The following is a 55,345-nucleotide window of genomic DNA, read 5'->3' as shown; positions in this document are numbered from 1 at the left end:
GGAGGCGCCCTTGCCAACGACACTGCCAAACTGGCTGTTCTGGCCGCTGAGTTCGGCGCCTTCCGGGGTGGTGGGATGAAAGGGGCTGAAATCGGCACCATCGAAGCGGGTGTTGTTCAGCACCGCGCGGCTGAGATTGATTCCGCGCATCTTGGTCTGGCTGAAATTGCCGCCCGAAAGATCGGCGGCGGTCAGGTCGCTGCCGTTGAACTCGCCTTCCACGGCATCCACATCGCGCATATCCGTGCAGAACAGCTTGCATTGCTTGAGCACGATCCGGCGCAGATTGCGGCCGGTCAGCTTGGCCGAGCCCAGATCCACATTGGCCAGTTTTAGCTGGCGGCCGACACGCACCGATGTGCCGATGGAAAGGGTGAAGCGGGAATGGGATTCCAGCCTTTCGCCGAGATCGGCCGGGCAGGGCTGATAGCTTTGTTCACTGTTCATACGGGCATTATAAACGAAGCGGCGGGCCTGGGAAAATAACCTCCATCAACTTTCGTCAATATCTTTTTCCCAATACCAGAACCCAGAGCGACCGGCCATCCAGCTCGGCGCGGCCGATTCCGGCCTCCGTCGGCTCTGGCCGCAATAGATTGGCCCGGTGCGAGGGGCTTTGCAGCCAGGCTGCCAGGGTGCTGGCGGCGTCCTCGGTGCCAAGCGCGATATTCTCGGCCGCGAATCCATAGAAATAGCCGGCTTGGCGAAGGCGGTCGGGCAATTCGCTGCCGTTGCAGCCGCGATGGCTGAGCTGGCCGCAGCGGGTGAGGTCGGTGGCATGCGCGAGCGCCGCCGCCTCCAGCGCCGCATCGGCCAGCAGCAGGCCCAGTCCGGCCTGCCGGCGCTCGGCATTGATGGCCGCCAGCAGGGCAGGATCGGCCTGTGCACTGCCGGCGGCCAGCAGCAGGCCGATTACGAGCAGCCAGTGGTGGAGCCGCAGGAATCGCATTTCAGGCAGGTGCCGTTGCGCACCAGGGTAAAGTTGCCGCATTCAGGGCAGGCATCGCCCTCATAGCCTTTCATGCGCGCCTCGCGAATACGGCCAGATCGGACATCCGCGCCGCCATCGCCGCTGGCGAATACCGCCGCCATGGCGGTGACGGCGGGGCCATCGGTTCCGGTGGCTGCCAGCGAAGCCGTGGCGGCCTGGATTTCGCCGCCCATGCTTTGCTTCAGCACATACAGATTGGAGCGCACATAACCGGTGGACGCCACCTGGGCCACCACGGGCGCCGTGGTGTGGCTCTCCTTGCCGCCCAAGGCATCGGGCGCGAGATCGTCGGGCTGCACATGGGCCAGGTCGGTGCGGCCGAGATAGCTGACAGCCAATTCGCGGAACACGTAATCCAGGATCGAGGTGGCCATCTTGATGGCGTCGTTGCCTTCCACGATGCCCGAGGGCTCGAAGCGCGTGAAGGTGAAGGCATCGACGAATTCCTCCAGCGGCACGCCGTATTGCAGGCCGATGGAAATGGCGATGGCGAAATTGTTCATTAGGCTGCGGAAGGCGGCGCCTTCCTTATGCATGTCGATGAAGATTTCGCCGATCTTGCCATCGTCGTATTCGCCGGTGCGCAGATACACCTTGTGGCCGCCCACAACGGCTTTTTGCGTATAGCCCTTGCGGCGCAGCGGCAGGCGCTGGCGACCGCTGATCAGCTTTTCCACCACGCGCTCGGCCACGATGCGGGCGCGTTCGGTGGCTGGCGCTTCGATCACGGTTTCGGCAACCGCTTCGTCTTCTGCTGCATCCTCCTCGAACAATTGTGCCGACAGCGGCTGGCTCAGTTTGGAGCCGTCGCGATACAGCGCAATCGCCTTGCAGCCCAGCTTCCACGCCTCGATATAGGCTTCCTTGCATTCCGCCACGCTGGCGCTGTTCGGCATGTTGATGGTTTTGGAGATTGCGCCGGTGATGAAGGGCTGAGCTGCGGCCATCATGCGGATATGGCTCGGTGCCGAGAGATAGCGCGTGCCATCCTTGCCGCATGGATTGGCGCAATCGAACACCGCCAGATGTTGCGGCTTCAGATAGGGCGCGTGCTCCAACGACATCGTGCCGCAGCAATACAGATTGGCGGCGGCGATATCCTCGGCATCGAAACCCAACCAAGCCAGCAGATCGAAGTTGGCGGCGTTCAGCCGGGCTTCCGGCACGCCCAGCACATCGGTGCAGAAGGCATCGCCGAGCGTGAAGCGGTTGAACACGAATTTGATATCGAAGGCGCCGCGCAGACCGGCTTCCGCGCGCGCGATGGCATCCGGGGTGAAGCCCTTGGCAGTGAGCGTTTCGTGGTTCACGCCGGGAGCATCCCGCAGCGTGCCATGGCCCACCGCATGGTCGATGATGGCGCGGATTTCGCCTTCGCTGTAACCCAGCGTGCGCAAGGCCAGTGGCACGGTGCGGTTGATGATCTTAAAATAGCCGCCGCCGGCCAGTTTCTTGAATTTCACCAGCGCGAAATCCGGTTCGATGCCGGTGGTGTCGCAATCCATCACCAGGCCGATGGTGCCGGTGGGCGCGATCACGCTGACCTGGGCATTGCGATAACCATGCTGCTCGCCCAGGGCCAGCGCGCGGTTCCAGGCCTGTTCGGCGGCCAGCACCAGCGGTGTGTCGGTGCAATTGGCGCGGTCCAGCGCCACCGGCAGGATGTTCAACGCCTCATAGCCGGTGCGTTCGCCAAGGGCGGCGCGGCGATGGTTACGGATCACCCGCAGCATGGCGTCGCGGTTGCGCTCATAGCCCGGGAAGGCGCCGAGTTCGGAGGCGATTTCCGCCGAGGTGGCGTAAGACACGCCGGTCATCAGCGCGGTGATGGCGCCGCACAGCGCGCGGCCCGTATCGGAATCATACGAGAAGCCGCAGCTCATCAGCAGCGCGCCGAGATTGGCATAGCCCAGGCCCAGGGTGCGGAATTCGTAAGACAGGCGGGCGATTTCGCGGCTGGGGAATTGCGCCATCAGCACGCTGATTTCCAGCGTCAGTGTCCAGAGCCGGCAGGCATGCTCAAAGCCCTCGATATCGAAGCTGCCATCGTCGCGCCGGAAACACATCAGATTCAGCGAGGCGAGATTGCAGGCCGTGTCGTCGAGGAACATGTATTCCGAGCACGGATTGGAGGCGTTGATGCGGCCATCCTCGGGGCAGGTATGCCAATCGTTGATGGTGGTATCGAATTGCAGGCCCGGATCGGCCGAACCCCAGGCGGCTTCGCCGATGCGCTCCCACAATGCGCGGGCCTTCAGCACCTTGGTGGTCTTGCCATCGGTGCGGCGCGTCAGCGACCAATCGGCATCCTTCTCCACGGCGCGCAGGAAGGCATCCGACACGCGCACCGAGTTGTTGGAATTCTGGCCCGAGACCGAGAGGTAGGCTTCCGAATCCCAGTCGGTGTCGTAGGCGGGGAATTCGATTGCGGTATAGCCCTGGCGCGCGAACTGGATGGTGCGCTGGATCAGGTTTTCCGGCAGCATCGCTTCGCGCGCGCTGCGGATGGCGGCGCGCAAAGTGCTGTTGCGCTTGGCATCGAAGCGATCATCGGTCGAGCCATGCTGACACGCTTGCATGATGCGGCCGAGATGCTTCTGTGCCAGCTTGGAGCCGGCCACCAAAGCCGCAACCTTGCGCTCCTCGGCCACCTTCCAGTCGATGAAGGCCTCGATATCGGGATGGTCGATATCGCAGATCACCATCTTGGCGGCGCGGCGCGTGGTGCCGCCCGATTTGATGGCGCCGGCGGCACGGTCGCCGATCTTGAGGAAGCTCATCAGGCCCGACGATTTACCGCCGCCCGAAAGCGGCTCATTCTCGCCGCGCAGGCGGGAGAAGTTGGAGCCGGTGCCGGAGCCGTATTTGAACAGGCGCGCCTCACGCACCCATAAATCCATGATGCCGCCTTCATTCACCAGATCGTCGCTTACCGACTGGATGAAGCAGGCATGCGGCTGTGGATGCTCGTAGGCGGATTGCGACTGCACCAGCTTGCCGGTGCGGTAATCCACATAATGATGGCCCTGCGCGGGGCCGTCGATGCCATAGGCCCAATGCAGGCCGGTGTTGAACCATTGCGGCGAATTGGGGGCGGCCACCTGGGCGGCCAGCATGAAGCGCATCTCGTCGAAATAGGCGCGCGCATCGGCTTCCGAATCGAAATAGCCACCCTTCCAGCCCCAATAGGTCCAGGTGCCGGCCAGGCGGTCGAAAACCTGGCGTGCGCTGGTTTCGCCGGTCAGGCGCTGTTCGGGCGGCAATTCGGCCAGGGCGGCTTCGTCGGCCTGCTGGCGCCAGGCCCAGGCCGGAACATCGGATTCTTCCACCGGCTTCAGCCGGGCGGGCAGGCCGGCCCGGCGGAAATACTTCTGCGCCAGCACGTCGGCGGCCACCTGGCTCCAATGGGCGGGTACTTCCAGAGCCTCGGCGCGAAACACCACCGAGCCGTCAGGGTTGCGGATTTCGCTGCTGGTGGTGCGGAATTCCAGCCCTGCATAAGCAGATTTGCCGTCCTCTGTGTAATGCCGCTCGATCCGCATCGCCCGCTCCCATAAACGCTCATGAAATCAATATGTTGAGGGCGTCGGAAAACGCCTTGGAACGCGAAAAACCACCAGATTTTGCGTGAACCGTGCTCAACGGTGGCTAAATCTAGGGGGTGGGGGTGGAACGGGTCAACTCTACATTTGGGGGAGTGAGGCAAATAAATCGCCCCACAATGACTTGACGCAATTTTGCCGGATTTTGTGAGCATGCTAGAATACGCCATGCACAAGATCCGTCACTTTCCGATCCTGATTCGAGCCGCGTTGCTGGGTTGCCTGCTGGTATTTGCCGCCGGGCCGCTGCTTGCAGGGGGCACACAAGCTCAAGACCGGGCCCAAGACCGGGCCCAAGACCGGGCCACGCGCCAGGCCGCCGAGCGCCTGATGGATACCCTGGCGCTGGAAAAGCGCGTCGACTCGATCCTGCAGCTTTATATCCAATTGGCGCCGCAAAACACGGCGGCCGATGCCGAGCGGGCGCGGCTGCTGCGCGAAAAATCCCCCGGCGCCGGCAAGCGTTTCCGGGGCGCGGTGGCCAAGGCGGCTGCGCAAAGCTACTCGGCGCCGGAACTTACTGCGCTGGATGGCTATTTCGCTTCCGATGAAGGTCAGCGCACGCTCACCACGGCGCTGGGGCGGGCGCTGTTTGCGGTGGGGCGCGGCAATGCGGTGAAGAAGGGCGATCTATTGCGGCCGGAGGATTTCGCCAATCGCCCGGGGCTGGAGCGCGTGGCGGATAAATACCCCGGCTTCGAGGCGGCGGCGGTGGCTGAACTGAGCCGCGAATTCGCCTCGGAAATCGCCCTGTTGGTGCTGAAATAGGGTATGTTTGTAAGGCTTTACCGCGCGGGATGGCGATGCCATAGTCGCGCCGATTAATAGAGGCTGGCCCCATGAGCTTGATCGGCACGAAATTGTTCACTTGGTGGAAGGGCGAAGCTGTCGGCAGCGACGGCTTCGGCAACCGGTATTTCCGTGAAAAGAACGGCCGCCGGCGCTGGGTGATTTTCAATGGCAAGCCGGAAGCATCCAAGGTGCCGCCGGAATGGCATGCCTGGCTGCATCATACGGTGGATGATGCTCCGGTTGGCGGCGTGCACAAGCATCGCTGGGAGAAGGAGCATCTGCCTAATCTCACCGGCACGCCCTATGCCTATAAGCCGGCCGGCACTGGCGGCGGCCAGCGCCCGAAGGCCACTGGCGATTACGAAGCCTGGCGGCCTGAGTAAGTTCAAGACATTTGGAGAGGGGCTGGGATGAGCAGCAATCTGGTCGAAACGCTGATTGGAGCCGTTGTGCTCGCGGTGGCCGGCTTCTTCCTGGCTTTCGCTTACAGTTCGGCTGGTATGCGCGGCACCACGGCGGGTTATGAGCTGCATGCCCGCTTCAATCGCGCCGATGGCCTGGTGGTGGGCGGCGATGTTCGTATGTCTGGTATCAAGGTGGGCACCATCACCGGGCAGGCGCTGGATCCCAAGACCTACGATGCCGTGATCACTTTCAGCGTGGATGGCCGTTACCAACTGCCGGATGACTCGGCAGCCAAGATCGCGTCCGAAGGCCTGCTGGGCGGCAATTACCTGTCCATCGAGCCAGGCGGCAGCGATGTGAACCTGAAGGCCGGCGACAGCGTGAAATTCACCCAGGGCTCGGTGAACCTGATGGACCTGATCGGCCAGGCGATTTTCAGCGCCACATCCGGCCCCGCCAATGGGTCTGGTAACGGCGAAAAGGCCAAGGCGCAGTAACATGCGGCGTCTCTTGGCGGCGGCCTTTCTGCTGCTGGCTTCGAGTCCGGCCTTCGCCCAAAGCGGTGTGCCGGCACAGGCTCTGCCCAGCAATCCGCTGCCCATTGCCGTGCTGCAGGGGCTGGACAAGATCACCGCCCGCATCACCACTTTCGACGCAGCGCTGGACCAGACCGTAAACTTCGGCCGGCTGCAGATCACTGTGCGCGCCTGCCGCAAGCGACCGCCGGAATATCCGCCGGAAAATGCCGCCTATCTGGAGATCGTGGAGCAAGTGACCGGCAGCGCCCCTGTGCAGCGCTTCCAGGGCTGGATGTTCGCCTCCAGCCCGGCGCTCAATGCGCTGGAACACCCAGTCTATGATGTCTGGGTGATCGACTGCAAGGCGGCGCGATAAAGTATCGCATTGCATGATCGTATCCTTTGGAATACAGTCACCCCATGTTCAAATTGCACGAAACGCTTGAGTTCTCATTATGGCTCGAGCGATTGAGGGATCGAGAGGCGCGGTCGCGCATTCAAGTGCGTTTGCAACGGTTGCGGCTTGGCCTGTTTGGTGATTCCAAGCCGGTCGGAGAAGGGGTTGGCGAATTGCGCATCGATTACGGGCCAGGCTATCGCGTGTATTTCATACGCCAAGGCGCGGAATTGATCGTGTTGTTGTGCGGCGGTGACAAACGCAGACAGCAGCAGGATATAGCCCGTGCCATCGATCTGGCGCGTGGATTGAAGTGAGGGGCAGAGCAATGCCGAGCAAGAAGATCGCTATTCGCCCATATGATGCCAGCCGGTATCTGAAGACCGAGCGTGACCAGCAGGCCTATCTGGATGCGGCACTGGCCGATGGTGATCCGCGAGTGATTGCTGCCGTGTTGGGCGATATCGCCAAGGCCAAGGGCATGAGCAAGGTAGCGCGCGCGGCAGGACTGGGGCGTGAAAGTCTCTACAAAGCCCTGTCGCCGGACGGCAACCCGGAATTCGGCACGATCCTCAAAGTGATGCAGGCATTGGGCTATCAGCTTCACGCCACGGCAGCGGAGTGAATTAGTCCACGCCATCCAGGCGGCGGGAAAAGATCACGCGTTCTTCCTCGCCATAGCCGAGCGTTTCGTAGAAGGCGCGCACGGCGGCATTCTCGGGTCGCACCATCAGCATCAGCTTGGGCACGCCGCGCTGGCGGCACCAATCCTCGGCGGCGGCCATCAGCTTGCGGCCCAGGCCGGCTTTCTGCTGCGTGGGTGAGACTGCGAGATAGTAGATCCAGCCGCGATGGCCATCATGGCCCACCATGGCGCTGCCGATCACGGCACCGTTTTCTTCCGCGACCAGGATGCTGGCGGCAGGCGAGGCGATGCAGAAGCTGATATCCTGGTCCGGGTCGTTCCAGGGCCGGGTGAGGCCGCAGGCCTGCCAGAGTGCGATGAGTGCTGCGCGGTCGGATTCTTTGAACAGACGCATTGTGATCATGACTGCATGCTTCTGAGGATGTTGGAACACGAGGATGCCATGCCAAATGGCCGCAATAAATACCAATCACGATCTGACCAGGCAAGAATACGCAGGCTTTTCATGGAAGAATGGGATCTGCTCATGGTTGCCGATGAGCCGGCCGCCTTTGATGAGTATGACGCCTATATTAACGAGGTCTACGTCATGCTGATGGATCACGATGCATCGGCTGACGAAATAACGGCAAGGCTGATCGATATTGCCGTCAATAGCATGGGTTTTCCGCTTTCAGGTGAATTGCGCGAGGCGAGTCAGTCTGTTGCGGAAACTCTTGTCACCTGGAAGCCGGGCTTCCTGATGCATTGATCAATGCTCGGCCGCCGCGCGGATCGATTCCACGCGGATTTCCTCCGTCAGCCGGGCCTTGAGGGCGGCGAATTCCGGCGTGGTTTTCATCGTGTAATGGCGCGGATGCGGCAGGTCGATGGCAATGTCGCATTTCACCCGGCCAGGGCGGGCGGTCATCACCAGCACGCGGTTGGCCATGAAGATGGCTTCGTCGATATCATGGGTGACGAACAGCACGGTCTTGCGGTCGGCCTCCCAGATGCCGAGCAGCAATTCCTGCATCAGCGCGCGGGTCTGGTTGTCGAGCGCGCCGAAAGGTTCGTCCAGCAGCAGGATTTTCGGATCGTTGGCCAACGCGCGGGCCAGCGCGGTGCGCTGCTGCATGCCGCCGGAAAGCTGCTTGGGATAATGATTCTCGAAGCCCTTGAGGCCAACCTGGCCGATAAAGCGATTGACGATATCGGCCTGCTCGGCGACGGGTACGCGTTTTTCACGCAGGCCGAAGGCGATGTTCTCGCGCACGGTCAGCCAGGGAAACAGCGTGTAGGATTGAAAAACCATGCCGCGATCGGGGCCGGGTTGGCTCACTTCCTGGCCATCCAGCAGCACGCGGCCGGTGGTGGGGCGATCCAAGCCAGACACGATACGCAGCAGGGTGGATTTGCCGCAACCAGAAGGGCCGAGGATGGTGATGAAGTCGTTATCCTCAACCGTGAGATCGGTGGGTTCCAGCGCGCGCGTGGGCTGGCCGCCGCGCACACCCGGAAATACCCGGCTCACATTCTCCACCCGCAGCTTGCTCATTTCAGGAAATACCAGGGATAGAGGCGCTCATTGGCCTGCTTGAACAGGAAGTCGGATACCAGGCCGATCACGCCGATGGTGACGATGCCGAAGATCATCTGCCCGGTATCGAGCAGCCGCTGGCTGTCCATGATCATATGGCCGATACCGCTGGAGGCGCCGATCAGTTCGGCCACGATCACATAGGTCCAGGCCCAGCCCAGAACCAGACGCAGGCATTCCGCGATCTGCGGCGCCGCGCCCGGCAACAGCACGCGGCGCACGATGCCGCCGCGCTTGGCGCCCAGCGTATAGGCGGCTTCCACCAGGTCCACGCGGCTGCCGCCAACGATCACGGATACCATCAGCACCACCTGGAAGAACGAGCCGATGATGATGACGGAAAGCTTCTGCGCTTCGCCCACGCCGGCCCAGAGGATCAGCAGCGGAATGAAAGCGGAAGCCGGCAGATAGCGGGCAAAAGAGATGAAGGGCTCGAAAAACGCTTCCACGCTTTTGAAGGCACCCATCATGATGCCCAGCGGCACGGCGAATACGGCGGCAATCACGAAACCGCCCACCACGCGCCAGATGGTGACGCCCACATCCTTGATGAAGCCGTATTCCACAAACAGCGCGATGCCGGCCTGGGCCGTTTTCAACGGATCGGCCAGGAAGAGCGGTGGCACGAGGCCGCTGAAGGTGGCTCCGCCCCACAGGACGAAAAACACCACGAAAAAGAGAATCCCCAGGGCGATGCGTCGCCCTGGGGAAACCGGTTTGAGCGGTTCGAACATGCTTACTTGATGAAGCTGTCGTCCACCATCGGGCCCAGCGCCGGGATCGCACGGATCACGCCGGCTTCAAGCTGGATATCGGCGGCTTCCTTCATGAAAGCCTGCAATTCGCCCTTGAAATAGGCCTGGTTGGCGGCCTTGTCCTGCCAGGAGATGAACTTGGCGGAACCGGCGAATTGTTCGCCGGTCTGCTTCACCTTGCTGCCCATGATCTCGTTGGACTTGGCCGGATCGGTCTTGATCATGGCCAGGGCATCGAAGAAGCCATTCACCACGCCCTGCACCACCTTGGGGTTTTTCTTGATGTAGTCGGGCTGGAAGGCGACCATGTCCACCACCACCGGATAATCCAGCGTAGTGAGCAGGATCTTGCCGGCATTGGGCGCATTGCGCACCGAGGAGAGATAGGGTTCGTAGGTCAGCGCCGCGTCGTACTGGCCGGCGATGAAGGCCTGGGCGGCCGGCTGCGGGCCGAGGGTGGCGAAGTTCACATCCTTCGGGCCCATGCCGTTGCGCTTCATGAAGGCGATCAGCGTGAAATAGGGCGTGGTGCCGGCGCCATCCACGGCGATGGTCTTACCCTTCAGATCGGTGATCTTGTTGATGCTGCCACGCACGGCCAAACCGTCGCCGCCATTCGATTTGTCGAGCAGCAACACCTGGGTGAGCGGGATGCCGGCCGCGGAATAGGCGATGAAGGTATCCACCGTGGTGGCCACCGCCTGGGTGGCGCCGGCGGCTACGGTGAGGTGGCGTTCCTTCTGCGGGATGAACTTGATCTCCACATCCACGCCATGCTTCTTGAACAGGCCAGCTTCGGCGGCCAGCGACAGCGGGGCAAAGCCGGTCCAGCCGCTCATGCCGAGCACGATCTTGGGCATATCCTGGGCCATGGCGGCGCCAGACGACAACGCACCGGCAAACAGCATGCCTGCGGCGAAAACCGAGGCGAGATAACGCGATGTCATGAAGCAACCCCCTTATGCTTATGGCTTGCGGCATGGCCATCATGGCCCGCCCTCTGGGTGCCATGCTAACGCGGTCTTTCTCGGCCCGGCAAGTCTAATATTCATGTATATACAAGATAGCCGGAATACCGAAAAAGCCAGGCCTGAAAATCGGGCGGAGTGGCGCGCAAATGGGCGCGGAATTGGCTGCCTTGCAGGCAAAAAAAGGGCCGACGGTTAGGTCGGCCCAAGGATTACTGCGGGGGAAAACTTGAAGGGGATCCCGGGGTGAGCGGGAGTCTTCAAGGTCGTGTAGGGAGGGCTCGCGGCGGCGCGGGGGGTGGAACCGCGCGCGCCGCTTGCCCCCAGTCTGTCGGAAACCGGCAGACCCGAAACATGTGCCCGCGCATGCGGGCGAAAGCCGCTATGGCTTACTTGCTGCCCGGACGGCTGCCGGATGTGACGCGCGCCATTACCAGGGTGACGGCAAAAATCCCGAAGGCGGCCACAGCGCCAACCAAATAGAAAATCTCGTACTGCGACATCGTTTGCTTCCTGCCTCACTAGACTTGCTGCCTGAGCGTTGAGTCTGTTGGGCAACGCTCGATGCAGAAAGCTTATGCGCGCAGGATTTTTCGACTTTGATCTAGATCAAATTTCGGGTTTGCAGCGGAAGGCGGCGTCAGCGCTGCTCAATCGAGGCTGAAATCCTCGCAGAACTCGGCGTAATTGCAGGTGATTTCCTCACCCTCTGCGATGGCGCGCCGGGCATAGGTGTCCGGGCTAGTATTATCGGTATTGGGATCGGTGGAATGGTTGATGAAGCGGGTGTTATCGAGCGGCACCACCCAGCCGCCGGGAATCTGCGGCGTGATATAGCCATAGCGCTCGATGAAAGCGCGGGCGGTTTCCGGCAATAGCGCAAAATCCGCTTCCGACACGATGCGGTCGAAAACCGGATCGAAACGCCAGATCAGTTGTCCGGCCTTGACCGGCTCGGCGGCGAACAGGCCGACGCCCTGAATGGCGCTGGCGGCGGCATAGGTGCGGATAAGCAGCATAATTTTCTCTGAACGCTAGGAGGGCAGGATGGCCAGGATGGCTTGCGCGTCGGCATCGCGTGGCAGGCGGAAGAATTCGCCATCGAACTGCATGGCATCGTCCACCCGCTGCATGTAGTGATCGCGCGGAATTTCCACGGCGCCGAAGCGGGCCAGGTGGCTGGTGAGGAATTGTGTGTCGAGCAGACAGAAACCGCCGGCGATAAGCCGCGCCACCAGATAGGCCAGCGCCACCTTGGAGGCATCAGTAACCCGGCTGAACATGCTTTCGCCAAAGAAGGCGCCGCCCAGCCGCACACCGTAAAGTCCGCCCACCAGATTGCCGGCGGCATCGCGGCATTCCACGCTATGGGCATGGCCGGCGCGATGCAAAGCGGTGTAGGCATGCAGGATCGGCCGGTTGATCCAGGTTTCGCGCCGCGCCGCGCCATAGGGCTCGGCACAGGCCCGCATCACGGCGGCGAAATCGGTATCGATCGAAACGGTGAAGGTGCCGCGCCGGATCGTCTTGGCCAGCGAACGCGGCAAGTGGAAACGATCCAGCGGCAACACGCCGCGACGCTCCGGATGCACCCAGAAATAATTCGGATCCTCAGCGCTTTCCGCCATGGGGAAATAACCATTGGCATAGGCGCGCAACAGCAATTGCGGGGTGAGGGGTTCGGGCAGGCCGTGCATGGCGCGAGTCATGCCATGAGCGGCCCATTGCCGTCACGGAAAATTTTCGAATGGCGGCAATGGGTTTGGATTGTGCACGATCCTGGTCTGCAGATCAGTTCCAGGATTTATGTAGGGATTTATCCCTGACGGGCGATGAATTCCTCAAGCCAGTGAATGTCGTAGGCGCCATTCACGAAATCCGGATCGCGGATCAGCGACAGATGCAGCGGGATGGTGGTTTCCAGGCCGCCGATCACATATTCCTCCAGCGACCGGCGCAGCCGCATCAGGCATTCGTTGCGGTTGGAGCCGTGCACGATCAGCTTGCCGATCAGCGAGTCATAATGCGGCGGAATCTGGTAGCCTGTATAAAGCGCGCTATCCACTCGCACGCCGAGGCCGCCGGGCACATGGTAATCCGTCACCCGGCCGGGCGAGGGCACGAAGGTGCGCGGGTTTTCGGCGTTGATGCGGCATTCGATGGCGTGGCCGTTGAACTTGATGTCGTCCTGGGTGTAGCCCAGCGGCGCACCGGCGGCGATACGGATCTGTTCGCGCACCAGATCCAGGCCGGTGATCATTTCAGTGACGGGATGCTCCACCTGCAGGCGGGTATTCATCTCGATGAAATAGAACTGGCCGTTCTCGTAAAGAAACTCGATGGTGCCGGCGCCGCGATAGCCCAGCTTGGCAATCGCATCCGACGCGATCTTGCCGATCTTGGCGCGCTGGTCGTCGTTCAGCGCCGGCGAGCGGGCTTCTTCCAGCACCTTCTGGTGGCGGCGCTGCAGCGAGCAGTCGCGTTCGCCCAGATGCACGGCATTGCCATGGCTATCGCCGAAAATCTGCATCTCGATATGGCGCGGACGGGTGAGGTATTTCTCCACGTAAACGCCATCATTGCCGAAAGCAGCGCGCGCCTCGGCCTTGGCCTGCGCCAGGGCAGGGCCGAATTCTTCCGGGCTGCGCACCACTTTCATGCCGCGACCGCCGCCGCCGGCCGTGGCCTTGATCAGCACCGGATAGCCCATATCGTCGGCCAGCTTGCGGCCTTCGGCCTCGCTGTTGACGGCGCCTTCCGATCCCGGCACGCAGGGAATGCCAAGGCCGCGTGCGGCTTCCTTGGCGGTGATCTTGTCGCCCATCAGGCGGATATGATCGGGCGTCGGGCCGATGAAGGTTATGTCATGCGCCTCGACGATATCGGCGAATTGCGCATTCTCCGACAGGAAGCCGTAACCGGGATGGATGGCATCGGCGCCGGTGATTTCGGCGGCCGAGATGATGGCGGGGATGTTGAGATAGCTCTGCGAGGCCGAGGGCGGCCCGATGCAGACCGACTCATCGGCGATGCGCACATGCATGGCATCGGCATCGGCGGTGGAATGCACCGCCACGGTATGGATGCCCATTTCCTTGCAGGCGCGGTGAATGCGCAACGCGATCTCGCCGCGGTTGGCGATCAGCACCTTGTCGAACATGCGGGATGCCCGACCGGCTTATTCGATAACCAGCAGAACCTGGCCGAATTCGACCGGCTGCTGGTTCTCGATCAGGATGCGTGCCACCCGGCCGCCCTTGGGGGCGGTGATCGGGTTCATGGTCTTCATGGCTTCCACGATCATCAGGGTCTGGCCGGCAGAGACATTGCTGCCCACGCTGACGAAAGGCGCAGCGGTCGGGTCCGGCGCTAGATAGGCGGTGCCCACCATCGGCGACTTCACCGCGCCGGGATGGCTGGCGGCATCATCAGCGGCGGCAGCGACAGCCGGGGCGGCAACCGCACCAGCGGCAGCCATGGCAGGCAGGGCGACCGAGGCCTGCACGGCCTGCACGGTCTTGGCCACGCGGACCTTCAGGTTGCCTTCGCTCCATTCGATTTCGGTCAGGCCGGTATCGTTGAGCAGCGATGCCAGGTCGCGGATCATGTCCTGATCGATGCGGCTTTCGGCAGGCTTCTTGTCCTTGGCGGGGGTGGACGCCATCGTGGAAATCCTCTTCTTTGCTAAATCAGGCGATGATATCGGCCAGCGCTTCCAGCGCCAGCGCGTATCCCTTTGGGCCGAGACCGAAAATGCCGCCGCGGGCTGCAGGCGACACATAGGAATGGTGACGGAAGCTCTCGCGCTTGAAGATGTTGGACAGGTGCACCTCGATCACCGGCTTGTCGGCGGCATTGAGGGCATCCAGCAGGGCAACGGATGTGTGGGTATAGGCACCGGCATTGATCACGATGCCGGCTGCCTTCAGGCGGGCTTCGTGGATCCAGGTCACCAACTCGCCTTCATGGTTGCTCTGGCGGAAATCCACATCCATGCCAAGCCGGTCGGCGGTGAAGCGGCACAGGGTTTCCACATCGTCCAGGGTATCGCGGCCATAGATTTCCGGCTGGCGCTGGCCCAGCAGGTTCAGATTCGGACCGTTCAACACAAAGATCAGCGGTTTTGCCGCTTTCCGTTTACCGCCAGTTTGTCCGGCCGCCTGAGCCATGAAATGCCTGCCCACCAATTTCCGAAGCGTCTGCCCTACACCATTCCGCCCCGCCCCGGCAACAGCCTGGGCGGCCAGCAGCATATGGGGACGGGTCGGGCAGGTTGCGAGGGATGCATTATTCACGATTAATTCTTGTGAAAAAGCCGGTGGCGGCTGAAACGCCGGCCTGCTATATCGCCCCCATGCCCCACGATCCGCGCCTGCATATAGAAATCCTGCCGGTTACGCCTTTTCAGCAGAATTGCAGCCTGATCTGGGATCCCAATACCATGCGCGGCGCTCTGGTGGATGCCGGCGGCGAGCCCGACATGCTGCTGGCGGCGGCCAAGCGCAACGGCGTGACCCTGGAGAAGCTGCTGGTCACCCATGGCCATCTGGACCATGCTGGCGCGGTGGCCGATCTGGCCGAAAAGCTGGGCCTGCCGATTGAAGGGCCACAGCGCGAGGATGCCTTCTGGATCGACAATATCCCTGATTCGGCGCAGCGTTATGGCTTTCCGCCCAGCCGCAGCTTCACGCCTGACCGCTGGCTGGAACAGGGCGACACGGTGACCCTGGGGGATTTCACCCTGGATGTGCTGCACTGCCCGGGCCATACGCCGGGGCATGTGGTTTTCTACCATGCCCCCTCCAAGGTGGCGCTGGTGGGCGATGTGCTGTTTCGCGGTTCGATCGGCCGTACGGACTTCCCGCGCGGCAATCATGCCGACCTGATCAATGCCATCCGCAACCGGCTGTTTCCGCTGGGCGGCGATATTACTTTCGTGCCCGGCCATGGCCCGCTTTCCACCTTCGGGGAAGAAAAGCGCAGCAACCCTTTCGTGTCTGACCGCGCATTGGGCACAGCTTAAACGGGCTCTGCCCAAAAAGGCCGGATCATGGTAAATATTAACCATGGTCACCGCCGTTTCGGGCAGCTTGCTGCCTGCGCTTCTTCCGGGATCACCCGCGGCGACAAAACTGGCCCAGCAGAATGCTGTCCTGCCGACACCGTTGCAGTCGCCCGAGGAGCAGGCGAAGCAGCGGTCTTCGGCATTGCTGCGCTTCGACCGGCCCCAGGTGGCGCAAAGCACCTTCTCGGATTTGCAGGATTCGGCGCTCCGCAATTACGCATCGCCGGAGCAGACTGGCAATGCCGCTTCCGCAGCCGCCGGCAATGCCACTTCTGCAGCCGATAGCGCTTCACGTGCCGCGCAGGCTTATCAGGCTGTGCAACAGAGTCTGCGTCCCTTGCAGGAACTGGCCACGCCGCCACGTCCGGTGCCTAATCCAGCGGCCCTGGCGCCCGGTGCTGCCGACGAGCGCGCCGCCGATGAGCGCGATAGGGAGCAGACTAGGCGGGTTTCCGAGCGCGACAAGGACCGCGATACGGAGCGCAATGGGCGTGGCGATCCGGCGCGCGAGACGCAATCGGATCGCGGCAGCGGCAACGAGCGCACCGCCGGCCTTCCCGCGAGCGGCAATAGCGTGAGGAATACGGTTTCGTCCGCGCCCAGCGCGCCGGCCATCAGCCTAGGCGCCCAGGTGGATCTGGGCGCCTAGGTCGCACTGGTTGCGGTGTCCCGGTTAGGGCGCGATGTATTTCACCACTTTCTGCTCGATGGCGCCGAAGATGGAGGCGCCGTTGGCATCCTTCATCTCGATGCGCACGCGGTCGCCGAATTTCAGGAAGCCGGTTTTCGGCTTGCCCTCATTGATCGTCTCGATCATGCGGATTTCCGCCAAGCAGGAAAAACCGCGCGTGGCATCGAAATTCGACACCGTGCCCGAGCCGACGATGGCGCCGGCGCGCAGATTGCGGGTCTTGGCGGCATGGGCGACCAACTGCGCCAGGCTGAACTGCATGTCGTCGCCGGCATTGGGCGAGCCGAACCATTGGCCATTGATATGGCTGTGCAGCGGCAGCTTGATCTTGCAATCCTGCCAGGCATCGCCCAATTCGTCGGGCGTAACGGCGACCGGCGAAAAGGCGCTGGAGGGCTTGGCATGGAAGAAGCCGAAGCCCTTGGCGAGTTCCGCCGGGATCAGGTTGCGCAACGATACGTCGTTCACCAACATCAGCAGCTTGATGTGGCCAGCCGCCGCCTGGGCCGAAACGCCCATCGGCACATCGTCGGTGATGGCGGCCACTTCGCCTTCCAGGTCGATGCCATAGGCTTCGTCGGCCACCGGAATATCGGCGGTCGGCGGCAGGAAATCGTCCGAGCCGCCCTGATACATCAGCGGATCGTGCAGGAATTCCGGCGGCATCACAGCCCCGCGCGCCTTGCGCACCAGTTCCACATGATTGAGATAGGCCGAACCATCGCACCATTGATAGGCGCGCGGCAGCGGCGAGGCCAGCTTGTCGGGATCATACGCCAACGCGCCGCCGGCCTTGCCGGCATTCAGCGCATCATAGGCATCGCGCAGCTTGGGCGCTGCCACGGCCCAGCTATCCAAGGCCAATTGCAAGGTGGGGACCAGGCTATCCACCGGCAGCATATGCGTGAGGTCGCGGCTGACCAGGGCGAGGCGGCCATCGCGGCCATGACGCAGGGAGGCGAGTTTCATCGCGTTACTCCAGAATTTTATGGATGATTATTCGGCGGCTTGCTGACGGAAGCCCTGCGGGTTCCAGGTTGCCACATAACCGGTGAATTCCACCTGTTCGGCGGCGGGCAGCACATCCAGCGCATCGCGGGTATCCAGCATCACCGCCACCTCGTCGATCATCTTGAGGGTGGGGGCGTCGTTGGCGTTGCCTGCGGTGCCCATGGAGAACGCCTTGGGATGCGGACCATGCGGGAAGCCGCAGGGATGCAGCGAGATCATGCCGGGATGGATGTTGTCGCGGCTGAAGAACTTGCCATGGTGATAGAAGATCACCTCGTCGTAATCGTCGTTATTGTGGAAGAACGGAATCTTCAGCGCATCGGCATCCATCTCGGCCGGGCGCGGCACGAAAGTGCAGATCACGAAGCGGCTGGCCAGAAACGTGGTATGCGCCGAGGGCGGCAGATGATAGCGATGGCTCATCAGCGGCCGGATATCGCGCCAGTTCAGCTTCACCGGGGTGAGGTCGCCCTTCCAGCCCACGGCATCCAGCGGATTGAACGGGTAGGTGACCGTGGACAGCATATCGCGGCGCTTGATCACCACGCGCCAGGTCTGGCTGTTGCTTTGCTGGGCGCGGAAGGCATCGTTCAGCGTCGGCACCTGCAGCACGCCGGGATCGAAAATCGCATGCGGTCCCAGCAAACCCTTTTCCGGCAGACGGTAGCTGTCGTTGGTGGCCTCGATCAGCAGCATACGGGTGGGGCTGTCGGGCTCCAGACGCCACATCGTACCGCGCGGCAACATGATGTAATCGCCTTCCGCATAGCGCATATGGCCGAAATCGCAAAACAGCGCACCGCTGCCCACATGCACGAACAGCAATTCATCGCCATCGCCATTGCGCACCAGATGGTCCATTGCGCTGTCGATGGCGGCAAAGCGGTATTTCACATGGGCATTGCTCATCAGCGGCTTGGCAGCCCAGGGCGAATTCGTGGTATCGGCATATTTGGTGGTATCGAAAGCGCGTGGCTTCAGCGGGCCATCCCAGTCGATCCAGCCGGTGGGGGGATTGCTGTGATAGAAATGCGCCGCCGGGCCGAAAAAGCCTTCCTTGCCCATCTCGCGTTCGAACGTGCCTTTCGGCAGCGCGGTATGGGCCTGGCGCGAGGCTTCGCCTTCGCTATGCACCATCGGAATCCAAGTCTTTGCCATGGGGCGTTTCCTCCTGACTGGTCGATAAAAACTTACGCGTTGGCCTTCAATACGCCGCGCTTGATCTGGTCCAGCTCGATGGATTCGAACAGGGCTTTGAAATTGCCCTCGCCGAATCCGTCGTTGCCCTTGCGCTGGATGATTTCGAAAAAGATCGGGCCGATTACGGTGTCGGTAAAAATCTGCAACAGCAGGCCCTGGCCCTTGGTGGGGGCGCCGTCGATCAGGATTTTCAACTCGCGCAGGCGCTCTAGCTTCTCGCCATGATTGGGCACGCGGGCATCCACGCCGTCGTAATAGGTGCTGAGCGTATCCTGGAACGGCACGTCGCGGCCGCGCATGGCGCTTACGGTGTCGTAGATGTCGTCGGTGCCGAGCGCCACATGCTGGATGCCTTCGCCATGATAGGCATGCAGGTATTCCATGATCTGCGATTTATCGTCCGAGCTTTCGTTGATCGGGATGCGGATCTTGCCGCAGGGGCTGGTCATGGCCTTGGATTTCAGGCCGGTCAGCTTGCCTTCGATATCGAAATACTTGATCTCGCGGAAGCCGAACAGGCGTTCGTAGAAATCCGCCCATTCGCCCATGCGGCCGCGATGCACATTATGGGTGAGGTGGTCGATATAGGTGAGGCCCACGCCTGGCGGATTGCGTTCCGTCCCCTCGATGGGCACGAAATCCACATCGTAGATCGTACCCTTGGGGCCGAAGCGGTCCACCAGATAGATCAGGCTGTCGCCGATGCCCTTGATGGCGGGGATGTTCAATTCCATCGGGCCGGCCTTGTTTTCCACGCCCCAGGCGCCCAGCGAAACGGCGCGCTTATAGGCGAAGGCGGCATCCTTCACGCGGAAGGCGATGGCGCAGATGCAGGGGCCATGGATGCGTGCAAAGCTCTGAGCGAAACTTTCCGGCTCGGCGTTGACGATGAAATTCACATCGCCCTGGCGGAACAGCGTCACGTTTTTCGAGCGGTGTTTGGCGACGGCGACGAAGCCCATACGCTCGAACAGGGCTGCCAGCTTCTCGGGTTCGGGCGCGGCATATTCCACGAATTCGAACCCATCGGTATTCATCGGGTTGTCCCACAGATCGGCCATGGTGATACTCCTCCCGGAATGAAGATGCCAAGATTGCGGTTATTTGCCGGACATGATAGTTACATTTGAAACTAAATCAAGGCGATCCTGGCCGGAACCGGAGCACCATGCCTAAAACGCCGTTGTTGCTGGAAAATTTCCTGCCCTATCGGATTTCGGTGGCGGCCAACCGGATCAGCGGCGCGTTGTCGCGGCATTATGCCGAGCGGTTTGGAATCGGCATCCCGGAATGGCGGGTGATTGCCAATCTGGGTCGTTATCCGGGCCTTACCGCCAACGAAGTGGCCGAGCGTTCGGCGATGGACAAGGTGACGGTGAGCCGCGCGGTGGCCGCACTGGAGCAGAAAAAACTGATCGCACGTCGCCGCGATGCCGGCGACAAGCGCAAGAGCCTGCTCACCTTGTCGGCCAAGGGCGATGCGGTTTATGCCGAGATCGTGCCGCTGGCGCTGGGTTTCGAGCGCGAATTACTGGCCCGCCTCACGCCGCAGGAGCGCCAGGCGTTGGATAGCGCCATCGCCAAATTGATGGAATAGACCAAATTGATGGAATAGACCTGGGCCGCGGCGCCGTTGGTTACCGAACGAAACATCGCTACGTTTCGGCTACCGGCAACAAGGCGTTACTCTTGTGCGGCAGGTGTTACATTATGATCCGTGCGTCATGGCCGGCGATGGCGTAAAGCTGCGGGCATGAAACGGCCTTCGATATTTCTAGCCACGCCCTGCTATGGCGGGCTGGTGCATCAGCAATACATGCAATCGGTGATCGCGCTGATGAATTATGCGCGCGAACGCCCGTTCGATGTCAGTCTGGCGCTGCTGGGCAATGACAGCTTGATCACTCGCAGCCGCAATACCCTGGTTTCCGCTTTTCTGGATCGTCAGGATGCCACTCATCTGCTGTTTGTGGATGCGGATATTTCGTTCCAGCCGCAGCAGGTGGAACGGTTGCTGGGATTCGGCGAGGATGTGGTTGCCGGTATCTATCCGCTGAAGGTGTATGACTGGGCGCAAGGCGAACAGCGCCAGCGCGGCAACGATTGTCACGAGGGTACTGCCGAGGCGGCGCTGCGCTATTGCGGTATGCCGTTCGATGGCCAGCAGGGCGAATGGCGGGATGGCTTTGCGACCGGGCCCTATGCCGGCACCGGCTTCATGATGATCCGGCGCGGCGCGTTGGAACGCATGATTGCGGCCTATCCCGAATTGGCCTATGGCGCCATGCTGGTCTATCCCCGGCAGCGGGTGGGGCGGGCGCAATATGCATTATTCGATTGCATGATCGATCCAGAAACCGGGCATTACTTGAGCGAGGATTACGCTTTCTGCCGGCGCTGGCGCAAATTGGGCGGGCAGGTCTGGCTGGATACCGAAAGCAGGCTAACCCATACCGGGCCGCACGATTTTGTGGGCAATCCGGCTATCCGCTTTGCCGGTGGGTTGCCTGCGGAATAGTTACGGTGCCGGCTTGTCTGGGCCGGGAATCGCGGTTGGCGCTGCCTCAGGGCTGGTGGCATCCTGTTTGTGCTCGGCCAGGCTTTCGGCCACACGGCGGTCGAAATTCGCCTTGCTGCGCCGATGCACGATGAACAGGATGATGCCTACCACCACGAATACGGTCAGCATCACCAGGCCGAAATCCTTGGCGATATCGCCAAGCACGGCTTCGAAAGCCACGCCCAGCAGATAACCTGCCCAGGCGAAGGAGTTGGCCCACAGGCCGGCGGCGATGAAATTCAGCCCGGCGAAACGCGGCCAGCCGATCGGGCTCATGCCCATGGCCAGCGACGAGAAGTTTCGCACGCCGTAGATGAAGCGGAAGGAGAGAATGAAGCCGACATGATATTTATGCAGCATGTCGAGCGCCACATTCACGCCGCCCTGCAATTTCGGAAACCGCTTGAGCAGCTTGTGGCCCCAGCGCCGGCCGATCCAGAAATATAGTTGATCGCCCATGAAGCTGCCCAGCCAGGCCGCGCCGATCAGCCAGTACATATGCAGGTGGCCCTGGCTGGCGGCGGCGCCGGCGAAGATCACGAAGGTCTCGCCTTCCAGGAAGGCCCAGACGAAGGTGATGATATAGAACCAGTCTCGGTATTCGGCGATCAGTTGATTGATGTCGATATTCACGGGGCTGGCCTTGGCTGGTTGATGGCGGGGTTAGATCAATCCCGCAAGCGGAGAGGACGGATCGGCATAGCGCCGTTTCGGCATGCGACCGGCGCGGTAGGCGAGGCGACCGGCCTCGATGGCCAGCCGCATGGCGCGGGCCATGCGGACCGGATCTTTGGCTTCGGCGATGGCGGTGTTCATCAACACGCCATCGCAGCCGAGTTCCATGGCGATGGCGGCATCGGAGGCCGTGCCCACGCCGGCATCCACCAGCACGGGCACCTTGGCATTCTCCTTGATGATCCGGATATTCACTGGATTCTGGATGCCGAGGCCTGAGCCGATGGGGGCGGCCAGCGGCATGATGGCGCAGGCGCCCAGATCTTCCAGTTTCCTGGCTGCAATCGGGTCGTCGGCGCAATACACCATCACGTCGAAGCCTTCCTTCACCAGGATTTTGGTGGCGGCCAGCGTCTGCTCCATATCGGGATAGAGGGTTTTCTGGTCGCCCAGAACCTCCAGCTTCACCAGTTTCCAGCCACCGGCCTCGCGCGCCAGGCGCAGGGTGCGCAGGGCGTCTTCTGCGGTAAAGCAGCCGGCGGTGTTGGGCAGGTAGGTGTATTTCTTAGGGTCGACGTAATCCACCAGCATGGGCTGGTTGCGGTCGGTCACGTTCACCCGGCGCACCGCAACGGTGATTATCTCGGCGCCCGAGGCTTCGAGCGCCAGGCGGGTTTGCTCGAAATCCTTGTATTTGCCGGTGCCCACCAACAGGCGCGAGCGGAAGCGCTGGCCCGCCACTTCGAATGTATCATCGTCGAGCGGTGCCATCGGGGCATTGCCGCCACCGATGAAATGCACGATTTCGATGGCATCGCCGTCTTTCAGGGCGGTTTGCGGGTAGGCGGAGCGCGGAACGATCTCGCGGTTGAGTTCGATGGCGATCTTGCGGGCATCCAGGTCAAGCGTGCTCAGCAGCGCGCTGACGGTGTTTGCCGCCGCATCCAGCTCCCGGGTTTCGCCATTTATCGACAACCGCATTGCATCCGCCTAAAATACTGTATCCAAATACCGTGCCTGGCCGGCGGGCCCCAGCCTCGGGACCCTCTGACTGACAATGTAGTGGCAGCCGCTGGCAGGGGCAACCACCAGGGGCAATCACACCGGGGCAAGCCGGGCGGTTGCCGTAGGCTGTTGCCGCAGCCTAATGTTGATCTGTGTTACGGGAGGGTTACGATGAAACTGCATGGTTATTTTCGCTCTTCGGCTGCCTACCGGGTTCGCATTGCGTTGAACCTGAAGGGACTGGCCTATGAGCAGGCATTCGTTCACCTGCAGAAGAACATTCAGTTGAGTGCGGATTTCGCCAAGCTGAATCCGCAACAGCTGGTACCGGCGCTGGAGGATGGCGACACGCTGCTCACCCAGTCGCTGGCGATCATGGAATATCTGGAAGAGACCCGCCCCGAACCGGCCCTGTTGCCCAAGGATGCCGCCGGTCGCGCCAGGGTGCGCGCGCTGGCCATGGCGGTTGCCTGTGAAATCCATCCGCTCAACAACCTTCGCGTGCTGCGCTATCTCGTGCGCGAAATGGAACTGAGCGAGGAAAAGAAGAATCAATGGTATCGCCATTGGGTGGAAACCGGCCTGCAGGCTCTGGAGGCCATGCTGGTTTCCGATCCCCGCACCGGCAGCTTCTGCCATGGCGACAAACCCAGCATGGCCGATATCTGCCTGGTGCCGCAGATCGCCAATGCCAAGCGGTTCGGCTGCGATCTTTCGGCTTGCCCGACCGTGATGCGCATCAATGATCATTGCCTCACCGTGGCAGCCTTCGCCAATGCGGCTCCCGAGCGGCAGCCGGACGCCGAATGATCCCTGAACGCTTCGGCGTTGCGGAATAGCTGAGCGCCATGCGGACCTGGCTTCTCGGCAGCAAGCGGGTGCCCATCACCATTGGGATCATGTTGGTGGTGGCGCTGGGCTTGGTGGTGTTCGTGCAGCAGACGCTGTCATCCATCGCCCGCAACCTGCCGACCACCCTGCTGGAGCAGGAGCGCAATGCGGAAGCCCTGATCCGCGCCGTAGCCGATCTTGCCTGGTCGGTGGAATTCTGGAGCATCGAAACCACGGAAAGCAGCCGGCGCGATGTGCAGCAGCGGCTGGAACAGGCCGAATATCTGGCCGCATTGCTGAGCAAACAAACCGCCGGCATCTCTTCGGATCATGCGATCGGCATGCAGGCCATCGTCGATCCTGCTTTGCAGGATATGCGCCGCTGGTTTCTGTCGGGCATGACCGATCAGCCGGCCGGCTCGCCGGCGGTGATGGCGCTGATGCAGGGCAAGGCGCGTGAAGCCGAAAACCAGTTGCTGGAACAAATGACCAAGTCGCGCGACATGGCGCGGAATATAATGCGCGAGCAGGAGCAGCGGATCACCGGGTTTGCCATCGGCGTGTCGATGCTGATCGGCCTGGTGGCGCTGCTGGTGGTGGGGCTTGTGGTGCTGCTGCTGCGCCAACGCCATCTGCTCGACCGGATGCAGGATGCCGAGGCGACGCTGCTGGCCGCCAAACGCACGGCCGAGGAGGCAAATCGAGCCAAAAGCGATTTTCTGGCCAATATGAGCCATGAATTGCGCACCCCGCTGAATGCCATCATCGGCTTTTCCACCATGATCAAGGATGAAATGCTGGGGCCGATCGGTCAGTCGCGCTATCGCGGCTATGCCACCGATATCCATGCCAGCGGCGAGCATCTGCTTTCGATCATCAGCGACATCCTGGATCTTTCCAAGGTGGAGGCCGGCAAGCTGGAATTGCTGGATGCGGAATTCGAGGCCGCCGAGGTGATGCAGGCTGCGGTGCGGCTGGTACGCGACAAGGCCGAGCGCGACGGCCTGGCATTGAAGCTGGTTCTGCCGCCGCAGCCGGTGCGGCTGTTTGCGGATCGGCGTGCGGTTTTGCAGATATTGCTCAATCTGCTGAGCAATGCGGTGAAATTCACCGAAGCCGGCAGTATCGAACTGAGCAGCGCCATGTTGGCCGATGGCGGCTTTCAATTCATCGTGAAGGATACCGGAATCGGCATGACCGAGGCGCAACTCGCTCGCGCGCTGGAGCCATTCTATCAGGTGCAGACCACGCTCACCCGTGAGCAATCGGGCACCGGCCTGGGCCTGCCGCTGGTGGAGCGCCTGGTCAGCCTGCATGGCGGCAGCCTGCGGCTGACCAGCCGGTTCGGCTATGGCACTACAGCTTTTGTCAGCCTGCCGGCGGGCCGCATTCGGGTGTAAGCCGGCAGCCGGTTCAGCCTTGGCGTTCCAGATCGTGCAAGGCTGAACGCAGATCGTCGAAATGGTGGATCAAACGATCCGCGCCCAATTCGGCGGCCGGAATGCGCGTATAGCCGAAGCTGACCGCCACGCTGGGCAGGCCCGCGGCTTTGGCGGCATCGATGTCGTTTGCGCTGTCGCCCACCATCGCGGCCCATTTCGCCGGCTGCGGCAGGCGCGCCAGCGTGCCATGCAGATGGCCGGGATCGGGCTTGCGGATCGGCAGGCTGTCGCCGCCCACGATGGCGCCGAAATACTGTGTGAGGTCCAGATCGTGCAGCAGTTTCAGGCTGAAACGTTCGGGCTTGTTGGTGCAAACCGCCAGCGCATAGCCGTCGTCGCGCAGCGCCCGCAGGCATTCCACCACGCCCGGAAAGGGTCGGCTGGTGGCGGAAAGGTTGGTTTCGTAATACGCATAGAAGGCGGCAATCGCGGCATCGAACATTGCCGGATCGGTGTTGCCGCCGGTGGCTTCCAAACCCTTGCGCACCAGGGCGATGGCGCCATCGCCCACCATGCCGCGCACGGCATTAAGGCCCACGGCGGCGCGGCCTTGGCTTTGCAAAGCATGATCGGTGGCGGCGGCAAGGTCTGGCGCTGTATCCACCAGCGTGCCATCAAGATCGAACAATATCGCCCGCAGAGTCATGGCAGTATTCCGTGGCATGCGAGGTTTCGGCTGAAACACTCGGAAAAATCTTGAAACACCTGGAAAAACCTTTTGATTTCACGTTGCAGTAGGGGATATGAGACAACCCCATCGGCAAACGCGCGAAGGTGGGCCTGTTGGCGATTCGGAACAGCCTGCTCGTACCTGACAGTCTAGACGGCGGAATGCAATGGCGAAACGGTCTTTGGCGGTGATTGTACTGGCGGCGGGGCAGGGCACGCGTATGCGATCCAGCCTGCCCAAGGTGCTGCATGAAGTGGCGGGTAAGGCCATGGTGCGCCATGTGCTGGATGCCGCAGCCGACCTTAAGCCGCAGCGTAGCGTTGTGGTACTGGGCCGTGGCATGGAGCGCGTGGCCAGCGCCGTGGCGCCGGCCGCCATCGCCATTCAGGATCCGCCGCAAGGCACCGGCGATGCGGTGCGTGCCGCCATGGGGGCATTGAAGGGATTTGCCGGCGATGTGCTGGTGCTGTATGGCGACACGCCGCTGCTGACGCCAGACAGCCTGAAACGCATGCTGGCGGCGCGGCGTGGGAAATCCGATCCCGCCGTTGTGGTGGCGGGTTTCACGCCTGCCGATCCGGCTGCCTATGGCCGCTTGCTTCTCGACAAGCGCGGCAGCTTGCAGCGCATCGTCGAATTCAAGGAGGCCAATGCCGAGGAACGCCAGGTGCGTTTCTGCAATGCCGGCCTGATGGTGCTGGACGGCGCGCGTCTGCCCAAGCTGCTCAAGCAGCTGAGCAACGACAATGCCAAGGGCGAATACTATCTCACCGATCTGGTGCACCTGGCGCGCGTGGCCGGCTGGGATTGCCGCGCCGTGGAGGCCGATGCGATTGATGTGATGGGGGTTAACAACCGTGTCGAACTGGCCGAAGCCGAGGCGCATCTGCAAAACCGCCTGCGCCGCGCGGCGATGGAAAACGGCGTTACCCTGGTGGCGCCGGAAACCGTGTTCCTGCGCAGCGATACCAAATTGGGCCGCGATGTGGTGATCGAACCGCATGTGGTGTTCGGCCCCCATGTGCGCGTGGCCGATAACGTGGTGATCCGCGCTTTCAGCCATATCGAGGGCGCCAGTATCGCTTCAGGCGCCACCATCGGCCCTTATGCGCGGCTGCGGCCCGGCGCCGATATTGCCAGCGATGCCCATATCGGCAACTTCGTCGAGATCAAGAATGCCAGCATCGAGGCCGGTGCGAAGGTGAACCACCTGACCTATATTGGCGATGCCCGGGTGGGTGCGAAGGCCAATATCGGCGCCGGCACCATCACCTGCAATTACGATGGCTTCAACAAAAGCCATACCGATATCGGCAAGGGTGCCTTCATCGGTTCGAATTCCTCGCTGGTGGCGCCGGTGAAGATCGGCGATGGCGCCATCGTGGCGGCAGGCAGTGTGATCGTGCGCGATGTGCCTGCCGATGCCCTGGGGCTGGGCCGGGGCCAGCAAGTGGAAAAGCCGGGTTTCGCCGCACGCTTCCGCAGCCAGAAGCAGAAGCAGAAGCAGAAGCAGAAGAAAAAGTAGCCGAAGATCAGTTGACCTAGTGGAGCGTATCGCATGTGCGGAATTGTAGGCGTATTGGGCAACCGCGAAGTTGTGCCGCTGCTGATCGATGGTTTGAAGCGGCTGGAATATCGCGGCTATGATTCCGCTGGTATCGCCACCCTGGTGCAGGGCGGCATCGCGCGGCGTCGCGCCGAGGGCCGGATCGGCAATCTGGAAAACCGGCTGGCTGAAGCGCCGCTTTCCGGCCGCACCGGCATCGCCCATACCCGTTGGGCCACCCATGGCGCGCCCAACGAAGTGAATGCTCATCCCCATGCCACCGAGCGCGTGGCGCTGGTGCATAACGGCATCATCGAGAATTACCGCGAATTGGCCAACGAGTTGATCGCCAAAGGCCATAAATTCGAAAGCCAGACCGATTCCGAAGTGGCGGTGCATCTGATCGACCAGTTGCTGCAGGATGGCCTCAGCCCACTGCAAGCCGTGCACGCAGCTTTGCTGCGCCTGCGCGGCGCTTTTGCGCTGGGCATATTGTTCAAGGGCGATGAAGATCTGCTGATCGGCGCGCGCCGCAATGTGCCGCTGGCAGTGGGCTTCGGCGATGGCGAGATGTATCTCGGCTCGGATGCCCTGGCGCTGGCGCCGCTTACCGATCGCATCGCCTATATGGAAGAAGGCGACAGTGTAGTGCTCAGCCGCACCGGGGCGCAATTCTACGATGCCGATTACCAGCCGGTGAAACGCCAGATCAAGCCCACCGCCATCAGCGGTGCGATGATCGGCAAGGGCAATTACCGGCATTACATGCAGAAGGAAATCTACGAGCAGCCGGCCGTAATGGGGGATACCATCAACGGTGTGCTCAATCCGATCGACCGCAGCATCCAACTGCCCGATCTGGGTTTCGATCTCGGCGCGCTCAAGCGCATCTGCATCATCGCCTGCGGCACGTCGTATTATTCTGGCCTGGTGGCGAAATACTGGCTGGAACGTTTTGCCAAGGTGAATGTGGATGTGGATGTTGCATCCGAATACCGCTATCGCGAATCTCCGGTGGATCCGGAAACCCTGGCGATCTTCATTTCGCAATCGGGCGAGACCGCCGATACGCTGGCGGCGCTGCGCTATGTGAAAAACCATGGCGGACGCACCCTGGCCATCGTGAATGTGCCGGAAAGCAGCATGGCGCGCGAAGCCAAGGCGGTGTTGCTCACCAAGGCGGGACCGGAAATCGGCGTGGCCTCCACCAAGGCCTTCACCTGCCAGCTAGTAACGCTGGCGGCGCTGTCGCTGGCGGTGGCTCAGGCGCGCGGAGCGCTTGAGCCGCGTGAGGCCGCCCGTCTGGTCGGCGCGCTCACCGAAGTGCCGTCGCTGATCTCCGAAGTGCTCAATCATGACGAAGCGCTGCATGCGCTGGCCGAAAAAATCATGGATGCCCGCGATGTGCTCTATATCGGCCGCGGCGCTTGCTATCCGCTGGCGATGGAAGGTGCGCTGAAGCTGAAGGAGATTTCCTATATCCATGCCGAAGGCTACGCCGCCGGCGAATTGAAGCATGGCCCGATCGCGCTGATCGACGAACAGGTGCCGGTGATCGTGATCGCGCCGACGGATGGCTTGTTCGAGAAGACCATTTCCAACATGCAGGAAGTGATGGCGCGCGGCGGCAGGGTGATTTTCATGTCGGACCGCGAGGGCATGACGCATCTCGATGAGCGCAGTTTCGCCCGCGTGGAGTTGCCTGCCGCCGATCCTTTCGTGGCGCCGATCCTGTATGCCATTCCGGTGCAGTTGCTGGCCTATCATGTGGCGGTGCTGAAGGGCACCGATGTGGATCAGCCGCGCAATCTCGCCAAGTCGGTTACGGTGGAATGACGATGCGCTTATTGCCTTTCCAGGTAAGCATCTGCGGCGTGCCGGAATTGCCGCGCTTCGCCGGTCGCGGGGTCAGCCATGTGATCGGCATCCTGGATCCCGGCACGGCGCGGCCTGGTGCCTATGCCGATCTAAGCGCGCGGCATCATGCCGAATTCCGTTTTCACGATATCGTGCAGCCGGAAGCCCTGCGTCTGGCACCTAGCCGCGCGGATGTGGAAGCTGTGTTGCAAACCTGCGAAAGCGTGCTGGATGCCGCGCCGGATCATGTGCTGGTGCATTGCTGGGCCGGCATTTCGCGGTCCACCGCCACGGCATCGATGCTGCTGGCGCTGCGCAATCCGGGCCGCGAAGACGAAGTTTTCGCCGCCTTGAGCGTAATCCGTCCGCAGGCTTGGCCCAACACGCTGATGATCAGCCATGCCGACGATATCCTGGGCCGGCGCGGCGCGCTTGTCTCGGCTCTCAAGGCGCACCATATGAGACAGGCGGAGCGGTCGGCCGAATTGCGCGATCTGATGCATGAGGTGGGCCGCGCCCATGAATTGCCGGAGCAATGGCGGCGGAAGTAAGAGCTTGGGATAGAGCGATACCATGAGCCAATATGATTTCGACCTGTTTGTGATCGGCGGCGGCTCGGGCGGTGTGCGCGCCGGCCGCATCTCGGCGGGGTATGGCGCCCGCGTGGCGGTGGCCGAGGAATACCGCTATGGCGGCACCTGTGTGATCCGTGGCTGCGTGCCGAAAAAGCTGCTGGTCTATGCCAGCGAATATGCCCATGCTTTCGAGGATGCGGCCGGTTTCGGCTGGTCTGTCGGTGAAACCAGTTTCGACTGGGCCAAGCTGATCGCCAACAAGGACAAGGAAATCGGTCGGCTGGAAGGCATCTATCGCCGACTGTTCGAGAATGCCGGCGCCAAGACCTTCGATGGCCGCGCCAAGCTGCTGGATGCCCATACCATCGAGGTGGCGGGCCAGCGCGTTTCGGCTGAAACCATCCTGATTGCTACCGGCGGCACGCCGGTGAAGCCCGATATACCGGGCGCCGAGCTGATGATCACTTCCAATGAGGCCTTTCATCTGCCCACGCAGCCCCGGCGCATCGTGGTGATCGGCGGCGGCTATATCGCCTGCGAATTCGCCGGCATCTTCAACGGGCTTGGCTCCAAGGTGACGCAGCTTTATCGCGGCGAACAGGTGCTGCGCGGTTTCGATGAGGATATCCGCAACCATCTGGGGGCCGAGATCGCCAAATCCGGCATCGACCTCAAGCTCAACACCGATGCCGTGAAACTGGAAAAGGCAGCCAATGGCGCGTTGCTGCTGCATCTCACCGATGGCAGCATGCTTGAAGTGGATGCGGTGATGGCCGCCACCGGTCGCAAGCCCAACACGGCAGGCATCGGGCTGGAGCAGGCGGGCGTTGCACTGGATAAGGCCGGTGCGGTGAAGGTGGATGCCTGGTCGCGCTCCAGCGTGCCGAACATCTATGCGGTGGGCGATGTCACTAATCGCATCAATCTCACACCGGTGGCGATCCGTGAGGGCCATGCCTTCGCCGATACGGTCTATGGCAAGAAGCCGCGCCAGGCCGATCATGCCGATGTGCCATCGGCCGTGTTCAGCCAGCCCAATGTGGGCAGCGTGGGCCTGAGCGAGACCGATGCCCGCAAGCAATTCGCCAGCGTGGATATCTATCGCACCAGCTTCAAGCCGATGCGCCATACGCTGAGCGGCCGCGATGAGAAGATTCTGATGAAGCTGGTGGTGGATGCCGGCACCGACCGCGTCGTGGGCGCCCATATGGTGGGGCCCGAGGCCGGCGAGATCATCCAGGGCATCGCCATCGCCATCAAGGCCAAGGCCACCAAGGCGGATTTCGATGCCACCGTGGGCATTCACCCCACAGCGGCGGAAGAATTCGTCACGCTGCGCGAGAAGGTGAAGTAATCACCCTTTCGCGGCCACCACCAGGAAGCAGGGCACCGGCTTTTCCATTTCCACGCGGGCGGCGGATTCCTCGAACAGCTTCGGCACCAGCCCGGACTTTTCCATTGCCTGGCGCAGATAGCCTTCGGCATGGGCGTAGCGACCGGTGGGATCGAGGCGGAAGCCTTCGGCCGGCGCTTCGCCGACGATGCGCTCCACCGTAAAGGCCAGCAGGCCGTCGGCGGCCATCTTGTCGGCGGTGGCCTTCAGGATGGTTTCGAGTTCGCCGAAATAGCAGAACACGTCGGCGGCCACGGTCACGTCGTAGCGATCCGAGGTCTTGGCCAGGAAGGCGCCGAGTTCGACCTCGGCCAATTGGTCGTAGAGCTTGCGGTCATAGGCCTTGGCCAGCATGCCGGGGCTCAAATCCACACCCACCAGCTTGCGGGCGCGGGGTTTCAGCAGCGGCGCGCATAGCCCGGTGCCGCAGCCGGCATCGAGGATCACCAGATTGCGCCGCTCGCCGAGGAAGGGCTTCAGCGCATCGTCCAGCAATTGCGGTGCGCGGTAATTCAGGCCGCCCAGCACCTTCTCGAAATCCACCGCGAAGCGGTCGAAGGTTTCCTTCACATAGGCATCGTCGGCGCGTTCCGGCGGCTTCTCGCCCAGGGCGGCGGCCGACATATGCTTGGCCACCGGATTGTCGGGATAGGCCTGCTGCCAGCCTTCGGCATAGCGCTTGGCGGTTTCGCGGTCGCCTTCGCGCACCAGGCCATAGAGCATTTCGCCCATCTGGTAATGGATCATCATTTCGTTGGGCGACAGCAGCAGGGCCAGGCGCGTGGCTTCGGCGCCTTCGCGGAAACGCCCCAGCTTGTAGAGCGTGAGCGAAAGGTTTTTCTGCGCGATCAGGTGATTGGGCTGGGTGCGCAGCGCGGCCTCGTAGCAGGGCAGGGCGCGGGCATGTTCCTCGCGCGCGGCATACAATCCGCCCAGATTGGTTTGCGCATCGGCGAAATCCGGCTGCAGGCGCACGGCGGAAAGATAGGCGGATTCCGCGTCTTCCATGCGGCCCTGGTCGCGGTGGGCATTGCCCAGCGAAAAATAGGCGCGGGCATAATCCGGTTTCAGGCGGATTGCCGTGTGATAGCTGGCGATGGCGCCGTCGAAATCGCCGCCCAGGCGCTGGGCCACGCCCAGATTGTAATGCAGGTTGGGATGATCGGGTGCCACCGCCAGGCCGCTGCGATAGGCCTGCTGCGCCTGTGGAATGCGGCCCAGCTGCTGGAAGGCATTGCCCAGCAGCAGATAGGCCTCCACGAATTGCGGAGCATTTTGCACGGCCTGGGCAAACAGCTTGGCCGCGGCTTTCACATCGCCGCGCCGGCTCGCCACCTGGCCCAGCCCGTAGGCGGCCTCGGCATTGCGCGGGGTTTGCAGCAGCAGGCGCTGAAACATGCCGGCGGCCGCATCCAGCTCGCCACGGCCAAGCAGATCGAAGGCGATGGAGATCGTCTCCGGCGCGCCGCCGCCCTGTTGCAGCAGAAAATCGCTGATACCCTTGCCCATGATCGCGGCCTTTCGAGATTTATCGGTCCGACTCGTCGCCCGCCCGCGAGCGCGCCGTGACCCTATTCAGCCAGAGCACCGGAAGCAAGCCGACAAGCACGATGATCAATGCGCCGGTGGAAGCCTCGCCCAGCCGTTCGTCCGATGCCAACTGATACACGCGCACCGCCAATGTATCGAAATCGAACGGCCGCACGATCAGCGTGGCCGGCAATTCCTTCAGCACATCCACAAACAGCAGCATGGCCGCCGCCAGCAGGCTGCTACGCAATAGCGGCACATGCACCCGGCGCACCACGCCCAGCGGCTTTTCGCCCAGCAGCCGGGCGGCGTGGTCCAGGCTGGGACGGATGCGGTGCAATCCGCCATCCACGCCATTGAAGGCAACCGCCAGGAAACGCACGGCATAGGCATAGAGCAGGGCCACCAGCCCACCGGTGAGCAGCAGGCCGGGCGCCCAGCCGAACCAGCTTTGCAGCCAGTCGTTGATGCCATGGTCGATGGTAGCCAGCGGCAGCAGCACGCCGATGGCAATCACCGATCCGGGCACGGCATAGCCGATGGTGGCGAATTGCAGGCTCCAGCCCATCATTCGGCCCGGCGCCAGCCTTTGCGCGTAAGCCAGCGCCAGCGCCAGCGGCACCAACACCAGCACCGCCAGGCCAGACAGGATGAAGCTGTTGAGCGTGAAGCCGGCCAGCCGCTGCATGCCCAGGCCGTCGCCTTCGGCTATCGCCAGATGCAGCAGCCAGCCGCCAGGCAGGCAGAAGCCGAGCAGCAGCGGCAGGCTGCACAGGCCCAGCACCAACAGCCCACGGCCGACCGGCAGTCGCGCGGGTTGCAATGGCCGGGTGCGGGCAGAGGAATGGTGAAACCGCTTGGCCTGGCGGGCTGCGCGTTCCAGCATCACCGCTGCCAGCACGAACACCATCAGCATCGAGGCCAGTTGCGCCGCCGCCACCGGATCGCCCATGCCGAACCAGGTGCGGTAGATCGCCGTGGTGAAAGTGGGCACGCCGAAATAGCTGACCGCGCCGAATTCCGACAGGGTTTCCATCATCACCAAGGCCAGCCCGCCGGCGATCATCGGTCGGGCCAGCGGCAGGGCGATGCGGCGAAACCGCGCCCAAGGCCCCAGCCCCAGGGTGCGGCCGACTTCCAGCACACAGACCGACTGTTCCTGGAAGGCGGCGCGGGCCAGCATGAAAACATAAGGATAGAAAGCCAGGCTGAGCAGCAGGATGGCGCCGCCCAGCGACAGCATGTCGGGGAACCAGTAATCGCCCCGGCTCCAGCCGAAAATCTGGCGCAGGCCGGTCTGTATGGGGCCGGAAAACTGCATCAGGTCGCCATAAACGAAAGCGGCGACATAGCTTGGGATCGCGAGCGGCAGGAAAAGCAGCCAGGCCAGATGCCGCCGGAAAGGGAAATCCAGCATGGTTACGGCCCAGGCACAGCCCACGCCCATCACCAGGCTGCCCAGGCCCACGCCCAGCACCAGCAGGGCGGTATTCAGCAGCATTTCCGGCAATACCGTGCTGGCCAGATGGCTGAATACGCCGCTGGTCGGTCGGCCCAGGTTGATCAGCACGGCGATGATCGGGGCCGCCACCACCAGAGCCACCAGCATGGCAAAGCCCACCCAGCGCGGATTGCGGCCATGGCGGGGCTGGGGCTGGCTGGAATTGGCGAGGGTGATACCGGTCATTCGCTTTTCCTTAAAGGATTTGCGCCAGAGTGGCAAATCCATGGGGGCTAACCCCATGTTACATTTGGGGATTGAGGAGAGTGCGATGGGCGAGGTGGTGCGTATCTGGGATGCGGCGGTGATCCGTCAGTCTCAGCCGGTGATGACCCAGTCGGAGGTGGACCCGATGACGGAAGCCCAACTGGCCTATCTGCGGCGCGGCCTGAGCCAGCCGGGCGGCAAGTTGCCGCTTTTCGATCTCGACGGCCAGCAGATCAGCCTGCAAACTGTGAAATCATGCATCCGGGCCGGCTGGGCCGAGCCCTGGTTTGAAAACCCGATCAAACCGGATTGGGTGGTCTGCAAGCTTACGCCGGCCGGCCGCGCCTATCTGGAGTCCAAAGGCAACTGATTTGATGCGTTCCGCCTCCCTGCTGTCGGCTTCGCTGGCGGCTGTATCTGCGATTGCTCTGCATAGCCCGGCCATGGCGGCCCCGTCGTTGCGCGATGTGCCGTTCAGCGCGCCGCAAACCATGCCGCCTGCCGCTCAGCCACAAAACCGCCAGGCCCTGTTGCCGCGCGCTCAGGCCGGCGAGGCCGAGGCGCAATACCGCCTGGGGCTGGATTTTCAACTCGGCCTGAGCGGCCCGCGCGATCTGGTGCAGGCCAGGCAATGGTTCGGCCGCGCGGCGGCACAGGATCATGCGCTTGGCCTGGGCGGGCTGGGGTTCCTTCTGCTGTTGGGCCAGGGCGGGCCGGTGGATATCGCGGGGGCGGAAAAGGCCCTGCTGCGGGCCGGCGAAAAGGGCGAGCCCACCGCGCTGGCCAATCTGGCCGAATTGAAATTGCAGCGCGATGGCGCGGCGGCGCTGCCGGATGCTGTGGCCCTGCTGGAACGGGCGATTGCGTTGGGCGCCGTGAATGCGCGCTATCGCCTTGGCGTGTGGCTTTACGAAGGCAGGCTGCTGGCGGCGGATTCTGCGCGCGGTCTGGCCTTGCTGCGCGAGGCAGCGGCGACCGACCACCCCATGGCGCTGACCTATCTTGGCCATATGCATGTGATCGGCGGCGAGGGGATCGAGGTGGATCCGGCCAAAGGCTTTGCGCTGACCCGCCGTGCCGCCGATATGGGCTATGCCGAAGCCGAGAACGAACTCGGCCGCTTTTATGCCAACGGGCTTGGCGTGCCCGAGGATGGCCAGGCGGCAGCGCAATGGTATCGCCGCGCCATGGCCCAGGAACAGCCGGATGCGCCGTATAATCTCGGGCTGCTGTATAAAGAGGGCAAACTGCCGGGCGATCCTGTGGAGCAGCGCCGGATGTTCGGTCTGGCTGCCCAGGGCGGCATTCCCCAGGCGATGACCGAATTCGCCCTGATGCTGCGCAACGGCCAGGGCGGCCCGCGCGATCCGGAAGGCAGCCTGGCCTGGCTGACCAAGGCGGCGGAGGCTGGCGATGCCCAAGGGCAGAACCGGCTCGCCTCCATCTTGTTCAATGGGCTTGGGGTGCCGGCCGATCCGGTGCGCGGCATGGATTGGTGGGAGAAGGCCGCCGCGCAGGATTACCCATCCGCGATCAACAATTTCGCCACCTACCTGGCTACAGGGCGCGGCCGGCCGGCCGATCCGGACCGTGCGCGGGGCATGTTGGCCAAGCTTTCGGCCGATGGCGTGGCGCGCACCACCTTCCGGCTGGGGCTGTGGTACGAGGCCGGCTATGCCGGTACGCCGAAAGATCCCGAGCGGGCGCTGGCATTGTTCAAACTGGCGGCCGAGCAGGGCAGCGGGCGCGGCGCCTTCAAATACGCGGCCAATCTGGAAGCCGGGCTGGGCATAGCCGCCGATCCCAAGGCGGCGCTGGATTGGTATCGCCGGGCAGCCGGGCTTGGCAATGGCGATGCGCTGTTCCTGCTGGCGCGCTATAGTTTCAACGGCGAGGGCGTGCCCCAGAACACCGCCGAAGCCATGCGCCTGCTGCGCCAGGCCACCCTGCGGGGCCAGCGCGAGGCTTTGCTGGTGATGGGTAATTTCCTGTTCCGGGGCGAGAATGTAACGGCCGATCCGGCGCTGGCCTGGGCGCATTGGGCGGTGGCCGAGCGACTGGGACTGGCCGAGGCCGGCGCCAATCGCCGGGCAGTGGAAGCCAGGCTGGGGCAGGACCAGCGTTTGCAGGCCCAGGCGGCGGCGGAAGCCTTGTTCGCCCAGGCGCTGGCCGCGCAAGGAGAAGACGAATGATCACCCTGACCATCGCTGCCATCCTTTGGGTTGCCTTGCATGTTGTGGTTGCAGGCCCGTTGCGGCCTGCGCTGGTGGCCAGGCTGGGCGAGGCGGCCTATCGCGGGCTGTTTTCGCTGGCCAGCGCGCTCAGTTTGGGGGCGATGATCTGGGCTTATCCGCAAGCGCCTTATGTGGAATTCTGGCCGACCACCGAGGCGGTCGCCCTGGTGCCCCTGCTGGTGATGCCGGTGGCCTTGCTGTTCCTGGTGGCTTCGTTGCGCCCCACCAATCCCACCCTGGCCGGCCCCGACATGATCATGAAGGGCGAGCTGCCTGTGGTGGGTTTCACCAAGGTAACCAGACATCCGATGCTATGGGCCTTCAGCCTCTGGGCGATCTCTCACATGATTGCCAATGGCGATGCCGCCACCTGGCTGCTGGCCGGCGCCGTGCTGTTCACCGCGCTGAACGGGATGGGCTCTATCGACCGCAAGCGTGCAGCAAAATTTGGTGTGGTTTGGCAAAGGTTTGCGGATAAAACCTCGATCGTGCCGATGGTTGCGGTGATTGAAGGGCGGCAAAAACTTAGCTTCGAGGATATCGGTTGGATGAATATCCTAATGGCAGCAGCGCTTTATGCATTATTTATGTGGGGTCATGCGATATTTTTCGGCGTACCTGTCATGCCGATTTATTAAATTTAATATAAACAAATTAAATCAATAAATTATATGATTTATATGAACTGAAATAGAGGGTTATATGGCGCGTCGAGCCGCCGGGCATTTCATCGGCTGGTTCCGGCCCCTGCGCGGGGAGGATCAGCCATCCCTGCAGGAGCAGCTTTACCGCGCCATCCGGGCCGGTGTGCTGGATGGCAGGCTGCGTCCGGCCGAGCGTCTGCCGTCCAGCCGGGCCCTGGCAGAAGATCTTGGCCTTTCCCGCAACACGGTGACCGGAGCCTATGACCGGCTGGTGGCGGAGGGCTACCTGGCAGCCCGCCCGGCCTCGGGCCTGTTCGTGGCCGAAGACATGCCGGAAAGCCTGGGGCGCAGCGTGGACCATGGCCGGCGGGACCGCGCCAGCAGTTTTTCCCGGCGCGGCCAGCGTCTGATCGGGGCTGGCAGCAACCGCGAGGCCGAGGCTCCGGCTGGCCGGATATTTGCCATCGGGCTGCCGGCGCTGGATGAATTTCCCCTGGAGGCTTGGCGCCGAATTACAAATCGAAGGTTGCGTCGTTCCGAACGCGGCCTGCTGGCTCATGGCGATCCCCAGGGGCTGTTGGAATTGCGCCAGGCACTGGCCGATTACTTGCGCGAGGCGAGAGGGCTGCGCTGCGGGCCGGAACAGATATTGGTGGTTTCGGGCGCTCAGCAGGCACTGGACCTGGTTGGCCGGGTGCTGCTGGATCCCGGCGATCTGGCTGCGCTGGAAGACCCAGGCTATGTCGGCATCCGCCAGGCCATGCTGGCGGTGGGCGCCAGGCTGGCCCCGGTGCCGGTGGATGCCCAGGGGCTGGACCCGGTCTTGCTGCCGAAACTGGCCAAGGGCGCCAAGCTGGTGGCGGTGACACCTTCGCACCAATTTCCGTTGGGCGGCACCCTGCCGTTGCCGCGCCGGCTGGCCTTGCTGGCCCAGGCGCGCGCCGAGGATTTCCTGATCCTGGAAGACGATTACGATTGCGAATACCGCTATGCCGGCCCGCCCTTGCCGGCGCTGCAAGGCCTGGAGCAGGCTACGGCAGAGGCCGGCGGCGATAATGGCCGGGTGATCCATGTGGGCACCTTCTCGAAAGTGCTGTTTCCCGGTTTGCGGCTTGGCTATCTGGTGCTGCCGCCGGCTTTGCTGGATGGCTTCCGGCGGGTGAAGGCGATAGCCGATGGACATAACTCGGCTTTACCGCAGGCGGTGTTGGCCGATTTCATCAGTGAGGGCCATCTGGCCCAGCATGCCCGCCGCATGCGCAAGCTTTATCGTCAGCGCCAGCAAGCCCTGCTGGCCGCCTTGCAGGAAAGCTGTGGCGATATACTGAGCGTGCAGCCGGCCGAAGCCGGGCTGCATCTGGTGGCGCACTTCAAGGATGGCCGCGACGACAGCCTGGCCGCCGCTGCCTGCCAGGCCGCCGGCCTGGCCCCATCGCCGCTCTCGTGCTATTGCATCCAGCGCAAGATGAGCGGCCTGTTGCTCAGCTATGCGGCCTGGCCGCCCGAGGAGCTTAGCGCCGCCGCCGGCAGGCTGGCGGCTGCTTTGCGCTAGGAAATCTTCAGATAGCCGGGCAGGGCGATGCCTTTGGCCAGCAGTGGATCGGGGATCGGTGTTTCATACACCTCGCGCACCGGCACAATGCCGGCCCAGCAGCGCAGGGCCATATCCTCGTCGTCATCCTTGGGCGGGCCGCTGCGGATTTTCACCGAGGCTTCGCCGAGTTCCAGGCCGAGCAGCTTGGTGGCCTTGAGTTCCTGCTTGTTGGGGCCGCGTATTTCCGCCCAGCGGCCTTTGGCGATGCGTTCCATGAAGGCTTCAAGGCCGCGCAGTTTGGCATCCGGGTCGGTCACCTCGAAGAAGCGACCCAGGATCACCGCCGAGCGGTAATTCACCGAATGATGGAAGGCCGACCGCGCCAGAACCAGAGCATCCAGCATGGTCACGGTCACGCAGGCCGGCGCGCCCTTGGCCAGCGCCATGGCCATGCCGCTTTTGGACGAGCCATGAATGTAAAGATGCTCGCCCTCGCGCCAATAGGCGGTCGGGATCACCATCGGCGTATCGCCCATCACGAAACCGACATGGCAGACCAGGCCGGCATCCAGCACCGCATGCAGGCTGGCGGCATCATAGCGGCCACGATCGGGCAGGCGGCGCAGTTTGACGCGGGGGGAGGCGGGCTTGTCGGACATCTGGAAGGCTCCTGAAAGAATACGCTTTCCTGCTACCGGCTTTCCGGCTCTGGTATAAGGGCCGGATTTTGTGCAACTGATGGTGCCGGAATTCACGGTCGGCCTGCCGCTCGCTTTATGCCGCAAAGCGGGGCTATTTTCCGCCAGGCTTATTGCGAGCCTGGTGTCGTGCATGAGGTAATGTGCGTGTTGGATTTGCTGGTGATGCTGGGCAAAGGGGCGGTGGCCGGGTTTGTGATCGCCGCGCCGGTGGGGCCGGTGGGCGTGCTGTGCGTGCAGCGCACGCTGGAACGCGGCAGCCTGAGCGGTCTGGTGGGGGGGCTTGGCGCGGCTCTGGCCGATGCCGCCTATGGCTGTATCGCCGCTTTCGGCCTCAGCCTGATCGCCAACTGGCTGCAGCAGCATGAACTGGCCTTCAGGCTGGTGGGCGGCGTGTTTTTACTGTTCATGGCCTGGCGCATGCTGAAGGCGGTGGATGGTAGCCGCGCAGCCGCTTTGCCTGAACATGAAGGCCTGGCCAATATCTTCTTCACCACGATGATTCTGACCGCCACCAATCCGATCACCATCGTGGCGTTTCTGGGCATTTTCGCTTTTCTCGGCATCGGCGCCATCGGCGTGGACAAAACCCTCGCATGGCCGCTGGTTTTTGGGGTTTTTCTGGGATCGTCGCTGTGGTGGCTGTCGCTGGCGGGGCTGGCTGCGCGGTTCCGCGATAGGCTGCGCGGCGGCGGCATGCTGCGGATCAATCGTGGCTCGGGGCTTTTGCTGCTGTGTTTCGGCCTATACGGTATCGGTAGCGTTTTATGGATATGGAGCCGGTAGGATATGTCGGAACAAGCCCCAGCCACGTTGCCGCCCATCGAGGTTCTGCCGCGCGATATCTCGGCCTATCGCAAGGGCAATCGCGGCGTGGATTACGTGCATACGCTGGATTCCGGGCAGCCGGGGCCGCATGTGCTGGTGAACGGCCTTACCCATGGCAACGAATTCTGCGGCATGACGGCGGTGACCCATCTGCTGGATAGCGGCCTGCGTCCCGTGCGCGGCAAGCTGACGCTGAGTTTGTCGAATGTGGATGCGTATCATCTGTTCGATGCCGCCAAGCCCTATGATTCCCGTTATGTGGAGCGCGATTTCAACCGCCTGTGGGACGATGCGCTGCTGGATGGGCCCACGCCGGGCCCGGATCTGGATCGTGCCCGCGCGCTGCGGCCGATCTTCACCGAGGTGGATGCCCTGCTGGATCTGCATTCCACCTCTTCGCCGATGCCGCCGATGCTGATCTATCAGCCGATGGCGAAATACCTGCCGCTCTCTGCCCATATGCATTCGCCGCTGCATCATGTGTTGCTGCGCGGCGTGAAGCATGCCGGCCGGCCGCTGATCCAGTATGGTGCCTATGCCGATCCCGATGCGGTGCCGCTGGGCATTGTGGTGGAATGCGGGCAGCATTTCGCAAAATCGGCCGGCGATGTGGCGATCGGCGTTGCGATCCGCTTTCTGGATTTTTTCGGCATGGTGCCCCCCGCGTTGTCGGCGGCGCATCCGGCCTTGGCGGGCGAGCCGATGCGCTATGAGATCGAACAATCGGTGGTGAGCAAGAGCGAGCAATTCCGTTTCGCCCGGCCCTGGCAGGGCTTCGAGGAATTGCAGCAGGGCGATTTGATCGCCACCGATGGCGACGAGGAAATCCGTGCGCCATTCCCCCGCTGCACCATCGTGATGCCATCCGGCCGCGTTACCGTGGGCCGCGACATGGTGCTGCTGGCGAAGCCGGTTTGAGCGCCGTTTCCGGCAATCACCCCCGCTCACGAGGCGTTTACCCTGCGGCATTTGCCTTTTCGGCAAAATCATTTGCCTAACAACCATCTAGACGGCCCGGTGCGCTTCTGCCTATGATCCTGGCAGAACCTGTCTGGCGCAGAGCCGGCGGGTGGGGGTAAGCATGCCGGCAAATGCCGGATCGGCCGCAATCCGGACCGGTGCCTGCTGGCATGTCAACCAAACAGGGAAAAGGATAAGGGGACCATGAAAGCACGCGCATTCTTCAAGGGCACGTTGCTCGCCGCCGTTGCCGCCATTTCGTTGATGGGCGCACAGCCGGCAGCCGCCAAGACCTTCAAATGGGCCAATGACGGCGATGTCAACTCGCTCGATCCTTACGCTCGCAATGAAACCTTCCTGCTCAGCTTCGTGGCAAACATCTACGAACCGCTGATGCGGCGCGACAAGAATCTGCAGCTCGAGCCGGCCCTGGCCACCAAGGTGGAGAACCCGTCGCCGAATCTGTGGCGCTACACCCTGCGCCAGGGCGTGAAATTCTCCGATGGCACGCCGTTCACGGCCGATGACGTGGTGTTCTCCTACACCCGCGCCGCCGGCAAGGGCTCCAATATGGCGTCCTATTTCGTGTCGATGCAGGCAGTGAAAAAGGTGTCCGACTTCGTGGTCGAGGTCGAGACCAAGTATCCGGATCCGCTGTTCGCCAGCAAGATGGCGCAGATCTACATCATGTCGAAGGCCTGGGCGGAAAAGAATAACGCCACCAACACCGCCGACATGACGAAGAACGAAGAGAACTTCGCCACCCGCAATGCAATGGGCACCGGCCCGTTCACCGTAGCGGTGCGCGAACCCGATGTGCGCACCGTGCTGAAGCCCAATCCGGGCTGGTGGGACAAGCCGGAGCATAACCTCACCGAGGTGATCTTCCAGCGCATCGCCAACGATGCTACCCGCGTTGCGGCCCTGCTGTCGGGCGAAATCGACATGGTCTACACCGTGCCGCCGCAGGACGTGGATCGTGTCAAGCGCACCGCCGGCCGCCGCATCATCGAGGGCCCGGAAACCCGCATCGTGTTCCTGGGGTTCAACCAGCAGGTCGATGAACTGCCGGAATCCAACATCAAGGGCAAGAACCCCTACAAGGACAAGAAGGTGCGCGAGGCGATGTATCGCGCCATCGATATCGAGGCGATCAAGCGCACCGTCATGCGCGGCCAGGCTCGCCCCACCGCTCTGATGGTGGGCCAGGGCATCAACGGCTACAGCGCCGATCTCGACAAGCGTCCGAGCTACGATCCTGAACTGTCCAAGAAGCTGCTGGCGGAAGCCGGTTATCCCAATGGCTTCGAAACCGGTATGGATTGCCCGAACGATCGTTACGTGAACGACGAAGCGATCTGTCAGGCCGCCGTGGCCATGTTGGCCCGCGTGGGTATCAAGGTGAAGCTGCTGGCGCAGACCCGCGGCAAGTATTTCGCCAAGATCCTCCGCACCTCGTCGGATGTGGAGAAGTCGCCCAATACCGATTTCTACATGCTGGGCTGGTCTCCGGCAGCCACCTACGACACCCACAACGTGTTTGAGGCACTGATCCAGACGCCGTCCAACACCACCAAGAAGGGCCTGTTCAACGCCGGTGGCTATTCCAACAAGAAGGTGGATGAACTGGCCGATGCCATGGAGCGCGAGACCGATGTGGCCAAGCGCAATGCCATGATCTCCGAAGCCACCAAGCTGTATGTCGAAGACTATGCCTATATCCCGCTGCACCAGCAATTCGTTGTCTGGGCGGCCAAGGAAGGCGTGAATCTGGTGCAGCTGGCGGATAATAACTTCCCGCTGCGCTACGTGACGATTAAGTAAAAACAAAAACTGCCGGACCGGCTCCTCGCGGGGCCGGTCCGGTGGATATGCCGCCCCGATGTTTGCTTTCATTGTGAGACGATTGCTGCAGGCCGTTATGGTCATGCTTGCTGTCGCCTTTATCGCCTTCTCGATGTTCAACTTCGTCGGCGATCCCATTGTGCTGATCGCCGGGCAGGATGCCTCTGCCGAACAGCGCGAGGATTTGCGCAAAGCCCTGGGCCTGGACCTGCCCACGCCGCAGCGTTTCGTGAAATACGTCACCGATGCAGCGCAGGGCAATTTCGGCCTCAGCTACCGCACCACCGAAAAGGTGGGCAAAATGATCGCCGACCGCCTGCCTGCCACCCTGGAACTCAGCTTCATGGCCGCGCTGATGGCTTTGCTGCTGGGCATACCGATGGGGGTGTTTACCGGGCTCTATCCGAAATTATGGGTCAGCCGCATGTTGCTGGCCGTATCGCTGGTGGGCATTTCACTGCCCACCTTCCTGATCGGCATTCTGCTGATCGTGATCTTCGCCGTGGTGCTGGGCTGGCTGCCATCCTTCGGGCGCGGCGATGTGGTGCAGATCGGCTTCTGGTCCACCGGCTTCCTCACGCTCAGCGGCTGGAAGGCGATTTTGATGCCGGCCTTCACGCTTGGGCTGTTCCAGATGACGCTGATCATGCGCCTGGTGCGATCCGAGATGCTGGAGGTCTTACGCACCGATTACATCAAATTCGCCCGCGCCCGCGGTTTGCATAACCGCGCCGTGCATTTCGGCCATGCGTTGAAAAACACCATGGTGCCGGTGATCACCATCACCGGCCTGCAGGTGGGCTCGATCATCGCCTTTGCCATCATCACCGAGACGGTATTTTCCTGGCCCGGCCTGGGGCTGCTGTTCCTGCAATCGGTGCAGAATGTGGATATCCCGGTGATGTCCAGCTATCTGGTGCTGATCGGCTTCCTGTTCGTGATGATCAACCTGATCGTGGATATTCTGTACTTCGTAGTGGATCCGCGCTTGCGCGGTCAGAGCGGCGGCGGGGTGGCGAAATGATGCTGCCGCTGGCCCGCACCATCGAATTCTGGCGCCGCGCCGCCGACAGCGACATCTTCTTCAGCTTCACACGTTCATGGCTGGTGGTGGCCTCGGCAATTGTCACGGCGCTGTTTTTCATCTGCGCTTTCGGGGCCAGTTTCATCGCGCCGCATAATCCTTTCGATCTGGCCACGCTGCAATTGTCGGATGCCTTCCTGCCGCCATTCTGGGAGGAGGGCGGCACGACGAAATACCTGCTCGGCACCGACGACCAGGGACGCGACGTGCTCTCCACCATCATGTATGGCTCGCGCACCTCGCTGATCGTCGGCTTCCTGGCGGTGGCTTTCGCCATGGTGCTGGGCATCGGGCTCGGCCTGCTGGCCGGCTATGTTGGCGGCGCCATCGACAGCATCATCATGCGCGTGGCCGATGTGCAGCTTACTTTTCCGGCCATCCTGATCGCCTTGCTGGTGGATGGCGTCAGCCGTGCGCTGCTGGGTGCGCAGGGCCATGCCGAGGCGCAGGAACTGGTGCTGATCATCGCCATCGGGCTGAGTTACTGGGTGCAATATGCCCGCACCGTGCGCGGTTCGGTGCTGGTTGAGAAGAACAAGGAATATGTTCAGGCCGCCCGCGTGATCGGCATGCCGGCCGCGCTGATCGTGTTGCGCCATGTGCTGCCCAATGTGATGGGGCCGGTGATGGTGATCGCTACCATCAACCTGGCGCTTGCCATCATCACCGAGGCCACGCTCAGTTTTCTCGGCGTCGGCCTGCCGCCCACCGAACCATCGCTGGGCACCATGATCAATACCGGACAGCAATTCCTGTTCTCCGGTGAATGGTGGATCACGATCTTTCCGGGCGCCGCCCTGGCCATTCTGGTTCTGGCAGTGAATCTGCTGGGCGATTGGCTGCGCGATGCGCTGAACCCGAAACTCAGGTAATGCCCCATGAGCCTGCCATGAGCCAACTTCTTGAAGTGAACCATCTGCGCGTCGAATTCCCCACCCGGCGCGGCACGCTTGTCGCGGTGGACGACGTGTCTTTGCATATCGATGCCGGCGAGGTGCTGGGCGTGGTGGGCGAATCCGGTGCCGGCAAGTCGATGACCGGAGCTGCCATCATCGGCCTGCTGGAACCGCCGGGCCGCATTGCCGGCGGCGAAATCCTGCTGGAAGGCCGCCGTATCGACAATCTGCCCTATGCCGCCATGCGCGCCATTCGCGGCCGCCAGATCGGTGCGATCTTCCAGGATCCGCTCACCAGCCTCAATCCGCTCTACAAGGTGGGCGACCAGTTGGTGGAAACCATCCTCACCCATCTGCCGCTAAGCCTGGCCGACGCCAAGGCGCGTGCGGTGCAGCTTCTGGAGGATGTGGGCATTCCCTCGCCGGGCGAGCGCGTGAATCATTATCCGCACCAGTTTTCCGGCGGCATGCGTCAGCGCGTGGTGATTGCGCTGGCCCTGGCCGCCGAACCCAAGCTGATCATCGCCGACGAGCCGACCACGGCGCTGGATGTGTCGATCCAGGCGCAAATCATCTCGCTGCTGAAGCGGCTCTGCCACGAGAAGGGCACGGCAGTGATGCTGGTGACCCATGATATGGGCGTAATCGCCGAAACCGCCGACCGCGTGGCGGTGATGTATGCCGGCCGTATCGCCGAAATCGGCCCGGTGCAGGATGTGATCAAACGGCCGAAACATCCTTATACCGTGGGCCTGATGGGGGCGATCCCCTCCATGGGCATGGATGTGGAACGTCTCACCCAGATCGACGGTTCCATGCCGCGCCTGAATGCGATCCCGAAGGGCTGTGCCTTCAATCCGCGTTGCCCCGTGGTGTTCGATCGCTGCCTGGTGGAGCGACCCGATCCAATGCCGGCCGGCAACGGCCTGGCCGCCTGCTGGCGCGTAATGCAGGGAGCCGAACATGCAGAAGTCTGACGCCGACCAGCCGATCCTGCAGGTGGAAGGCCTGCGCCGTTATTTCGATGTATCCGCGCCCTGGCTGAACCGTGTGCTGGAAGGCAAGGATCGCAGCATCGTGCGCGCGGTGGATGGCGTGTCGTTCGAGATCAAGCGTGGCGAGACTTTCAGCCTGGTGGGCGAGAGCGGCTGCGGCAAGTCCACCGTGGCGCGCTTGATCGTCGGCCTTTATGGCCCCACGGCCGGTTCGATCCGTTTCGAGGGCACCGATATCGGCCCGTCGGCGGAGCGCGCCAGGCATCCGGATTTGCAGGCGCGGATGCAGATGATCTTCCAGGATCCCTATGCGTCGCTCAATCCGCGTTGGCGGGTGGGTGATATCATCGCCGAGCCGATCCGCTTCCGCAAATTGCTGAAGGATGAAAAGCAGATTGCCCAGCGCGTGGGCGAATTGCTCAGCCAGGTCGGTCTGTCGCCGCTGGATGCGCGCAAATATCCCCATGAATTTTCCGGCGGCCAGCGCCAGCGCGTGTCTATCGCGCGTGCGCTTGCCGGCGAGCCGGAATTCCTGGTCTGCGACGAGCCCACATCGGCGCTGGACGTTTCCGTGCAGGCGCAGATTCTGAATCTCATGAAGGATCTGCAGCGCCGCCTCGGCCTCACCTATCTGTTCATCAGCCACAATCTGGCGGTGGTGTATCATGTCTCCGACAAGGTGGGCGTGATGTATCTCGGTCGTCTGGTGGAATGGGCAGACAAGAAGATTCTGTTCCAGCGCCCGCTGCACCCCTATACCCGGATGCTGCTGGATGCGATCCCAGACCTCGACATGACCGGACGCCAGCGCACGCCGGTGGCCGGCGAAGTGCCCAGCCCGCTCAATCCGCCTTCGGGTTGCAGCTTCCATCCGCGCTGTCCGTTTGCGAACGAACGATGCAAGAGCGAAATTCCCGCTGTGCGCGCAGTGGAAGGCGGCGCAGTTGCTTGCCACGCTGTAGAGGAAGGCCGCCTTCCGCCATGGAAAATACAGGCGGCGGCATAATTTCATATTGCCGAATTTTGTTCACTTGTAGCCTGAGGCCAAGGCGCCTAAATTCGTAGGCACAAAAATGCAAGCGGCTTTCCCGGGGGATTGATGGGAAACCGCTAAGCATCAACGCATCTGACCCGCTACCAAGTAAGACCCACTGCCAGGACTGAACAACACAGGAGGCAGGCGATGAGTTATCGTGATATCACCGTGCATCTCACGTTGGATCCGCGCAACACCGCGCGCACCCAGCTTGCCATCGCTCTGGCTAAGCGCTTCGCCGCGCAGCTGACCGGTTTCTACACTGTGCCGCCGCCCAACGTGCCTTATTATATGGGCGAATACATCCCCACCGAATTGATTCAGAAACAGATGGACGATGCCCAGGTTGCTTCCGGGGCAAACCATGAGGCCTTCATCGCAGCCTGCACGGCGGCCAACCTGCCGCATCGCTGGCGACAGAGCGATCTGGTGCCGGTGGAGGCCTTGCGCATCCAGGCGCGTGCCAGCGATCTGGTGATCGTGGGCCAACCCGATCCGTCGCCCAACGATCCGGGCGCCATTCCCTATGGCACCGATGTGTTGCCGCAGGAGCTTGCCTTGCAGGCCGGGCGCCCCGTGTTGGCGGTGCCGCATCAGGGTATATTCACCGATCTTGGCCGTCGCGTGCTGGTGGCCTGGAATGGCAAACGCGAGGTGGCGCGCGCCACTCATGATGCGATGCCGCTGCTCAAGGGCGCCGAAAGCGTGGTGCTGCTACGCATCGGCCCGGAGAAGAAGGGCCGCACCTCGCTGGAAGATGGCGCCGACCTGCTGCGTCGCCATGGTATCCGCGTGGAAGCCGTTGCCGCCGAGGATACTGGCCTCAAGGTCGGGGCGGCTTTGCTGGCCGAGGCAACCAGCCGGCAATGCGATCTATTGGTGATGGGGGCCTTCGGCGCCTCTCGGCTGCGCGAACTGGTTTTCGGCGGCGTTACGGAAAGCATTCTCTCCGGCATGACGCTACCGGTGCTGCTAAGCAATTAGCTTATCGTCACGCGCGGCCCGTCGATAACCAGTCGGCCTTCCGCCAGCAGACGCAGGGCTTGCGGGTATAGCTTGTGCTCTTCCGCCAGCACGGCATCGGCAACCTGTTCGGGCGAGGCATGCTGCGGCACCGGTATGGCAGCTTGCAGGATGATCGGCCCTTCATCCATTTCCGGCGAGACGAAATGCACGGTGCAGCCGGTGAAACGCACGCCGCTTTCCACCACGCGCCGATGCACGTCCAGGCCTTTGAAGGCCGGCAGCAGGGACGGATGGATGTTGAGCATGCGGCCATACCAGGCGCGGGTGAAATCCGGCGTGAACAATCGCATGAAGCCGGCCAGGCAGATGATCTCGGCTCCCGATGCCTGCAGGGCCGCGCTCAATTGCGTTTCAAACGCCTCGCGGTTGAGGCCCTTGCTGGCAATCGCATGCGTGGGCACGCCAAGCGCGCGGGCTTCGTCCAGGCCGGCGGCATCGGCGCGGTTTGCAATCACGCAGGCAATGCGGGCGGGATAATCGGGTGCCTGGGCCGCCTCGATCAGCGCCCGCATATTGCTACCCCGACCAGAGATCAGGATCGCAACCGGCTTTTTCATTTCCAGGCTTGTGCGGTGTTCAGCGTCTCGGCCACCGGCTCGGCCTTCGGGTCGGGCAGGGCCTCGATATGGCCGATGCGATAGGCGGATTCACCCACCGCCTTCAAGCGGCCGAGCAATGCATCGGCATCTTCCGCCGCGGCGGCGATTACCAGGCCGATGCCGCAATTGAACGCCCGGGCCATTTCCTTGTCGCTGATATTGCCGGCCTGGCGCAGCCAGGTGAAAACCGGCGGCAGCGGCCAGCTCCGGGCATCGATCACCGCGCGGGTGCCATCGGGCAGCACGCGCGGCACATTCTCGGTCAGGCCGCCGCCGGTGATATGCGCCATCGCCTTGATGGCACCCGAGCGCACATCGGGCATGCAGCTCTTCACGTAGATGCGGGTGGGGGCCATCAGGATTTCGGCCAGGGTACGGTCATTGGAAAACGGCGCCGGGCTCTCGAATTCCAGCCCATTGTCGCGGATCACCTTGCGCACCAGCGAAAAGCCGTTGGAATGCACGCCGGAAGACGACAGGCCGATCAGCACATCGCCCGGCTTCACGTCGCGCGGCAGCAATGTGCCGCGTTCGGCCGCACCCACGGCAAAGCCGGCCAGATCGTAATCCTGCGCGGCATACATGCCGGGCATCTCGGCGGTTTCGCCGCCGATCAGCGCGCAACCGGCCTGGCGGCAGCCTTCCGCAATACCGGCCACCACGCGCTTGGCGATTTCCACGTCCAGCTTGCCGGTGGCAAAATAGTCGAGAAAGAACAGCGGCTCGGCGCCCTGCACCAGGATGTCGTTCACCACCATGGCCACCAGATCGATGCCCACGCCGTCATGCCGGCCGGTTTCGATGGCGATTTTCAGCTTGGTGCCCACACCATCGGTGGAGGAAACCAGGATCGGATCCTTGAAGCCGGCGGCTTTGGGATCGAACAAGGCGCCAAAACCACCCAGCGAGGCATCGGCGCCACGCCTGCGTGTGCTGGCAGCCAGCGGTTTGATGGCATCGACCAGGGCTTCGCCGGCGTCGATATCGACCCCGGCAGCTTTATAAAGCGGCGACGTGTTGATGGTAGCCTCGCTTGTCGGCTAGATTTGACGGCGCCACCTTACTCATTCCGGCTTTGTTTGCAATGCTTCGATCCAGCCTTCTCCGGTCCGCCGCCAAGCGGGCGGCCTGCCTTCTGACCGGGGTTCTTTTCGGAGCCATGATCGGTGTTTCTGCCGTTATGCCCGTGGCTTATGCCCAGCAGCCGGCAGCGCGCCCGGAAATCCGCCAGCTTCCGGTCTTCACCGTGGCTGGCGTGCCGGTGGATGCCTCGGCCGACAGCGCGGCCAATGCCCGCCCGGTCGCCCTGCAGGAAGGCCAGCGCCGCGCCTTCACCCAATTGCTGCGCCGGCTGACGATATACGCCGATCACGGCCGCCTGCCGCAGCCCACCGAGGCCCTGCTGAACGAGGCTGTCGCCGGCTTCGAGATCGACGAGGAACGCACCTCGGCCACCCGCTATCTGGGCCGCATCACCGTGCGCTTCCGGCCCGAGGCGATCCGCAATCTGCTGCAGGCCGAGAAGCTGACCTATTCCGAGGTGCGGGCCAAGCCGGTGCTGCTGATTCCGGTCTGGCAAGGTAGTTCCGCCAGCGGGCAGGGCGCTGTTCTCTGGAGCGGCGAGAATCCCTGGCGCGAATCCTGGAAGCGCCGGGCCGATATCCAGGCCCTGGTGCCTTTGCTGCTGCCGGAAGACAGCGCCGCCAATCCGCTGCCGCCGTTGGATCGCCTGCTGGGCGAGACCGGCAGGCTGCGCAGCTTCATTGAAGCGCAGAATGCCGGCGAGGCGTTGTTGATCGCAGCCACCCTGGTGAGCCAGGACGATGGCAATGTGCGGATCGAGATCTATCCTTCGCAAAGCGGCCCGGCCTGGGATGCCAATACCGCGGCGCTGGAAAAGCTGGAGCCCTTCATTGCCGTCGGCCGCGATGTGGAAAGCACGTTGAATGGCGCCGTGGATGGCCTGGTGCTGCGGTTCGACAATCATTGGAAGGGCATCACGCGGCTGGATTTCGATCATCCCTCCAGCCTCTCGGCGGCGGCATCCTTCGCCAATCTGGCCGAATGGGTGAAGCTGCGCGAACAATTGGCTGCCGTGGCGCCGATCCGGCGCTTCGATGTGCTGCGCATGAGCCACCGCGATGCCCAATTGCAGATCGATTTCTTCGGCGCAGCCGAACAATTGATTCCCGCCATGGCGCAGCGTGGGCTGGATATGCGCCAGCGCGACGGCTTCTGGGAGCTGGGGCTGCGCAAGCCATGAGCCGCCGCCAGCAAATCGCCATATGGGCGGCACTCACCGTACTATTCCTGTTGCTGCTGTCGGCATTGAGCGGCGTGCTGCTGCCTTTCGTGGCGGCGATGGCGCTGGCGTATTTCCTCGATCCGCTGGCCGATCGGCTGGAGCGCACGGGGATGAGCCGCACGCTCGCCACCACGGTGATCACGGCAACGCTGTTTCTGCTGACCCTGCTGGTTCTGCTGCTGCTGTTGCCGCTGCTGAGCGGCCAGTTGGCGAATTTCATCGCGCGCCTGCCGGGCTATATCGATTCCTTCCGCGAACGCATATTGCCGATCATCCAGGAACTGGCCGCGCATTACGATATTCCCCTGCGCATCGACGTGAAGGCCGCGTTGGGCACCTATGCCGCCGATGCCATGAAGGTGTTCGGCCAGGTGCTGAGCCAATTGCTGGGCGGCGGCCAGGCGGTGCTGGGCGTTGTGTCGCTGCTGGTGGTGACGCCGGTGGTGGCGTTCTATCTGCTGCGCGACTGGGATCGCATGATCGACCTGATCGACCAGAATCTGCCGCGTGACCATGCCGAGGTGATCCGCCAGCAGGCCCGCGCCATCGATCAGGTGCTGGCCGGCTTCGTGCGCGGCCAAACCCTGGTCTGCGTTGCGCTGGGCAGCTTTTATGCCATCGGCCTGTCGCTGATCGGCTTGGATTTCGGCCTGGTCATCGGCCTGGGCGCCGGGCTGATCTCGTTCATTCCCTATGTGGGCACAATCGTGGGCTTCGTCACCGCGATGATCGTGGCCCTGGTGCAATTCTGGGGTGACTGGACCTGGGTGGCGGTCACTGCCGTGGTGTTCGGCATCGGCCAATTCATCGAGGGCAATTTCCTCACGCCCAAGCTGGTGGGCGAGCGGGTGGGCCTGCATCCGGTCTGGGTGATGTTCGGGTTGTTTGCTGGCGGTGCGCTGTTCGGCTTTGTCGGCATGCTGATCGCGGTGCCGGTTTGCGCCGTGATCGGCGTGCTCACCCGTTTCACGCTGGCGCGCTACCGCGAAAGCGCGCTCTTTACCGGGCAGGCATCAGCGCAGCAGGGCGATGCCGCCGAACACCACGGCCAGGCAAAGGGCGAATAGGATCGCCGCCACCAGATTGCCAGGGCCCTGGGCGGATGCGGTAATTGCGGCGGCTTGCTCGGCCGGCAATTGTTTGTCGCCGGTCACCATCGGTTTCACCAGGTTTTCCCGCTTCACCAGCAGATAGAACAACGTAGCCAGCAGGTGGACGCCCACCACGATATAGATGGCGTCGATGGTAATGCGGTGGATGCTGCTCATCTGCGCGCCCACGCTGCTGGGCACCAGGCTGTAGAGCGGGCCGTCGTAGACAAAATCGTCGCTGGTGAACAGGCCAGACACCGCCTGCAGCAGCAGCAGACCCAGCATTGCAAAAACCGCGTAACCGCCCACCGGGTTATGCCCCACATAGCCGCCGTCATGGCCCGGCTTGTTTCCGCCGCCGATCAGGCCGCGGAGATAGGCCAGCGCGGCGCCCGGTCCGGCCAGAAAATCGGTGAAGCGGGCCTGTCGGTTGCCCACGAAGCCCCAGATCAGCCGGAACAGCAGCAGGGCCAGCAGGGCCTGGCCGATCACCATATGCTGCTCCAGCTTGCCGGTCAGGCCGGTACCCACCATGGCAACCACTAGGATGACCAGCAGCCAGTGGAACAGCCGGGTGGGCAGATCCCAAACTTTGGCGGTTTTCGCATTGGCGGGGGCGGTCGGGGCAGGCTGCTGCATGGGGCGGTCCGAAGGGTATGGCAAAACCTTGCCGGAGGAGTCGGGGAGTTTTCAGTTTAGAAGTGTTGCTACCCGACTGGCGAGGGCCTAATCTATGGATAACGCCACGGGCAACCGGTGGCGGATGGTGAGGCGCGGCGTAAGTCGCTGTTAAATAAAATCTTCGTGAGGGGCGCGCGGTGCGAGGCAGTCGGTTCTTCTTCACGCTTCTCATATTCGCGGTGCTCGGCATTCTTGCCGTGATCTTCTTCCGTCACGATCCTGCTGAGCAGCGTGGCGCATCGCCCCAGGCCAATCTGGGATCGGCGCCGCCGCTGCCGGTGCCGCCGCCGCCGCCGCCGCCGCCAAAACCCGCCGAAGTAGTGTTGCCCAGTTTCGATGTGGTGCGCATCAGCCGCAACTGCACCGCCGTGTTTGCCGGCCGTGCCAATGCCGGCGCCGTTGTGGTGGTGAAAACCGGCAGCCGCGAGATCGGCCGCGTCACGGCTGATTCGCGTGGCGAATGGGTTCTGGTGCCCGATCTGCCGCTGGACAAGGGCAATCAGGAATTCGTACTGGAAGCCCAGTTGCCCAACATGGATCCGATCAAGGCTGCCGCCAGCGTGGTTGCCGTGGTGCCGGAATGCGATCCCAATGCTTCCGGCGAGCAGGCCATCGCTGTGCTCACCCCCCTGGAAGGCGCCAGCCGCCTGTTGCAGGGCCCGAATACGGCGCCGCTCGATCCGGCGCGCAAGGGCTTGTCGCTGGACGCCATCGAATATGACGAGGCCGGCAACCTGATCCTGTCTGGCCGTGCCCAGCCCGGCGCTACCGTGCAGGTCTATCTCAATAACGCCCCGATCGGCGTGGCCACCGCCGATGCCAATGGCCGTTGGCAGTTGCGCCCCACCGAAAAGGTCGAACCCGGTATCTACTCGATGCGGGTGGATCAAGTGGAACAGACCGGCGGCGGCAAGGTTGCGTCTCGCCTGGAATTGCCGTTCAGCCGCGCCGCGCCAGAGGAAATCAAGATTTCCGGCGGCAGCGTGGTGGTGCAACCAGGCAATAGTCTGTGGCGCATCGCCCGTCGCGCCTATGGCGAGGGGTTGCGCTATACCGAGATCTATCAGGCCAACAAGGGCCAGATTCGCGATCCGGATATGATCTACCCTGGCCAGATTTTCGCGGTTCCTCCGCAAAAATCCGAAAAACAATAGCCCGGTCGGAAATACCAGCCATCAACAATAGGGCGCAGCCCGAGAGCGGAAGCCTTATCCTTCTGGCTTCCCTGGGGTAGACTTGCAACGTGGAAACTGATTTTGGCAAAGCCCAGCGCCAGTCTGGCGCCGGCGCCCCTGCAAAGGGCGGGGCGCGGATGCCGTCGATTTACGCCGCGCTGGATCTCGGCACCAATAACTGCCGGCTGCTGATTGCCCGTCCCTTGCGGGATACAGGGCGCACCGACAGTTTCCGCGTGGTGGAAGCCTTTTCCCGCATCGTGCGTCTGGGCGAGGGCCTTACCAATACCGGCGCCTTGTCGGAAGCCGCGATGGCGCGCACCCTGGTGGCACTGAAAATCTGTTCCGAGAAGATGGCCCGGCGCGGGGTGACCATGGCGCGTGCCGTGGCCACCGAGGCCTGCCGCCGCGCCGCCAACGGGCCGGAATTCCTGCATGAAGTGAAGGCCAGCACCGGCATCGGCTTCGATATCATCACCACGGCTGAAGAGGCGCGGCTGGCGCTGTCTGGCTGTGGGCCGCTGTTGGAACCGCAGCATGAGCAGGCGGTGGTGTTCGATATCGGCGGCGGCTCCACCGAGGTGATGTGGGCCAGGCTGCACCGCGACCGCCGGCCCGAAGTGCTGGACTGGATTTCGCTGCCTTTCGGCGTGGTCAATCTCACCGAACGCCACGGGGCCGGCCATATCGACAGCGGCAGCTATGGCGCGATGATCGACGAAGTGGCGGCGCATCTTGCGCCGTTCGAGGCCCGGCACGGCCTGAATGCGGCCATGCGTGCCGGCAAGGTGCAGGTGTTGGGCACCTCCGGCACCGTTACCACGCTTGCCGGCGTATTGCTTGGCCTGCCGCGTTACGAGCGCCGCCATGTGGATGGCTGCTGGCTGGAATTTCCGGCCGTGATAGAACAGTCGCGCCGGTTGGCGGGCATGCCGGTGCCGGATCGCGCCAAGCATCCCTGCATCGGCGAAGAGCGCGCCGATCTGGTGGTGGCTGGCTGCGCGATTCTGGAGGCCTTGCATCGCTTCTGGCCGGCGCCGCGTCTGCGCGTGGCCGATCGAGGCGTGCGCGAAGGGGTTTTGCTTGAAATGATGCGTGGTCGGAGCTGATCGCATGGCCGACAAACCCAAGGGGCCTTCCGCTCCCGGCAGCAAATCATCCAGCCATAAGGCTCCGGCCCACCGCGCGCATGTGAAGGTGAAGAAGGCGCGCGGCCGCACGGTTTCGTCTACACGCTGGCTGGAGCGGCAGCTCAACGATCCTTATGTGCTGGCGGCCAAGAGCGCCGGCTATCGCAGCCGC

57 protein-coding genes and 1 pseudogene are annotated in these 55,345 nt (G+C 62.7%); 34 read left to right on the top strand and 24 right to left on the bottom strand.

All coding sequences use genetic code 11. The features are described from left to right. The 3 genes from KF827_RS12410 to KF827_RS12400 form a co-directional block, all read right to left on the bottom strand. Positions 1–447: pentapeptide repeat-containing protein (locus tag KF827_RS12410; RefSeq protein ID WP_291005734.1), on the bottom strand; the 447-nt coding region annotated here is incomplete at its 3' end. 55 nt (positions 448–502) lie between these two features. Beyond that, entirely contained in the window at positions 503–949 is a 447-nt protein-coding gene (locus tag KF827_RS12405) for a CAP domain-containing protein (RefSeq protein ID WP_291005730.1), read from the bottom strand. Next, positions 913–4,533, bottom strand: a complete 3,621-nt coding sequence (locus tag KF827_RS12400) for a vitamin B12-dependent ribonucleotide reductase (protein WP_291005727.1) — start codon at positions 4,531–4,533, stop codon at positions 913–915. Before KF827_RS12400 ends, KF827_RS12405 begins: the two co-directional genes overlap by 37 nt. A 228-nt stretch (positions 4,534–4,761) precedes the next feature. On the opposite strand from KF827_RS12400, the gene KF827_RS12395 reads away from it, so the two are divergent. The 6 genes from KF827_RS12395 (at position 4,762) to KF827_RS12370 (ending at position 7,330) form a co-directional block, all read left to right on the top strand. Then, a complete protein-coding gene (locus KF827_RS12395) occupies positions 4,762–5,361 on the top strand; it encodes a hypothetical protein (RefSeq protein WP_291005724.1) in 600 nt (199 codons plus the stop codon). Positions 5,362–5,432: 71 nt separating this feature from the next. Further along, entirely contained in the window at positions 5,433–5,768 is a 336-nt protein-coding gene (locus KF827_RS12390; protein ID WP_291005721.1) for an NADH:ubiquinone oxidoreductase subunit NDUFA12, read from the top strand. Positions 5,769–5,795: 27 nt separating this feature from the next. Beyond that, complete coding sequence (mlaD, locus tag KF827_RS12385) at positions 5,796–6,287, top strand: outer membrane lipid asymmetry maintenance protein MlaD (protein ID WP_291005717.1); 492 nt, start codon at positions 5,796–5,798, stop codon at positions 6,285–6,287. A 1-nt stretch (position 6,288) separates the two neighbouring features. Continuing rightward, positions 6,289–6,684: a DUF2155 domain-containing protein gene (locus KF827_RS12380; RefSeq protein ID WP_291005715.1), complete on the top strand. Its 396-nt coding sequence runs from the start codon at positions 6,289–6,291 to the stop codon at positions 6,682–6,684. Between the two features lie 44 nt (positions 6,685–6,728). Further along, entirely contained in the window at positions 6,729–7,022 is a 294-nt protein-coding gene (locus KF827_RS12375) for a type II toxin-antitoxin system RelE/ParE family toxin (RefSeq protein ID WP_291005712.1), read from the top strand. Between the two features lie 11 nt (positions 7,023–7,033). Then, positions 7,034–7,330 (top strand): addiction module antidote protein, encoded by a 297-nt coding sequence (locus KF827_RS12370; protein ID WP_291005708.1) that lies wholly within the window; start codon positions 7,034–7,036, stop codon positions 7,328–7,330. Between the two features lies 1 nt (position 7,331). Here the strand turns inward: KF827_RS12370 and KF827_RS12365 are convergent, their stop codons facing one another. Further along, on the bottom strand, positions 7,332–7,754 hold the full coding sequence (locus KF827_RS12365; RefSeq protein WP_291005705.1) for a GNAT family acetyltransferase: 423 nt from the start codon (positions 7,752–7,754) through the stop codon (positions 7,332–7,334). 102 nt (positions 7,755–7,856) lie between these two features. On the opposite strand from KF827_RS12365, the gene KF827_RS12360 reads away from it, so the two are divergent. Then, complete coding sequence (locus KF827_RS12360) at positions 7,857–8,102, top strand: hypothetical protein (protein WP_291005702.1); 246 nt, start codon at positions 7,857–7,859, stop codon at positions 8,100–8,102. On the opposite strand, the gene KF827_RS12355 is transcribed toward KF827_RS12360, so the two are convergent. The 8 genes from KF827_RS12355 to aroQ all read right to left on the bottom strand — a co-directional run bounded on the left by KF827_RS12355 (position 8,103) and on the right by aroQ (position 14,822). After that, the gene (locus tag KF827_RS12355; protein ID WP_291005700.1) at positions 8,103–8,888 is read right to left on the bottom strand and encodes an ABC transporter ATP-binding protein; all 786 of its coding nucleotides are present in this window, start codon (positions 8,886–8,888) and stop codon (positions 8,103–8,105) included. Next, positions 8,885–9,664 (bottom strand): ABC transporter permease, encoded by a 780-nt coding sequence (locus KF827_RS12350; RefSeq protein WP_291005697.1) that lies wholly within the window; start codon positions 9,662–9,664, stop codon positions 8,885–8,887. Before KF827_RS12350 ends, KF827_RS12355 begins: the two co-directional genes overlap by 4 nt. Positions 9,665–9,666: 2 nt before the next feature. Continuing rightward, entirely contained in the window at positions 9,667–10,632 is a 966-nt protein-coding gene (locus KF827_RS12345) for an ABC transporter substrate-binding protein (RefSeq protein ID WP_291005694.1), read from the bottom strand. 671 nt (positions 10,633–11,303) lie between these two features. Further along, entirely contained in the window at positions 11,304–11,672 is a 369-nt protein-coding gene (locus KF827_RS12340; RefSeq protein ID WP_291005691.1) for an SET domain-containing protein-lysine N-methyltransferase, read from the bottom strand. Positions 11,673–11,687: 15 nt separating this feature from the next. Continuing rightward, positions 11,688–12,362, bottom strand: coding sequence for a leucyl/phenylalanyl-tRNA--protein transferase (gene aat / locus KF827_RS12335; protein ID WP_291005688.1), 675 nt, complete (start codon positions 12,360–12,362; stop codon positions 11,688–11,690). A 107-nt stretch (positions 12,363–12,469) separates the two neighbouring features. Then, positions 12,470–13,813: an acetyl-CoA carboxylase biotin carboxylase subunit gene (gene accC, locus KF827_RS12330; RefSeq protein ID WP_291005685.1), complete on the bottom strand. Its 1,344-nt coding sequence runs from the start codon at positions 13,811–13,813 to the stop codon at positions 12,470–12,472. Between the two features lie 18 nt (positions 13,814–13,831). Then, positions 13,832–14,317, bottom strand: coding sequence for an acetyl-CoA carboxylase biotin carboxyl carrier protein (gene accB / locus KF827_RS12325; protein WP_291005682.1), 486 nt, complete (start codon positions 14,315–14,317; stop codon positions 13,832–13,834). A 25-nt stretch (positions 14,318–14,342) separates the two neighbouring features. After that, the gene (gene aroQ, locus KF827_RS12320; protein WP_291005678.1) at positions 14,343–14,822 is read right to left on the bottom strand and encodes a type II 3-dehydroquinate dehydratase; all 480 of its coding nucleotides are present in this window, start codon (positions 14,820–14,822) and stop codon (positions 14,343–14,345) included. Positions 14,823–15,025: 203 nt separating this feature from the next. Between aroQ and KF827_RS12315 the strand changes: the two genes are divergently transcribed. Beyond that, the gene (locus tag KF827_RS12315; RefSeq protein ID WP_291005741.1) at positions 15,026–15,676 is read left to right on the top strand and encodes an MBL fold metallo-hydrolase; all 651 of its coding nucleotides are present in this window, start codon (positions 15,026–15,028) and stop codon (positions 15,674–15,676) included. A 142-nt stretch (positions 15,677–15,818) separates the two neighbouring features. Continuing rightward, a complete protein-coding gene (locus KF827_RS12310) occupies positions 15,819–16,367 on the top strand; it encodes a hypothetical protein (protein WP_291005675.1) in 549 nt (182 codons plus the stop codon). A 24-nt stretch (positions 16,368–16,391) separates the two neighbouring features. Here the strand turns inward: KF827_RS12310 and KF827_RS12305 are convergent, their stop codons facing one another. Genes KF827_RS12305 through hppD form a run of 3 tightly spaced genes read right to left on the bottom strand, consistent with a single transcriptional unit; the run spans position 16,392 to position 19,681 of the window. Further along, positions 16,392–17,378, bottom strand: a complete 987-nt coding sequence (locus KF827_RS12305) for a fumarylacetoacetate hydrolase family protein (RefSeq protein WP_291005673.1) — start codon at positions 17,376–17,378, stop codon at positions 16,392–16,394. A gap of 27 nt (positions 17,379–17,405) precedes the next feature. Further along, positions 17,406–18,578 carry a homogentisate 1,2-dioxygenase gene (locus KF827_RS12300; protein ID WP_291005670.1) on the bottom strand — a complete coding sequence of 391 codons (1,173 nt, stop codon included), beginning with the start codon at positions 18,576–18,578 and terminating at the stop codon, positions 17,406–17,408. A gap of 32 nt (positions 18,579–18,610) precedes the next feature. Next, complete coding sequence (hppD, locus tag KF827_RS12295) at positions 18,611–19,681, bottom strand: 4-hydroxyphenylpyruvate dioxygenase (RefSeq protein ID WP_291005668.1); 1,071 nt, start codon at positions 19,679–19,681, stop codon at positions 18,611–18,613. A 107-nt stretch (positions 19,682–19,788) separates the two neighbouring features. Between hppD and KF827_RS12290 the strand changes: the two genes are divergently transcribed. Next, the gene (locus KF827_RS12290; RefSeq protein WP_291005665.1) at positions 19,789–20,217 is read left to right on the top strand and encodes a MarR family transcriptional regulator; all 429 of its coding nucleotides are present in this window, start codon (positions 19,789–19,791) and stop codon (positions 20,215–20,217) included. A gap of 156 nt (positions 20,218–20,373) precedes the next feature. Next, positions 20,374–21,138, top strand: coding sequence for a hypothetical protein (locus tag KF827_RS12285; protein ID WP_291005662.1), 765 nt, complete (start codon positions 20,374–20,376; stop codon positions 21,136–21,138). Here KF827_RS12285 and KF827_RS12280 read toward each other — a convergent pair whose 3' ends face one another. Continuing rightward, complete coding sequence (locus KF827_RS12280; RefSeq protein ID WP_291005659.1) at positions 21,139–21,813, bottom strand: DedA family protein; 675 nt, start codon at positions 21,811–21,813, stop codon at positions 21,139–21,141. A 30-nt stretch (positions 21,814–21,843) separates the two neighbouring features. Continuing rightward, positions 21,844–22,836, bottom strand: coding sequence for a sulfur carrier protein ThiS (gene thiS / locus KF827_RS12275; RefSeq protein WP_291005656.1), 993 nt, complete (start codon positions 22,834–22,836; stop codon positions 21,844–21,846). A gap of 195 nt (positions 22,837–23,031) precedes the next feature. On the opposite strand from thiS, the gene maiA reads away from it, so the two are divergent. Together maiA and KF827_RS12265 are read left to right on the top strand one after the other, a co-directional pair. Next, positions 23,032–23,670 carry a maleylacetoacetate isomerase gene (gene maiA, locus KF827_RS12270; RefSeq protein ID WP_291005653.1) on the top strand — a complete coding sequence of 213 codons (639 nt, stop codon included), beginning with the start codon at positions 23,032–23,034 and terminating at the stop codon, positions 23,668–23,670. Positions 23,671–23,708: 38 nt separating this feature from the next. Continuing rightward, on the top strand, positions 23,709–25,091 hold the full coding sequence (locus KF827_RS12265; protein ID WP_291005650.1) for an ATP-binding protein: 1,383 nt from the start codon (positions 23,709–23,711) through the stop codon (positions 25,089–25,091). Between the two features lie 13 nt (positions 25,092–25,104). Here KF827_RS12265 and gph read toward each other — a convergent pair whose 3' ends face one another. Continuing rightward, positions 25,105–25,779, bottom strand: coding sequence for a phosphoglycolate phosphatase (gene gph, locus KF827_RS12260; RefSeq protein WP_291005647.1), 675 nt, complete (start codon positions 25,777–25,779; stop codon positions 25,105–25,107). 190 nt (positions 25,780–25,969) lie between these two features. On the opposite strand from gph, the gene glmU reads away from it, so the two are divergent. From glmU to gor, 4 genes are read left to right on the top strand one after another with little or no spacing between them, the layout of a single operon-like run. Next, positions 25,970–27,328 carry a bifunctional UDP-N-acetylglucosamine diphosphorylase/glucosamine-1-phosphate N-acetyltransferase GlmU gene (glmU, locus tag KF827_RS12255; RefSeq protein ID WP_291005643.1) on the top strand — a complete coding sequence of 453 codons (1,359 nt, stop codon included), beginning with the start codon at positions 25,970–25,972 and terminating at the stop codon, positions 27,326–27,328. Between the two features lie 33 nt (positions 27,329–27,361). After that, positions 27,362–29,185 (top strand): glutamine--fructose-6-phosphate transaminase (isomerizing), encoded by a 1,824-nt coding sequence (gene glmS, locus KF827_RS12250; RefSeq protein ID WP_291005640.1) that lies wholly within the window; start codon positions 27,362–27,364, stop codon positions 29,183–29,185. Further along, positions 29,182–29,757: a protein-tyrosine-phosphatase gene (locus KF827_RS12245; RefSeq protein ID WP_291005637.1), complete on the top strand. Its 576-nt coding sequence runs from the start codon at positions 29,182–29,184 to the stop codon at positions 29,755–29,757. The genes glmS and KF827_RS12245 overlap by 4 nt, the downstream gene beginning before the upstream one ends. A 22-nt stretch (positions 29,758–29,779) precedes the next feature. Beyond that, positions 29,780–31,135: a glutathione-disulfide reductase gene (gene gor, locus KF827_RS12240; protein WP_291005634.1), complete on the top strand. Its 1,356-nt coding sequence runs from the start codon at positions 29,780–29,782 to the stop codon at positions 31,133–31,135. On the opposite strand, the gene KF827_RS12235 is transcribed toward gor, so the two are convergent. Then, on the bottom strand, positions 31,136–32,683 hold the full coding sequence (locus tag KF827_RS12235; protein ID WP_291005631.1) for a tetratricopeptide repeat protein: 1,548 nt from the start codon (positions 32,681–32,683) through the stop codon (positions 31,136–31,138). Positions 32,684–32,702: 19 nt separating this feature from the next. After that, positions 32,703–34,391 carry an iron ABC transporter permease gene (locus KF827_RS12230; RefSeq protein WP_291005628.1) on the bottom strand — a complete coding sequence of 563 codons (1,689 nt, stop codon included), beginning with the start codon at positions 34,389–34,391 and terminating at the stop codon, positions 32,703–32,705. 142 nt (positions 34,392–34,533) lie between these two features. Here KF827_RS12230 and KF827_RS12225 point away from each other — a divergent pair, with 142 nt between their 5' ends. The 4 genes from KF827_RS12225 (at position 34,534) to KF827_RS12210 (ending at position 38,842) form a co-directional block, all read left to right on the top strand. Next, positions 34,534–34,782, top strand: a complete 249-nt coding sequence (locus KF827_RS12225) for a hypothetical protein (RefSeq protein WP_291005739.1) — start codon at positions 34,534–34,536, stop codon at positions 34,780–34,782. 4 nt (positions 34,783–34,786) lie between these two features. Next, positions 34,787–36,604: a tetratricopeptide repeat protein gene (locus KF827_RS12220; protein WP_291005625.1), complete on the top strand. Its 1,818-nt coding sequence runs from the start codon at positions 34,787–34,789 to the stop codon at positions 36,602–36,604. Next, a complete protein-coding gene (locus tag KF827_RS12215; protein ID WP_291005622.1) occupies positions 36,601–37,284 on the top strand; it encodes an NnrU family protein in 684 nt (227 codons plus the stop codon). Before KF827_RS12220 ends, KF827_RS12215 begins: the two co-directional genes overlap by 4 nt. A gap of 64 nt (positions 37,285–37,348) precedes the next feature. Further along, the gene (locus KF827_RS12210; RefSeq protein ID WP_291005618.1) at positions 37,349–38,842 is read left to right on the top strand and encodes a PLP-dependent aminotransferase family protein; all 1,494 of its coding nucleotides are present in this window, start codon (positions 37,349–37,351) and stop codon (positions 38,840–38,842) included. Here the strand turns inward: KF827_RS12210 and KF827_RS12205 are convergent. Beyond that, on the bottom strand, positions 38,839–39,483 hold the full coding sequence (locus KF827_RS12205) for a pyridoxamine 5'-phosphate oxidase family protein (protein WP_291005615.1): 645 nt from the start codon (positions 39,481–39,483) through the stop codon (positions 38,839–38,841). The two genes, KF827_RS12210 and KF827_RS12205, sit on opposite strands and share 4 nt — an antisense overlap. Before the next feature lie 186 nt (positions 39,484–39,669). On the opposite strand from KF827_RS12205, the gene KF827_RS12200 reads away from it, so the two are divergent. From KF827_RS12200 to KF827_RS12165, 8 genes are all read left to right on the top strand, one after another. Continuing rightward, positions 39,670–40,308, top strand: a complete 639-nt coding sequence (locus KF827_RS12200; protein ID WP_291005613.1) for a LysE family transporter — start codon at positions 39,670–39,672, stop codon at positions 40,306–40,308. A 3-nt stretch (positions 40,309–40,311) separates the two neighbouring features. After that, positions 40,312–41,268: a succinylglutamate desuccinylase/aspartoacylase family protein gene (locus tag KF827_RS12195; protein WP_291005611.1), complete on the top strand. Its 957-nt coding sequence runs from the start codon at positions 40,312–40,314 to the stop codon at positions 41,266–41,268. A 246-nt stretch (positions 41,269–41,514) separates the two neighbouring features. Beyond that, entirely contained in the window at positions 41,515–43,134 is a 1,620-nt protein-coding gene (locus tag KF827_RS12190) for an ABC transporter substrate-binding protein (RefSeq protein WP_291005608.1), read from the top strand. Between the two features lie 58 nt (positions 43,135–43,192). Continuing rightward, on the top strand, positions 43,193–44,179 hold the full coding sequence (locus KF827_RS12185; RefSeq protein ID WP_291005606.1) for an ABC transporter permease: 987 nt from the start codon (positions 43,193–43,195) through the stop codon (positions 44,177–44,179). Continuing rightward, entirely contained in the window at positions 44,176–45,111 is a 936-nt protein-coding gene (locus KF827_RS12180) for an ABC transporter permease (protein ID WP_291005604.1), read from the top strand. Before KF827_RS12185 ends, KF827_RS12180 begins: the two co-directional genes overlap by 4 nt. A gap of 17 nt (positions 45,112–45,128) precedes the next feature. Further along, entirely contained in the window at positions 45,129–46,112 is a 984-nt protein-coding gene (locus KF827_RS12175; protein WP_291005601.1) for an ABC transporter ATP-binding protein, read from the top strand. Next, entirely contained in the window at positions 46,099–47,136 is a 1,038-nt protein-coding gene (locus KF827_RS12170) for an ABC transporter ATP-binding protein (RefSeq protein WP_291005599.1), read from the top strand. The genes KF827_RS12175 and KF827_RS12170 overlap by 14 nt, the downstream gene beginning before the upstream one ends. A gap of 177 nt (positions 47,137–47,313) precedes the next feature. Then, positions 47,314–48,150: a universal stress protein gene (locus KF827_RS12165; protein ID WP_291005596.1), complete on the top strand. Its 837-nt coding sequence runs from the start codon at positions 47,314–47,316 to the stop codon at positions 48,148–48,150. Here the strand turns inward: KF827_RS12165 and purN are convergent. Continuing rightward, positions 48,147–48,749, bottom strand: coding sequence for a phosphoribosylglycinamide formyltransferase (gene purN, locus KF827_RS12160; RefSeq protein WP_291005593.1), 603 nt, complete (start codon positions 48,747–48,749; stop codon positions 48,147–48,149). The genes KF827_RS12165 and purN overlap by 4 nt on opposite strands. After that, positions 48,746–49,813, bottom strand: coding sequence for a phosphoribosylformylglycinamidine cyclo-ligase (gene purM / locus KF827_RS12155; protein ID WP_291005737.1), 1,068 nt, complete (start codon positions 49,811–49,813; stop codon positions 48,746–48,748). The genes purN and purM overlap by 4 nt, the downstream gene beginning before the upstream one ends. A gap of 137 nt (positions 49,814–49,950) precedes the next feature. Here purM and KF827_RS12150 point away from each other — a divergent pair, with 137 nt between their 5' ends. Together KF827_RS12150 and KF827_RS12145 are read left to right on the top strand one after the other, a co-directional pair. After that, the gene (locus tag KF827_RS12150; RefSeq protein WP_291005590.1) at positions 49,951–51,054 is read left to right on the top strand and encodes a DUF2066 domain-containing protein; all 1,104 of its coding nucleotides are present in this window, start codon (positions 49,951–49,953) and stop codon (positions 51,052–51,054) included. Next, a complete protein-coding gene (locus KF827_RS12145) occupies positions 51,051–52,163 on the top strand; it encodes an AI-2E family transporter (protein WP_291005587.1) in 1,113 nt (370 codons plus the stop codon). The genes KF827_RS12150 and KF827_RS12145 overlap by 4 nt, the downstream gene beginning before the upstream one ends. Here KF827_RS12145 and KF827_RS12140 read toward each other — a convergent pair. Continuing rightward, entirely contained in the window at positions 52,110–52,826 is a 717-nt protein-coding gene (locus KF827_RS12140) for a cytochrome b/b6 domain-containing protein (RefSeq protein ID WP_291005585.1), read from the bottom strand. The genes KF827_RS12145 and KF827_RS12140 overlap by 54 nt on opposite strands. A gap of 179 nt (positions 52,827–53,005) precedes the next feature. Between KF827_RS12140 and KF827_RS12135 the strand changes: the two genes are divergently transcribed. The 3 genes and pseudogenes from KF827_RS12135 to KF827_RS12125 form a co-directional block, all read left to right on the top strand. After that, positions 53,006–54,022, top strand: a complete 1,017-nt coding sequence (locus KF827_RS12135) for a LysM peptidoglycan-binding domain-containing protein (protein WP_291005582.1) — start codon at positions 53,006–53,008, stop codon at positions 54,020–54,022. Positions 54,023–54,180: 158 nt separating this feature from the next. Then, positions 54,181–55,152, top strand: a complete 972-nt coding sequence (locus KF827_RS12130; protein ID WP_291005579.1) for a Ppx/GppA phosphatase family protein — start codon at positions 54,181–54,183, stop codon at positions 55,150–55,152. A gap of 4 nt (positions 55,153–55,156) precedes the next feature. Next, positions 55,157–55,345: pseudogene (locus KF827_RS12125) on the top strand (23S rRNA methyltransferase); the annotation flags it as partial.

The organism is Ferrovibrio sp., assembly GCF_019636075.1.
Taxonomy (GTDB): domain Bacteria; phylum Pseudomonadota; class Alphaproteobacteria; order Ferrovibrionales; family Ferrovibrionaceae; genus Ferrovibrio.
This window is presented reverse-complemented; position numbering and strand designations above follow the sequence as displayed.

Excerpts from the sequence above, each read along its gene's own strand:
- KF827_RS12405 (WP_291005730.1), bottom strand. The coding sequence starts at position 949 with ATGCGATTCCTGCGGCTCCACCACTGGCTGCTCGTAATCGGCCTGCTG.
- KF827_RS12400 (WP_291005727.1), bottom strand. The coding sequence starts at position 4,533 with ATGCGGATCGAGCGGCATTACACAGAGGACGGCAAATCTGCTTATGCA.
- KF827_RS12395 (WP_291005724.1), top strand. The coding sequence starts at position 4,762 with ATGCACAAGATCCGTCACTTTCCGATCCTGATTCGAGCCGCGTTGCTG.
- KF827_RS12390 (WP_291005721.1), top strand. The coding sequence starts at position 5,433 with ATGAGCTTGATCGGCACGAAATTGTTCACTTGGTGGAAGGGCGAAGCT.
- mlaD (WP_291005717.1), top strand. The coding sequence starts at position 5,796 with ATGAGCAGCAATCTGGTCGAAACGCTGATTGGAGCCGTTGTGCTCGCG.
- KF827_RS12380 (WP_291005715.1), top strand. The coding sequence starts at position 6,289 with ATGCGGCGTCTCTTGGCGGCGGCCTTTCTGCTGCTGGCTTCGAGTCCG.
- KF827_RS12375 (WP_291005712.1), top strand. The coding sequence starts at position 6,729 with ATGTTCAAATTGCACGAAACGCTTGAGTTCTCATTATGGCTCGAGCGA.
- KF827_RS12370 (WP_291005708.1), top strand. The coding sequence starts at position 7,034 with ATGCCGAGCAAGAAGATCGCTATTCGCCCATATGATGCCAGCCGGTAT.
- KF827_RS12365 (WP_291005705.1), bottom strand. The coding sequence starts at position 7,754 with ATGATCACAATGCGTCTGTTCAAAGAATCCGACCGCGCAGCACTCATC.
- KF827_RS12360 (WP_291005702.1), top strand. The coding sequence starts at position 7,857 with ATGGAAGAATGGGATCTGCTCATGGTTGCCGATGAGCCGGCCGCCTTT.
- KF827_RS12355 (WP_291005700.1), bottom strand. The coding sequence starts at position 8,888 with ATGAGCAAGCTGCGGGTGGAGAATGTGAGCCGGGTATTTCCGGGTGTG.
- KF827_RS12350 (WP_291005697.1), bottom strand. The coding sequence starts at position 9,664 with ATGTTCGAACCGCTCAAACCGGTTTCCCCAGGGCGACGCATCGCCCTG.
- KF827_RS12345 (WP_291005694.1), bottom strand. The coding sequence starts at position 10,632 with ATGACATCGCGTTATCTCGCCTCGGTTTTCGCCGCAGGCATGCTGTTT.
- KF827_RS12340 (WP_291005691.1), bottom strand. The coding sequence starts at position 11,672 with ATGCTGCTTATCCGCACCTATGCCGCCGCCAGCGCCATTCAGGGCGTC.
- aat (WP_291005688.1), bottom strand. The coding sequence starts at position 12,362 with ATGACTCGCGCCATGCACGGCCTGCCCGAACCCCTCACCCCGCAATTG.
- accC (WP_291005685.1), bottom strand. The coding sequence starts at position 13,813 with ATGTTCGACAAGGTGCTGATCGCCAACCGCGGCGAGATCGCGTTGCGC.
- accB (WP_291005682.1), bottom strand. The coding sequence starts at position 14,317 with ATGGCGTCCACCCCCGCCAAGGACAAGAAGCCTGCCGAAAGCCGCATC.
- aroQ (WP_291005678.1), bottom strand. The coding sequence starts at position 14,822 with ATGGCTCAGGCGGCCGGACAAACTGGCGGTAAACGGAAAGCGGCAAAA.
- KF827_RS12305 (WP_291005673.1), bottom strand. The coding sequence starts at position 17,378 with ATGAAACTCGCCTCCCTGCGTCATGGCCGCGATGGCCGCCTCGCCCTG.
- KF827_RS12300 (WP_291005670.1), bottom strand. The coding sequence starts at position 18,578 with ATGGCAAAGACTTGGATTCCGATGGTGCATAGCGAAGGCGAAGCCTCG.
- hppD (WP_291005668.1), bottom strand. The coding sequence starts at position 19,681 with ATGGCCGATCTGTGGGACAACCCGATGAATACCGATGGGTTCGAATTC.
- KF827_RS12290 (WP_291005665.1), top strand. The coding sequence starts at position 19,789 with ATGCCTAAAACGCCGTTGTTGCTGGAAAATTTCCTGCCCTATCGGATT.
- KF827_RS12285 (WP_291005662.1), top strand. The coding sequence starts at position 20,374 with ATGAAACGGCCTTCGATATTTCTAGCCACGCCCTGCTATGGCGGGCTG.
- thiS (WP_291005656.1), bottom strand. The coding sequence starts at position 22,836 with ATGCGGTTGTCGATAAATGGCGAAACCCGGGAGCTGGATGCGGCGGCA.
- maiA (WP_291005653.1), top strand. The coding sequence starts at position 23,032 with ATGAAACTGCATGGTTATTTTCGCTCTTCGGCTGCCTACCGGGTTCGC.
- KF827_RS12265 (WP_291005650.1), top strand. The coding sequence starts at position 23,709 with ATGCGGACCTGGCTTCTCGGCAGCAAGCGGGTGCCCATCACCATTGGG.
- gph (WP_291005647.1), bottom strand. The coding sequence starts at position 25,779 with ATGACTCTGCGGGCGATATTGTTCGATCTTGATGGCACGCTGGTGGAT.
- glmU (WP_291005643.1), top strand. The coding sequence starts at position 25,970 with ATGGCGAAACGGTCTTTGGCGGTGATTGTACTGGCGGCGGGGCAGGGC.
- glmS (WP_291005640.1), top strand. The coding sequence starts at position 27,362 with ATGTGCGGAATTGTAGGCGTATTGGGCAACCGCGAAGTTGTGCCGCTG.
- KF827_RS12245 (WP_291005637.1), top strand. The coding sequence starts at position 29,182 with ATGACGATGCGCTTATTGCCTTTCCAGGTAAGCATCTGCGGCGTGCCG.
- gor (WP_291005634.1), top strand. The coding sequence starts at position 29,780 with ATGAGCCAATATGATTTCGACCTGTTTGTGATCGGCGGCGGCTCGGGC.
- KF827_RS12235 (WP_291005631.1), bottom strand. The coding sequence starts at position 32,683 with ATGGGCAAGGGTATCAGCGATTTTCTGCTGCAACAGGGCGGCGGCGCG.
- KF827_RS12230 (WP_291005628.1), bottom strand. The coding sequence starts at position 34,391 with ATGACCGGTATCACCCTCGCCAATTCCAGCCAGCCCCAGCCCCGCCAT.
- KF827_RS12225 (WP_291005739.1), top strand. The coding sequence starts at position 34,534 with ATGACCCAGTCGGAGGTGGACCCGATGACGGAAGCCCAACTGGCCTAT.
- KF827_RS12220 (WP_291005625.1), top strand. The coding sequence starts at position 34,787 with ATGCGTTCCGCCTCCCTGCTGTCGGCTTCGCTGGCGGCTGTATCTGCG.
- KF827_RS12215 (WP_291005622.1), top strand. The coding sequence starts at position 36,601 with ATGATCACCCTGACCATCGCTGCCATCCTTTGGGTTGCCTTGCATGTT.
- KF827_RS12210 (WP_291005618.1), top strand. The coding sequence starts at position 37,349 with ATGGCGCGTCGAGCCGCCGGGCATTTCATCGGCTGGTTCCGGCCCCTG.
- KF827_RS12205 (WP_291005615.1), bottom strand. The coding sequence starts at position 39,483 with ATGTCCGACAAGCCCGCCTCCCCCCGCGTCAAACTGCGCCGCCTGCCC.
- KF827_RS12195 (WP_291005611.1), top strand. The coding sequence starts at position 40,312 with ATGTCGGAACAAGCCCCAGCCACGTTGCCGCCCATCGAGGTTCTGCCG.
- KF827_RS12190 (WP_291005608.1), top strand. The coding sequence starts at position 41,515 with ATGAAAGCACGCGCATTCTTCAAGGGCACGTTGCTCGCCGCCGTTGCC.
- KF827_RS12185 (WP_291005606.1), top strand. The coding sequence starts at position 43,193 with ATGTTTGCTTTCATTGTGAGACGATTGCTGCAGGCCGTTATGGTCATG.
- KF827_RS12180 (WP_291005604.1), top strand. The coding sequence starts at position 44,176 with ATGATGCTGCCGCTGGCCCGCACCATCGAATTCTGGCGCCGCGCCGCC.
- KF827_RS12175 (WP_291005601.1), top strand. The coding sequence starts at position 45,129 with ATGAGCCAACTTCTTGAAGTGAACCATCTGCGCGTCGAATTCCCCACC.
- KF827_RS12170 (WP_291005599.1), top strand. The coding sequence starts at position 46,099 with ATGCAGAAGTCTGACGCCGACCAGCCGATCCTGCAGGTGGAAGGCCTG.
- KF827_RS12165 (WP_291005596.1), top strand. The coding sequence starts at position 47,314 with ATGAGTTATCGTGATATCACCGTGCATCTCACGTTGGATCCGCGCAAC.
- purN (WP_291005593.1), bottom strand. The coding sequence starts at position 48,749 with ATGAAAAAGCCGGTTGCGATCCTGATCTCTGGTCGGGGTAGCAATATG.
- KF827_RS12150 (WP_291005590.1), top strand. The coding sequence starts at position 49,951 with ATGATCGGTGTTTCTGCCGTTATGCCCGTGGCTTATGCCCAGCAGCCG.
- KF827_RS12145 (WP_291005587.1), top strand. The coding sequence starts at position 51,051 with ATGAGCCGCCGCCAGCAAATCGCCATATGGGCGGCACTCACCGTACTA.
- KF827_RS12140 (WP_291005585.1), bottom strand. The coding sequence starts at position 52,826 with ATGCAGCAGCCTGCCCCGACCGCCCCCGCCAATGCGAAAACCGCCAAA.
- KF827_RS12130 (WP_291005579.1), top strand. The coding sequence starts at position 54,181 with ATGCCGTCGATTTACGCCGCGCTGGATCTCGGCACCAATAACTGCCGG.